Raw genomic sequence first — 57,671 nt, forward strand, 5'->3', positions numbered from 1 at the left:
CGCACATGGCCGGTCGCACCTGGCTGCCCGCCGCGCCGCCGCCGGACCCAGTGGCCTTCCCCGTGCCGTCCGAAGTCGCAGACCCTTCGGCGAATACATCGACGCCGTGACCATTGTTGAGTCCGCCCGAGACCAGCTCGGGGGGACAAGTATCGTTCTTGATGTCACTTGAGCTGCATGTCGTCTCGCTGGCGTAAGACGCTGAAATCGAGGACGAACCCAATGCCACGAGTGAGATGACACCGAAAGCTAGCAAAAATTTGAACCGGACCATACCGTTGACTCCGCAATAAGAAGTTGATTGGACATTTCATCTGGGGTGTAAAAGACAACGACCAATGGCCAGCGCGTTGGTTGATTTGGATCCGAAACGGCTTGCCCAGTCGTATCCACCTTTTGGCTTTGGCTCACATCTAGACAGACGTAGGTCTTTATCTCCCATGTTGCATTTGATAGAGCCCCAAACGACTGCACTGTCATCGAATCAAATGAGGTGGTGCCGGTGAATCTCCAACCGTTGTCGTCCAATTCCTTCTTTGTCTCGATTTCTCCATCTCGCTCGCGTCCGGTCGTTAAAGCGAGGTAATCATTCCAAGAATCGGACCCAATTTCGCCAGCGGTATCGCCGGCCGATAGATACGCGGTATAGGCCGCCTCGGCGGCAGCGAGGGCTTCGTCGTTCGAGGCGAAGATCGGGGGAGCGTCAGCGGGAGCGGCCGTGGCCTCCGCGACGGGTGATGTCGTGTTGGGCGGGACGGGAGCGGCCAGGCATCCGCTCAGCGTGCCGGCAAGGAAAAGCACGGCAGCGGTGAGCACAGTTCTGTGCACGGGGCGGCGTCGCGGCGGGTTGCGCATGGGGTCACCATAGACCGGATTGCTACAACCCCGTCAAAGTTCTCCACAGGCTGGTGTTCGGGCCAGAATCAGGCTACGCCGCGGGCTTGAGGGTGAGCGTGTCGGCCGCGTCGTCCTTGATGGCGGCGGGGGTGAACAGCCACGGGCGCGTCTCATGGTCGCGCCAGAGCGGTGCTTGATCGGTGTAGTTGGAATGAAAGGCGTGACCGGATGCCCCGGTGAGATTGATCCAGGTGGAGTCGTCGAAGTTCTCCAGGTTGATCACCTGCCGCATCGACGGCACCCAGTCGACCTGGTAGCCCTGGGTGGCATCCCAGCCGACGGCGTTCACGACGGCGGATCCGCCCGCCAACTCGTAGGGTCCGCGGTTGAACAGCCACTCCAGCGGGGCGATCCCCGACTCACCGAAGCTCGCGTTCTTGAGGTCGAGCGTGTGGATGCTGCCCCACTGCCAGTCGGTCGGGTCGGATCCCATCAGATCGGCACTCTCGGCGGCGGCGCTCGTCATGACCCGCCGCAACATGCTCTCCTGGCCGACGGTGCCATAGGTGGGGTTGGACCACCACGGCGAGTCAGGCTGGCCGAGCAGGCTCGTCACGACGGAGAACGCTCGGTCACCACCGGTGAGGTGGGCGCCGTCATCGACCTTTCCGGTGAACATGTCCTTCAGCAACGTGCGCCAGATCACGTTGAAGTAGGCGGCCGCCGCGCTGTCGGCATCCACCTGGTAGTCCCAACCATCGAGCAGCTGCTGCGCCTCAGCTGCTGAACCGGTGAGGCGCACCTCCTGTAGCCGAGGCACCAGCGCAGCCGCGATCGCACTGTAGTTGTCGCCCTGAATGTCGCTCATCAGCTCCGCGGTGAGCGGAGTTCCGACCGCGATGAGTTCTTGCAGGCGAGCGGTGATCTGGTTTGCCCGGTATCCGAGATCCCAGTCGGCGGTCAGCAGGTTCGGGGAGCCCGGGTCGGCGGCGGCGTTATTGGCCGTGACGATGTATCCGCTCGGCGGATTGAACGTGCTCGGCAGCACCTCAAAGGGGATGTAGCCGGTCCAGCCGTATTCACTGGTCCAGCCCGGCACCGGGAGGGTACCGCTACCGCTGGCTCGAATGGGGATGAGCCCGGGAGCCTGATAGCCGATATTGCCCTCGACGTCGGCGTAGGTCAGGTTTTGCGCCGGAACCTCAAACAGTTCAGCGGCAGCCCGAAAGCTGGTCCAGTCGGTCGCCTGGTTGAGTGCGAAAATAGCGGATGCCGTTCGCCCCGGTGTCAGCGCGGTCCACTGCAGGGACAGCTCATACGTCGTTAGGTCAACACCGCTGGCCTCAGCGCCGGACTCTGCCCCGGAGGAAGCGGTCGGCAGTCCAGCCGCTTTCGGATAGTCGCTGGCGATGCGTTGGTACGTGGTGCCGTCGAATCCGCTGAGTAACGGTCCGTGCTCGGTCGAGCGAATCTCGATCTTCACGTCATCGCCGCCGGCCACCGAGATCTTCTCGTCGCGCAGCAGGAGCGGCTTCGCCGCGCCGTCGAATTCATAGCTGTCGCCGGTGATTTTTTCAATGTAGAGGTCGGCGACGTCGGGTCCGAGGTTGGTGAAACCCCAGGCGATGCGCTCGGTGTGACCGATGATCACGCCGGGCAAACCGGAGAAGCTGTATCCGGCGACGTCGAACGGGCAGTCGGCGGTGATCGACTGGCAGCGCAGCCCGACCTGGTACCAGACCGAGGGCAGCGCCGGCCCGAGGTGCGGGTCGTTGGCCAACAGTGGCATGCCGGTGTTGGTGAGGGAGCCGGCGACGACCCAGGAGTTGGAACCGATCTCGCCGCCGGCCGGACCGAGCAGCTCCGGAATTGCCCCGAGTGCGGCGCGCAACTCGGTGAGCGCCCCCGCGTAAGAGTCGACGGACGCGGGCTCGACGGTCAAATCGAGGCCGGTGCTGGCGGATGGCTCAGCCGTTGGTTCACCGGCCGGCTCGGCGGCCTCCGGCGCCCCGGCCGACGGAACGACGACCGTCTGGCTGCCGGTGATGGTCGGGTGTGCTCCCGCGGGGTACTCGGGGTGCAGCTGGTTCACTTCGGTCGGGGTGAGCGTCGTCGACAGCAGTGCCCGGTCGATCTCATCATCCAGGTTGGAACGCAGGTCCCAGGCCATTGCCTTGAGCCAGGCGACCGAATCCGCCGGAGTCCACGGCTCGACCTCATACCCGGGGTTCTGCAGGCCCAAAACGGCATACTCCAGTGACAGATCAGCGCCGTCGTGGGTGTCGAGGTAGGCGTTCACCCCGTCGGCGTAGGACTGGTAATAGCCAAGCGCGACCGGGTCGAGCAGTGCTACCTCCTGTTCGGCGACGGCTCGCCAGCCGAGCGTCCGCACAAACGTGTCGGTGCCCACCTGGCTCTCGCCGAACAGCTCCGACAATCGGCCGCTGGTCACGTGCCGGCGAAAATCCATCTCCCAGAAGCGGTCTTGGGCGTGCACGTAGCCCTCGGCCAGAAACAGGTCGGCCGCGGTCTTCGCCGTGATTTGAGGTATCCCGGCTTCGTCACGAGTCACGGTCACCGGGTTTGACAATCCCTCGATGTCGACGGTGCCCGACAGCGTCGGGAACGACCGTGTCACCGTCCACACCCCGAGCCCGGCCGTGACCAGGACGAGGCTGAGCACCACACCGACCGCGATCAGCAACCGCCGAATGCGGCGATGGCCCTTGCTGCGCGGTGCGTCGGTGCCCACATCACTCCCTCGCGTGTTGCCTCTACCCGGATGCTAGCGGAACCCGCCGACATCCGCTCTGCAGCTGCTACGCGTGCAGCGCGGCGTTCAGCGTGATGCCGCTGCCGCTGCGGGCGAGGACCTCGACGGCGCCGGAGATGGAATTGCGGCGAAAGAGCAGGTTCGGCACGCCGGAAAGCTCCACGGCCTTCACCGTCGGCCGCGCGCCGTCGTCCCCGACCGGCTCGCCGATCAGAATCACCTTGGTGCCGGCCGTGACGTAGAGCCCGGCCTCGACGACGCTGTCGTCGCCGATGGCGATGCCGACCCCGGAGTTGGCGCCGAGCAGGGCGCGGGCACCGATCGAAATGCGCTGGGTACCGCCGCCGGAGAGCGTGCCCATAATGGATGCCCCGCCACCGATATCGGCGCCGTCACCGACCACGACACCCTGCGAAATACGGCCCTCGACCATCGAGGAGCCGAGGGTTCCGGCGTTGAAGTTGACGAAGCCCTCGTGCATCACGGTGGTGCCGGGCGCGAGGTGCGCGCCGAGCCGCACGCGGGAGGCATCCGCTATTCTCACGCCGGCCGGGACGACGTAGTCGAGCAGCGGCGGAAACTTGTCGACGCCGCTGGCCTGTATGCCGGCGCGCTGCAGGGCCGGGCGAAGCCGGGCGAAGTCGACCGGCAGCATGGGGCCGGCGTTGGTCCAGACCACGGTGGGCAGGTGCGCGAAGATACCGTCGAGGTTGATGCTGTTCGGCAGAACGAGCAGGTGGGAGAGCAGGTGCAGCCGCAGGTAGGCATCCGAGGTGCTGGCTGGGGCCGCGTCAAGGGTGATCTCCACGGTGACGGCTTCGAGGCGCACCGCTCGACGCGCGTCGTCACCGGCTGCCTCGCTGAGTTCGGCCGGAATGATCCAGCGATCGCGGCCGGTCGGCAGGGCGCCGAGGGCCGGGGTCGGAAACCAGGTGTCGAGCACGGTGCCGTCGGTGGCGACAGAAGCGAGACCATACCCCCACGCCTGGGTCGGAGTGGCGTCAGAAGGGGCGTTTTTGGTCAGAACGGAGGGCATACCTCTAGATTAGTAGGGTGACTTCTAGACTTCCGGCCCCAGCAAAATTCACCGTGCTTGACCTGACGGCAACGTCGATCGAACTGACCAGACAAATTTGCGACATGGAGTCGGTCTCCGGCAATGAGACCGCTTTGGCCGATGCGATCGTCGCCGCGCTGGAGGGCTTCGACCACCTCGAAATCATTCGCGACGGCGACACCGTCGTCGCTCGCACCAACCTGAATCGTGCCCAGCGCGTCGTCATCGCCGGCCACATCGACACCGTGCCGCTCAACGACAACCTGCCGACCTGCTACGAGACCATCGACGGCATCGACTACCTGTGGGGCCGCGGCACCGTCGACATGAAGGCGGGGGTGGCCGTGCAGCTCAAGCTCGCCGCCGAACTGAGCGACCCCGGAGTCGACGTGACCTGGATGTGGTACGACCACGAAGAAGTCTCCGACGAACTCAACGGCCTCGGCCGTCTGGCTCGCAATCGTCCCGACCTGTTCACGGGTGATTTCGCCATTCTCGGCGAACCGACCAAAAGCCAGATCGAGGGCGGTTGCAACGGCAACCTGCGGGTCGAGATCCGCACGTTCGGACTGCGCTCGCACTCCGCGCGCAGCTGGGTCGGCGAGAACGCCATCCACAAGGCCGCACCCATCCTGAACATTTTAGCCGGGTATCAGGCCCGCGAGGTTGAGGTTGAGGGCCTGATCTACCGCGAAGGACTCAACGCGGTCGGCATCACCGGCGGTGTCGCCGGCAATATCATCCCGGACGAGTGCATGGTGCACGTCAACTACCGTTTCGCGCCGAGCCGCAGCGGCGATGAGGCCGTCGCCCACCTGCGCGAGCTGTTCGCCGGCTACGATCTGACGGTCGTGGACCGGGCCGAGGGAGCGCGCCCCGGCCTCGACGCCCCGCTCGCCCGCGAATTCCTCGCTGCCGTCGGCGGCGTGGCCACGCCCAAATACGGCTGGACCGACGTCGCACGCTTCTCCGCCCTCGGCGTTCCGGCCGTCAACTACGGCCCCGGCGACCCGCTGAAGGCGCACGCCGACGACGAGCGCGTGGCCGTAGAAGAGATCACGGCCTGCGAGATCGGACTGCGCGCCTGGCTGAGCGCATCCGTTCGCTAACGCAGCGACAGAACGATGACTGAGCGGACGCTGCGCTCCCGCAACCAAGCCACCCGCCGCCCAGACCCCCGCCCGCCCGCCCGCCGGCTGCCCGCTGCGTGGCAGGCCCGCTATCGGCTGACGCCGTGGTGGGGCAAGGTGATCGTGGTCTGGGCGCTGTCGCGCGTGGTCACGACGAGCCTGGTCCTCATGCTGGCGAGCGTGCAGGGCCCCAACGCCTGGACCGGCGCGAGCCCGAAATACACCGACTTCGCCAATATGTGGGACGGCAACTGGTACAACATCGTCGCCGTTGTCGGCTACCCGAGTGTGCTGCCGGAAACCTCGACCGGCCAGATCGGCGAGAACGCCTGGGCGTTCATGCCGGGGTACCCGGTACTGGCGCGCCTGCTTATGGAACTGACCGGGTTATCCTGGGCGCCGGTGGCGGTGTTCGTCTCGGTCGCCTTCAGCCTCGGCACCGCGCTGCTGTTCTACCGGCTGATGGCCCGGGTTCAGTCGCCGGCCACGGCCCTGTTCGCGGTCGTTCTGTTCTGTGCCGCCCCGCTGTCGCCCATGCTGCAGTTCGCCTACGCCGAGTCGATGTACCTCTTCTTTCTGACCCTCGCGCTCTACCTGCTGCTCGAACGCCGCTACTGGCTGCTGTTTCCGGTGATCGCGGTGATGGCCCTGACCCGGCCGAGCGGGCTGGCCTTCGCGCTCGCGCTCGGGCTGCACGTGATCTATCGGTTCGTCACGCGCGCGCGTGATCCTTTTGCGCCTCGAGAGCGGATGCTGGCGGCATCCGTTACCCTGTTCAGCGCTCTGATGGGACTGGCCTGGCCGCTCGCAGCGTGGGCGGCGACCGGCGACCTGATGGCCTATACCGACACGGAACTGGCTTGGCGAGCACCGTACATCGGCTATCAGGAGCTCGTGCCGTTCACGGCCTGGTTCCAGAGCGGCGTCTGGTGGCTCGGCAGCCCGTTGGGTATCGTCGTGGTGACCGCCCTGATTCTGGCCTTCACGCTACTGCTGTTCACCCCCGCCGTGCGACGTCTCGGCGTTGACCTGCGGCTGTGGCTGGCGAGTTACGCCCTGTACCTGCTTGCGGTGTTTTTTCCGCAGTCCAGCACGTTTCGGCTGCTCATGCCGATGTTTCCGCTGCTCGGCGCGGCCGCGATGCCGCGTAACCGGGCCTATCGCGTGGCGATCGTTCTGGTCTGCGTGGCCGGGCAGTGGGGCTGGCTGCTGATCTGCTGGGGTGTCGACGGCTACGACTGGACACCGCCTTAAACAACCGCGATCAGGCCCTAATTTACGTCTCGGGCCGAGATAGTCGATAATGGATATACAAAGACGAATGGAAGGGGAGTTCATGGCGGCCATGAAGCCACGAACCGGAGACGGTCCAATGGAGGCGGTAAAAGAGGGGCGCCTGATCATCGTGCGTGTACCGCTCGAAGGTGGGGGTCGGCTCGTTGTATCAGTCAACGACGCCGAGGCCAAGGAACTTCACGATGCACTCGCAGGGGTTGTCGCTGCGGCGAAGTAGCGTTCCTCTAGTTTGAAACAGAAAAGAACGGCTGCTCGCGCAGCCGTTCTTTTCTATGTGCGGTCGGTTAAGCGCTCAGCTTGGTGATCTGCAGCAGCCCATCGCCGACGGGGGAGAGCGCGCTGATCACGGCACTCGACCCGGCGATCTCGGTCAGCAGCGTGCGAAAACCGGTGGCCACGTCGTCGCGCTGCGCCGGGTCGGCGACGCGGCCGCGCCACAGGGCGTGAGCCACGAGTACGGTTCCGCCCGGGCGGGCCAGGCGCAGGCCGTGTTCAACGTATTCGATGACCGACTGCGGGTCGGCGTCAACGAACACAATGTCGTAAGAATTCTCGTTCATGCGGGGCAGCACCTCACCGGCCTTGCCTGTGATCAGGCGAACCCGGTTGGCCGGAATCTTCGCCTCGGCGAAATTGGCTTTGGCGTGCTGTAGATGATCGACCTCGGTATCGATCGAGGTCAGGGTAGCGCCGGGCGCGCCGGTGAGCAGCCAGATCCCCGACACTCCGGCCCCGGTACCGACCTCGAGGATGCTGCGGGCCCCGGTGGCGGCGGCGATCACGGCGGACTGTGCGCCCACCGAGGGTGCAATCGCGTCGATCCCGAGTTCGAGGGATTGTTGACGCGCGCGCGCGATGGCTTCGGATTCGACGACACAGTCGTCGGAGAACTTCCAGTTCAATTCAATGTCAGACACAAATAACTCCAGTAGATGATTAGCTCAAGACTAGGGCCGAGGTGGACTGGTCCATGGATGCCCCGCCGGGCAGATATTCTAGGGACATGTTTGGGCTGACGTTCGAAAAGATTCTGCTGATCGGGATCATCGCTGTCTTCTTGCTTGGCCCAGACAAGTTGCCGCACTACGCCGCCCAGCTTGCTCGCCTGGTACGCCAGCTGCGCGACATGGCCAATGGTGCCAAAGATCGCATGCGCGACGAGATGGGTCCGGAGTTCGACGATCTGGACTGGAAAAAACTCGACCCACGCCAGTACGATCCCCGCCGCATAATTCGAGAAGCCCTCGCCGATGAAGACCCGGTCAAGGAGCAATCCGCGTCAATTTCCCGGGCCGAGCCGAACCCCGACGGCGCCTATTTGAAACGCAAACGTGCCAGGGAAGCCGCCCTGGCCGCGCTCGAGCCGGCCCCGTTCGACTCTGAGGCGACGTAACGCTCCAAGGAGAACGGATGAGCGAGTTGAAGCAGCCCAAGCGAGTAAAAAAGTCCATCTACGAGACCGAACTCGCCCGGCTGCAGGCCGAACTGGTCACGATGCAGCAGTGGGTGAAGGCATCCGGTGCCCGCGTCGTGGTGATCTTCGAGGGCCGCGATGCTGCCGGCAAGGGTTCGGCGATCAAGCGCATCACCGAATATCTCAATCCCCGGGTGGCGCGCATCGTCGCGCTGCCGATGCCGACCGAGCGCCAGCGCGGCCAGTGGTATTTTCAGCGTTACATCGAGCACCTGCCCTCGACCGGCGAGATCGTGCTGATGGACCGATCCTGGTACAACCGGGCTGGCGTCGAGCGGGTGATGGGCTACTGCACTTCCGATGAATACCGTCGGTTTCTGCACCAGGCACCCCTGTTCGAACGGATGCTGGTCGAAGACGGAATTCTGCTGGTCAAGTACTGGTTCTCGGTGTCTGACCTGGAGCAGGAACGACGGTTTCGCTCCCGGCTGAAAGACCCGATGCGGCGTTGGAAGCTCTCCGAAACGGATGTGCTGTCGATCACCCAGTGGGTCGAGTATTCCAAGGCGAAGGATGAGATGTTCGTGCACACCGACATCGCCGAAGCGCCCTGGTGGGTGGTCGAGAGCGAGGACAAGCGGGCCAGCCGGTTGAACGTGATCAGCCATCTGCTCTCGCTCGTGCCGTACGAGAAAACGGACCCGCCGAAGGTGCACATTCCGCCCAGGCCGCCGGCTTCGGACTATGAACGGCCGCCGCGGGAGGAGAACCACCAGGTTCCCGACCATGCCGCGACGCTGGTGAAGCCGAAGGAATAAGGATTCCCGGGCGGTTTCACCGGGCCGGCTAGCGCGGTGTGAGGCCCAGGCTGAGGCCGGCCAGTCCGCGGGCCCGCGTCTTCATACGGTGCGCGAGCTCCAGAATGGCGCGAGCGGCCGGGTCGTCGGGCGCGCCGAGCACGACCGGGAGCCCGGCATCACCGCCGCTGCGCAGGGCCAGGCTTAGCGGAACCTGCGCTAGCACCGGCACCGGCGCGGGCTGCCCGACGGAGAGGCGCCTGGCGACCTCGTCGCCGCCGCCCGAACCGAACAGCTCGAGCAAGCTGCCGTCGGGCTGCACCATCGCCGACATGTTCTCGATCACGCCGTAGACGCTCTGCCCGGTCTGGCGGGCCACGACGCCGCTGCGTTCGGCCACATCGGCCGCTGCGGACTGCGGCGTGGTCACGACGATGACCTCGGCGTGGGGGAGCAGCTGGCCGACCGTGATGGCGACGTCGCCGGTGCCCGGTGGCAGGTCGAGCAGCAGCACGTCGAGGTCGCCGAAGTACACATCGGTGAGAAACTGCTTGATCGTGCGGTGCAGCATCGGTCCGCGCCAGGCGACCGCGGCCGACGCGTCGTCGATGAACATGCCGATCGAGATGACCTTCACGTCGTGCGCGATCGGCGGCAAAATCATGTCGCCGACCTGGGTTGGTTTGACCGCGAGGCCGTCGTGCACCAGGCCGAGCAGGCCGGGAATGCTGAAGCCGTGCACGTCTGCGTCGACGATTCCCACTCGCAGGCCTTCACCGGCCAGCGCCACGGCCAGGTTCGCGGTGACGGTGGACTTGCCGACGCCGCCCTTGCCGCTCGTGATCGCGTAAACGCGGGTGAGCGACTCCGGGCCGAACTGCACACTGCGTGCCACCTGGCCGCCGCGCAGCTTCTCAGTCAGCGCGGTGCGTTGCTCGCGGGTCATGATCGCCACCTCGACGCTCGCGCGCCCCGGCCCGGACACCGACTCGGCGGCGGCGAGAACGTCGCTCTCGATGCGCTGGGCGGCCGGACAACCGGCAATGGTCAAGCGGATGCCGACGCTCACCTGACCGTCATCGCTCACGCTCACCCCGGACACCATGTCGAGGTCGGTGATGGGCTTGCGAATCTCGGGGTCGGTCACCCGTGATAGGGCGGTGAAGACGCGGGAGCGGATGCTGTCGGGCTCTGGAGTCAGAGGGGCCGGAGGAAAAGGTGTAGAAGTCATGCGGTGGGGCGGCTTTCGTCGGTGCTGTCTGGGGCTGCTCGTTCGTCGCTGCGCTCATCACTGCGCTCATCCAGATGCTCGAGCAACGCACGCAGTTCCGCGCGGATGAAGTCTTTCGAGGCCATGTCCTTGATCGCAATGCGCAGCGCTACAACCTCACGGGCGAGATATTCGGTGTCAGCGAGGGTGCGTTCTGACCGCTGGCGGTCCTGCTCGAACTGCACACGATCACGGTCGTCCTGACGGTTCTGCGCGAGCAGAATCATCGGCGCGGCATACGAGGCCTGCATCGAGAGCACGAGGGTCAGGGCGATGAAGCCGAGCGCGACGGAGTCGAATCGCCAGGCAACCGGGGCGAGCGTGTTCCAGGAAATCCAGGCGACGGCGAACAGGGTGAGTCCGAGCAAAAACCAGGGGGTTCCCATGCCGCGGGCGATGGCCTCGGTGAAGCGGCCGAACCGGTCCCGGCTGTGGCCGCCGTTGCGCCCGAGACCCACGAGGTTGCCGGTTCGCAGCCCCTTGGGCGCATCGAGGCGCAGGTCGGCGCGATTATTGCGGGCCACGAGTCGTCCTTTGCGCTCCGGGGAGCGGGATGCTGCCGGTTCTCAGCTCGCTGCGGGCGGCGGCGCGGCGACGCACATCATCATTGCCGTCGTGGCTGCGCCAGTCGTCGGGCAGCAGGTAATCGAGCACGTCATCAATCGTCACCACCCCGACCAGTCGGTAATTCTCATCGACCACGGGCACCGACACAAGGTCGTAGCTCGCCAGAATACGGCTGACTTCGGCGGCCGACGTGTCGGCGGTCACCGGATCCAGACCTGCGTCGAGCAGCGTGCCGAGCCGCTCGTGGGGCGGGTAGCGCAGCATCCGCTGAAAATGCACCATGCCCAGAAAACGACCGGTGGGAGCTTCGTAGGGGGGCAGGGTCACGCAGATCGCCGCACCGAGTGCCGGGGCAAGATCATGACGACGGATGCGCGCGAGCCCCTCGGCGACGGTGGCATCGGCCGAGACGATGATCGGCTCGGTCGTCATGAGGCCGCCGGCCGTGTCGGGAGCGTAGGAGAGCAGAAACCGCACGTCTTCGGCTTCTTCGGGCTCCATCAGGTCGAGCAGCTGCTCGCCGCGCTCCTCGGGCAGCTGGGCGATGAGGTCGGCCGCATCGTCGGGCTGCATCTGATCGAGCACATCGGCGGCGCGGGCATCGCCGAGGCTGGTCAGAATGCCGACCTGATCGGTCTCTGGCATCTCCTCGAGCACGTCGGCGAGGCGATCGTCGGGCAGCTCGCCGGCCACCTCAAACATGCGCTCGCGCGGCAGGTCGAGCAGGGTATTGGCGAGGTCGGCCGGTTTCAAGTCGGAATAGGTCGCGATGAGGTGTTCGGCGGACTGCGCCTGGCCTTCGGTCGCTTTCTCGCGCACCTCTGCCCAGGTTGCAAAGGTCGTGACGCCCTTGACGAAGGGGGAGGCGCTGGTCTTGGGGCGACGCACGAACAGCTGGCTGATCGCCCAGTCGGCCTCCGTGCCCTCCTTGATCGCGACGTCTTCAATGGTGGCGTCGCCCGAGCCGTCGGTGAAGAGCACCTTGCGGCCGAGGAGTTCGGCGATGACGCGCACCTCGCCGCCGCGCTGCTCATAGCGGCGAACATTGATGAGGCCGGTCGTGATGACCTGGCCGCTGCCGATGCTGGTGACCCGGTTGATCGACACGAAGACGCGTCGTTTACCGGGGATCTCCACGATCAGGCCGACGACGCTGGGCGGGTCGTTTTTTCGATACACCACGAGAACATCGCGCACCTTGCCCACGCGGTCGCCCGCGGGGTCGAAAACGGTGCACCCGGCCAGTCGGGCGACAAAAACTCTGGTGGCACTCACAATATAAATGTAGGCCACTGGCCCGACATTGGTGGCCCGGCACGACTTCCCGTGTCGGCCACCAGCCCGACGATGGTGACCAGGCACGAATTGCCGGCACGGAATAGGGTTGCGCTCATGACCGTTTGCGAACTTGCCCATGATTCCCGACAAAAGTTCACTGCGCGGTGCTCGGCCGGGCCCGCTTTCCGGGCGCAGGGCGAACGTTGAGCTTTCCGGCGAAGGACGGCATTCCGCCGGCGAGGCGAGCCGTGCAATTGATCTGGAGTGGAGTGGCACCCGACTACGGGAAAGTCAAAGACAGCGCCGCCGCCGGCTGGGCGCTCACCGGTCTCCTGAACGCAGCGCACGACATCCTCGCCTATCGGCAATTATCGGTCAAGGCCGAATCAATCCACCTGGTCTCCGGCGACCGGATGAGCTACCTGAAATTTGCGGTCGCAACCGATCGCACCGCGGGCAATGCCGTTTCGCTGTCCCACCTCCTGGCGGTCAACGCTGAGGAGGCACGGGGTCTCGGCGACCTGATCGGCGGGAACCCGCCGTTTCGCTCGCTCCGAATCGTCATCCTCTCTTTGGAGGGCGACTTCGCCATCAACCGGCTCGACCTGGACCCCGAAAGCCCGGGCGGTGTCTCGTGGTACGGCCCGTTCGACCGCGAACTCTTCAAGGACATTGCTCTGGGCTTTGCGCTCTTCGTCACCCACATGGTGGCCAATGTCTTTGACGACGACGACGGTGAGGAGACGTTCGCCGAGTCCATTGAATGGATTACCTGAGGTGGCACGATCGGGCATGTCAACAGGTCTGCGTGAAAGAATACCGGAATGAGCAACCAGAGTCTGTTTCCCCGGCGTCGCCCAGTTTTGCCTCCCGTGTTGCCGCGCGGAGAGGTGCTCGCGACGTACAGCACCTACGCCGATGCGCAGAGCGCGGTCGACACGCTCGCCAAGGCGGACTTTCCGGTGAAGCAGCTGGCGATTGTCGGCAACGACCTCAAGAGTGTCGAGCGAGTGACCGGCAAACTCACCTACGGCCGGGTCGCGCTCGCTGGCGCGGCATCCGGTGCCTGGTTGGGAATTTTCTTCGGGATTCTGTTCTTTTTGTTCTCGCCGACCGGATCGAGCCTACCGTTCGTCTTCGCCGCCCTGATCATGGGTGCCGGATTCGGCATGCTGCTCGGCATTGCGAGCTACGCGATCAACCGCCGCCGCCGCGACTTCACCTCGACCATGCAGGTCATCGCGACCAACTACCAGATCATCGTCGACGTCGAACTGGTCAACCGGGCCCGCAACCTGCTCTCGGGATTTCGCGAGGCCGAGCCAACAGCGCCTGCTGCGCCCCCGGTAGATCCTCCGATCCCCTCCGAATAGTCACGCGAGAGCGCAAAAAGTGCCCGATTGGGAGTCCCAATCGGGCACTTTTTGCGCTCTCGCGAACCTGTTTAGCTGTGCTTCGCGGCGATCCAGGCTTCAACTTCATTCGCGGTGCGGGGAATAGCTGCGGAGAGGTTTTCGGCTCCGGTGGCGGTCACCAGGATGTCGTCTTCGATGCGCACGCCGATGCCGCGGAATTCGGCCGGCACCGTGAGGTCGTCGGGCTGAAAGTACAGGCCGGGTTCGATCGTGAAGACCATGCCCGGTTCGAGCACGCCGTCCATATACATGTCGCGGCGTGCCTGCGCGCAGTCGTGCACGTCGATGCCGAGGTGGTGGCTGGTACCGTGCACCATGTAACGGCGGTGTTGGCCGTTGTCCGGAAGAAGGGCCTCCTCCGCGGTGACCGGGAGCATTCCCCACTCCGCGGTGCGCCTCGCGATGACCTGCATCGCGGCGGCGTGCACGTCGCGAAAGATGGCACCGGGGCGAACGACGGCGAGGGCGGCATCCGCTGCCTCACGCACGGTTTCGTAGACCTGGCGCTGGACGTCGCTGTAGACGCCATTCACCGGGAGGGTGCGAGTAATGTCGGCGGTGTAGTAGCTGTCGAGTTCGACGCCGGCGTCGATGAGAATGAGGTCACCGGCGGCGACAACGCCGTCGTTGCGGGTCCAGTGCAGAATGCAGGCGTGCGGGCCCGAAGCGGCGATGGTGTCGTAGCCGACCGTGTTGCCGTCGCTGCGGGCGCGGGTGTTGAACACACCCTCGACGAGGCGTTCGCCGCGGGCATGCTGGCTGGAGCGGGGGAGGTCGGCGATGACGTCGTCGAATCCGCGGGCGGTGGCGGCGACAGCGAGGCGCATTTGCGCGATCTCCCAGGCGTCCTTCACGAGGCGCAGTTCGGACAGATCCCGGGCCAGGCCGGCGTCCGGCTCATGCTCGGCATTGATCTCGATGCTGAACGGAGAGTCGGTGGCGTTGCTGCTGAGCACCCGCTCGGCGGCGAAACGCAGGCGGGCCTCGTCGACCTGCTCGGTAAAGGTCGGATCGGCTTCACGCAACACGAGGGTTTCGCTGTCGACCGCCTTCAGCACTGCGGCGAGGTCGGCGATGCCGCGCACCGCGACGGCGAGGTCGCTGGCGACCTGGGCGACGGATGGACGCGGTCCGATCCAGAATTCGCCGATGTCGGGGTTGGCGTAGAACTCGTCGGAGTCGCGGCCGGCCCGCTCGCGAAAGTACAGGGTCGCGTCGTGGCCGACAGCGGCCGCTGGTTCCAGCACGAGCACGGCACCGGGTTCGCTGTCGCTGCCCCAGCCGGTGAGGTGGGCGAAGGCCGAGTGGGCGCGGAAGGCGTAGTCAGTGTCGTTGGAGCGCTGCTTGAGGCGGCCGGCCGGAATGATCAGTCGCTGGCCAGGGTACTGCGCGGATAGCCGGGCGCGGCGTGCGGCGGCGAACGGTGCCTGCTCGCGAGCTGGCGGCAGAACGTCGGTGCGTTCGGCCCATCCGCTCGCGATGAAAGCTTTGAAGCCGGTAGACCTGGGAGTGGTCGAACGGTTCTCGTTCGAACGCGCGGCAGGAATAAGTGCGGGAGCAGTAGTATCAGCCATTCCCCCATTCTCACACCGCACTCTGGGCGGCGCCCGATCGGGTGCTGCAGATGCTGCGACGAGCGGATGCTGCGCGGCTGTCCGAAACTAACTGGCCGGCGTCAGCGTCGCCACGATCGGTCGGTGATCGCTTCCGGCCTCGTCCAGTGACTCGATCACCTGCAGGCCCAAGACCCGCCAGTTCGGGGTGGCCATCACGTGATCGATCGGGCTGCCGAGCAGCGCGGGCATCGCGGTCGGCCACGTGCCGACGGATGCCGCACCGATTGACAGGGCAGCATCCGAGCAGTTGCCGAGCACCGAGTCGCCGCCGCTCGCTCGGCCCGCCATGTGGTCGAGCGTGGAATTGAAGTCGCCCGCCATGATCACGTCGTCGCCCTGGCACTGGGTGGCGAGCCAGTCGAGATCGCTGCGCCAGTTCGACATCTCATACTGAATCGGTGCAACGGCATGCACCGCCACAATGGTGGGGCCGGTCCCGTCGACCGGTTCGGCCACGACGGTCGGCAGCACGTTGGTGTTGCCGGGCGGCCCGGACCCGGCCGCGTTGGTGACCGTGTAGTCGCCCAGGTCCGGGCTGATCAGCACGGTGGTGGAGCGGGCCTTGGAGACCAGATCGAAGGCCAGGGTGTGCACCCACATTGGGCGGCCGGCGTCGCGCATCGCTTCGGCGATCAGAATGCCGGTCTCTTCCGTCGTTTCGGGCAGGGTCACGACGTCGGCGTTTTGGGCCAGCGCTTGCGCGGCGATGACCGCGGCGCCGGGAGCGTCTCCGAGCGTGTTCCAACTGAGTACGGTGACGGAGTCGGCATCCGCTTCGGCGCTGAGCTGACCCTGGGTGGGCGAAACCGTGGTCGTGAAACCGCGGGAGGCCAGAATGCCGACGTTGGCGATACCGAACAGGGCGAGCAGCACCATGGCCATTCCCAATGTTCGACGCAGCGGGCGAATAAACCGCAGTACCCCGAGCAGGACGAGCCCGACGACCGCGCCGATGACGGCCACGGCGCGAAAGGACACCAGATGGGCGACGACCCAGCTGTTGTGCAGGCCGAACGCCTGCGGCCAGGTCACCACCAGCAGGATGACGGCGGCACCGATCAGAATCAGTGCCCGAAGGAGTCTGGAGAACATTGTTCTGAACCCTAGATCAGTATTCTGGGGAATCCCCAGTGCCGTGGTCAGCAATGAACGGGCGCAGGTGTCCAACTAGCATGGGAGCATGGCAGTCGCGCGGCAATTTCGGGGTCCGATCGACCTTCACGCACACTCGAGCGTGTCGGACGGCACCGAGACTCCGGCGGAGCTCGTGCACGCCGCAGCCGTGGCGGGGCTCGGCACGATCGCCCTCACCGACCACGATTCGACGGCCGGCTGGGCCGAGGCTTCCGCGGCCGCACGCACCGAGCACCTGACACTTATTCCGGGAATGGAATTCAGCACCCGCGTGCGGTACGCCAGTGTGCACCTTTTGGCATATCTTTTTGACCCTGACGATTCGGCGCTGCTGGCGGAGATGACCCGCGTGCGCGCAGCCCGGCTCAGCCGGGCCGAGCAGATGGTCGCCCGCATCGGCGTGGACTACGACCTGAGCTGGGACGATGTGCTCGCCCAGACCACCCCTGAGGCCACGGTCGGCCGGCCACATATCGCCGATGCCCTCGTGGCCCGCGGGCACGCCCTCAATCGCAGCGCGGCCTTCGCCGACATTCTGCACTGGAAGGCCGGCTACTTTCAGCCGCACTACGCTCCCGATCCGGTGCGAGCGATCGAGCTCGTGCGCGCCGCCGGGGGGGTGCCGGTCATCGCCCACCCCGCCACCCGTGGCATCGGCGACGTCGTCGCCGAATCCAGCTTGAAGACGATGGTTGAGGCCGGACTGTTCGGACTCGAACTGGAGCATCGCGAGAATAATCCGGAACCCACCAAACGGCTGTACGAGCTCGCCGCCAAATTCGGGCTGTCCGTCACCGGTTCGAGCGACTATCACGGCACCGGCAAGCCCAACCTGCTCGGCGAGAACACCACAGCCCCCGACGTTCTCGACCGCATCATCGCCGAGGGCCGCGGCGCGGCTCCGGTTTACGGTTGATCCCCTGAAGCGGATGCCGCAGCATTGAACGCAAACGCGCCCGACCTCCGAGGCTGCCGAAGCCGAAGCGAGGGCAGCCCGGGTGCCGGGCGCGAGCGGTGCTGAGCAGCTATTAGATCGCGCTGCCGGTCTGCGGTGAGCGACGACGGGTGCGGCTGCGACGCAGCGGGGCGTTGTTTCCGTCGTGGTGCTCGGCTCCGCCGCCATCGTGCGTGCCGGCGGCCGGAGTTGCCGCCGGGGCGTCCGGGTTCGTGCTGGAGCCGACGCGGGTGCGCGACCGGGCGGGGCGACTGGCGTCGTCGGCAACCGGGCTCGTCGCTGGCCGGTCAGAACCGGTGCGCGCAGAGTCGCCACGGCCGGAGCCACGACCGCCCTCGGAGCGCCCGCTCTCCGAGCGACCAGAGCGTGCCGCGCCGGATCGGCTGCCCGCTCCGGCGGAACGCGACCCGCTGGTACGTCCGGCCCCGCCGGTGCGAGCGTCCCCCGCGGTGACCTCCTTCACCGGGGTGGCGCGCAGGCGGCCCTTGGAGCCGGCTGGAATGTTCAGGTCGGTGTAGAGGTGCGGTGACGAGGAGTACGTCTCCATCGGTTCCGGCTGGCCGAAGTCCAGGGCCTTGTTGATGAGCGACCACTTGTGCAGGTCGTCCCAGTCGACGAAGGTGACGGCGATTCCGTTCTTGCCGGCGCGACCCGTGCGGCCGACGCGGTGCAGGTACGCCTTCTCGTCTTCGGGGATGGTGTGGTTGATCACGTGGGTGACGTCTTCCACGTCGATGCCGCGAGCGGCGACATCCGTTGCAATCAGAATCTCTTTCTTGCCGCTCTTGAAGCTGGCCATGGCGCGTTCGCGCTGTTCCTGGTTCAGGTCGCCGTGCACGGCGGTGGCGTTGAAGCCACGGTCGCCAAGTTCTTCGACGAGCTTCGCGGCGGCACGCTTGGTGCGGGTGAAGATGATGGTCTTGCCACGGCCCTCAGCCATGAGGATGCGGCCGATGACCTCATCCTTGTCCATGTTGTGCGCGCGGTAGACCAGGTGTTCGATGTTGGCCTGCATGAGGCCTTCGTCGGGGTCGGTCGCGCGAATGTGAATCGGGCGGTTCATGAAGCGGCGGGCCAGGGCAACGATCGGTCCGGGCATCGTCGCCGAGAACAGCATTGTGTGGCGGGTCGCCGGGGTCTGCGCGAACAGCTTCTCAATGTCGGAGAGGAAGCCGAGGTCGAGCATCTTGTCGGCCTCATCGAGCACCATCTCGCGCACGTTGGCGAGGGTGAGCAAACGCTGGCCGGCGAGGTCGAGCAGACGGCCGGGGGTGCCGACGACGATCTGAGCGCCAGCCTTGAGCTGTTCGATCTGACCCTCATAGGCCTTGCCGCCGTAGATGGAGACGATCTTTGTATTACGGTTCGCCGCGGCGAGTTCGAGGTCTTCGGAGACCTGCACGCACAGTTCGCGCGTCGGAACGACGATGAGCGCCTGCACACCGGGCTCCGGGTCGAGTCCGAGGCGCTGAATCACCGGAAGCCCGAAGCCGAAGGTCTTTCCGGTGCCGGTCTTGGCCTGGCCGATGATGTCCTGGCCGGCGAGAGCGAGCGGGATGGTCTGGGTTTGAATGGGGAACGGTTCGAGGATGCCCTTGTCAGCAAGGGAGTCGACCATGTCCTGGTCAATATTAAGTTCGGAGAAAGTCACGAATGTATGCCTGTCATTAACTGGAAGCGAAGTGCGCCCGTTTTTGCGTCTCGGGCAGCGGCCGCCGATCCTTGTCGGCGACGTAATTCCACCTTACTGCCCCGTCTGGACAGCGGCCACAGGCGCGCTGTTCTAAGCTAAGCCCGTGGTCACGTGGTTCGGTCGGCGCCCGCAGCGCAATGAAGCTCCGAGGCTTTCGGCCCGCGGGGCACCCCAGCCAACCGAAAAAGTGGACATCAGTTCGCTCGCGCCGGGCGTGCAGCATTTTCTTGGTCAGGCCGCGTACAGCGAGCTCGGCGAATTCGAAAGCCTCGCCCGTGCGGTGGCGACCGCACCGAACCTCGCCGTTAAAGAAGGCCTCAGCTCCGCTGCCGGTCGGGCGCTCAGCAAGCACCACGGACTGATCACCGAGATTCGTCGCCGCGGCCACGAGCCGGCCGTTGAGATGGCCCCGTTCGTCGTGAGTCTCGATGCGTTCCGCGCGAAGACCGCCGGTGTCAACTGGCACGAATTACTGCTGAGCTGCTACCTCGTCGGTGGCTTGCTCGATGACTTCTTCATTCGGCTGTCCGACGGCCTGCCGCGGGATATCGGGCCTCGCGTCGCGCAATTGCTCGGCGAGGATTCCGGTACCGACGTGCTCGTTCACGAGCTCCAGACCGCGATCGAAAACGACCAGGCGCTCGGCTCACAGCTGGCGATGTGGGGCCGTCGGCTTGTCGGTGACACCCTGCTCGTGGCCCGGTCGGCCATGCCGGCCACGGATCCCACTAATGGCCGCGCGGGCAGCAATGAGTCACGCATCGAACCGGTCTTCACCGAACTCATCGCGGCGCACACCCGTCGCATGGATGGCCTCGGCCTCACGGCTTAAGAATGTGAGATTAGGCCGTGCCGGTTTTGGCCAGGGCCTGCAGCATCCGCTGATCGGCAAGAATGCGTTGCCGGCTGATCATAAGATTCAGCACAACGGATGCAGCGACGGCGGCACCGAGAGACATCCACCAGATCCACCCCCCGGCCCAATTCCAGCCGAGCCAGGTCAGCCCGACCCAGACCAAGGATGCCGCGGCCGTTCCGATCGCGGGGACCAGCACCGAGCCCTGGGTTGAGCGTCCGGGCAGGAAGTACCGTGCGCCGAGGCCGATGAGCGTGCCGAACAGCGCGACGAACAACAGCTCCATGGCGTTTTAGGCGACGAAGCCGACGCGGCGCGATTCTTCGCTGCCGAGTTCGACGTAGGCGAGCCCCACGGTCGGAACGATGTAGACGCGACCCTTGCTGTCGCTGAGCTTCAGATAGCCGGTCTGACCGGAGAGGGCCGCCGCAACGGTCTCCTCAATCTCGGTCGCTGGCTGCGAAGTCTCAAAACCGATCTCACGGGGAGAGTTGAAAATACCAATGCGAATATCCACCGAACTGCCTTTCGTAGCCTTGCGCCCAGATTACGACAGAACGCGCCCTCGCCCTGACCGATTTCACTGTCGGCGCAACCCGTTACCGTTGAAATGTGACCAACCACGACCTCGACGCCGACCAGCAGGCTGTTCTCGATCTCCCCGACGCGGTGAGCGCCGCCGTCATCGGCGCGCCCGGCTCCGGCAAGACCAGTACGCTCGTCGAACTCGTCGCCGACCGGGTGTTGAACCGGGGGTATTCGCCGAGCGCGGTGCTGGTGTTGGTGCCGACGCGCGCCGGTGCCACCGCGCTGCGCGACCGGATCGCGCTGCGCCTGGCCGTGCCGACCAACGGGCCACTCGCCCGCAGCGCCAACTCCGTGGCCTTTCAGATCGTGCGCTCCGCGGTCGCCCAGGCCGGTGGGCCCACTCCGACCCTGCTCACTGGCGGCGAGCAGGACCAGATTATCGCCGAACTGCTGCAGGGCCACCTGGACGACGAGACGGCCGGAGCGCCGAGCGGCCCGGTCTGGCCAGACACCCTGGGCGCCGACGTACGCCAGTTGCGGGGATTTCGTACCGAACTGCGCGATCTCATGATGCGCGCCGTGGAATATGGCGTCACTCCGGAACAGCTGGAGCGTTTCGGCCTCGGGCGGCCGGAGTGGGTGGCCGCTGCCGAGTTCATTCGCGGTTACGAAGAGGCCAAGGACCAGGCCCGCCCCGGGCAGTATGACTCCACCGAGCTGGCCCGCTATGCTGCGGCGATCGTGGCCGGAGCCGAGGTAGGCCCGGCCGGGGCGGCGACGCTCGGTACCCTGGCCGGACTGCGCCTGATCGTGCTCGACGATACCCAGGAAGTCACCCAGGCCACGCTCACTCTGCTGGCCCAGTTTCAGGCGCGCGGGGTCGCGATCATCGCCGTCGGCGACCCGGATATCAGCACTGGATCATTCCACGGTGCGCATCCGGATGCCCTCGGTCGCCTCGGTCAGTACCTCGGCCTGGGCCCGGTCGGGGCGCCGGTGGGGTCATCGGTCGGACCCGCGGCGGCTTCGCCGTCCGGCGGGATCGCACCGCCGATCGTACTCGGCACCGTCTACCGACACGGCGCGGGCATCCGTCAGGTGATTCAGCAGATCACGAGTCGCATCGGCGCGGCTGCGGCCGGCACCCAGCGTGCGGCGGGCAGCGTGCAGGCCGAACCCGACGCGGTGAGCGAGATTGCTGTCGACGGCTCCGATGATCCTGCGCTCTCGGCTCCGAGTGCCGTGACTGCGCCCGAGACGCTGACCACGCCGGACGCCGTCCCCGAACCGTCCGTGCACACCGTCATCGCGACCAGCCCGGCCGACCAGCTCGCGGTGATCGCCCGGCTGCTGCGCGAACGCCACGTGATCGACGAAACTCCGTGGTCTCGCATGGCCGTGATCGTGCGCACCGGATCACTCGTTCCCTCGATCTCCAAGGGGCTCGCTGCGCTCGAAGTGCCGACCCAGGTGTCGACCGCGAGCACGGCCCTGCGCGACGAGTACGCGGTGAAAGCGTTCATCGTAGCCCTCGAGGTCACCCTCGGACGCAAAGCGCTCGACTCCCAAGCGGCGATTGAGCTGCTGCGCGGTCCGCTCGGCGGCCTCGACCCGATCACCCTGCGTCGGCTGCGCGCGGCACTGCGTCAACAGGAATTGGCCACCGACACGCCCGCCCCGCGCAGCGCCGATGACCTGCTCGTCGCAGCTTTGTATGACCCTGAGCTGCTCGCCACCATCGACAACCGCACCGCCCGCCGCGCGGCCGGTTGCGGAGCGAGCCTGCGCCAAGCCGCCATCGAGTACGCGGCCGGCGCCACCATCGAAGAACTGCTCTGGGGCCTCTGGCAGCGCAGCGGTCTCGACCGCGAATGGAAGGAGCAATCCACCGGCACCGGAATCGTCGCCGACGAGGCCAACCACAACCTCGATGCCGTCGTCGCCCTGTTCTCCGCCGCCCAGCGTTACGTCGAACGCACCCCGTCGGCCCCGCCGGTATTGTTCCTTGAACACCTCGTCGACACCGACGTGCCCGAAGACACCCTGGCGCCGCGCGCCCTCGGCGCGGCCGTCACCGTGTCCACGCCGAGCGGCACCATCGGGCGCTCCTGGGATGTCGTCGTGCTCGCCGGTGTGCAGGCCAACGTCTGGCCCGACCTGCGCATTCGCGGGTCCCTGCTCGGTGCCGGCGACCTCGCCCTCATCGCCTCTGGGCAAGACGCATCCGGTACCGACGCCCGCACCGCGGTGCTGCACGACGAACTGCGCATGTTCGCTCAGGCGGCCAGCCGGGCCACGACCGAACTACTCGTCACCGCCGTCAACAACGAAGAGAACGAACCATCGGTGTTCTTTCGCCTGTTGCCGCAGCCTGCTCCCACTCTGGGCGCCGACGACCCCGCCCACTACCCCGTGTCGCTTCGCGGTCTGACCGGAAGGCTGAGGCGCGACCTGACCCGCGCCATCCACTCGCCGGGTCGGGTCGACTCCGCCACCCGGGCAGCGGATGCCGCAGCCACGCTCGCCCGGCTCGCCGACGAAAACGTGCCAGGTGCCTCGCCCGACGAATGGTACGGCCTGGCCGACCCGAGCACCGTGCGCCCACTCAACGACCCGGAGGCCGGCGACCAACCGGTGCGGGTATCGCCGTCGCGCATGGCAGCCTTTGAAACCTGCCCGCTGCACTGGCTGATCGGTCAGGTCGGTGGCGGCGATTCCAACACCGCAGCCAACCTCGGCACGATCATCCACAAGGTCATGGAAGACGCCACCGATCGGCGCCCAGAAGCCCTGTGGCAGGGGGTGGAGGCCCGCTGGAACGAGCTCGACTTCGACGCCGACTGGCAGTCCCGGGTGCAGAAAGTTGCAGCCAGGGAGCTCACCGATCGGCTCGCCTCCTACCTGCTGGATTTCGAGAACGGCGGCGGAGAGCTGTTGAGCGCCGAGGGCACCTTTCAGCTCGAAGTGAGCGGTGCCGTGCTGTCGGGCACCATCGACCGGGTCGAACGCCAGGCCGACGGCCGGGCCGTGATCGTCGACCTCAAAACGGGCAAGGGCGATGCGACGAGCGATACCGGAGTCGCGGAGCATCCGCAGCTCGGCGCGTACCAGCTGGCCTTTCAAGAAGGCGCCATCGACGGTGTGTCCTCGGACATGGCCCTGGCCGGTGCACGATTGGTCATCGTCTCCTCGGGCACCGTCAAGCAGAACTATCGCAATCCCACCCAGCCCGCTTTCACTCCGGAGCAGCTCGAGGCCTTTCGCACCCGCGTCGGTGACGATGCAGCCGGCATGGGCGGCGCCACCTTCATCGCCGAAATCACCTCGCACTGTCTCGACCCCAGATCCCACGGGTCCTGCCGCATCCACGTCATCAAGCAGGTCAGCTCATGAGTCTTCTCAGCACCGCCACCACGGTCTCCGCCCTCGATATCGCGGCGGCGCTCAACATGTTTGCGCCGACTATCGAGCAGCAGGCGGTCATTGAAGCGCCGCTCACGCCGACCCTCGTCGTCGCCGGAGCCGGCAGCGGCAAGACCGAGACCATGGCCAACCGGGTGCTTTGGCTGCTCGCCAACGGCCACGCCCGCCCCGACCAGATTCTCGGACTCACCTTCACCCGCAAAGCCGCCGGCGAGCTCAGTGAGCGCATCAACAAACGCATCAGCGATCTCGAAACGGCCGGCCTCATGCCGATCGCCGCCGACCCCAACTCCGCCCATGGCACGGCCGCCGAGTCGTCCGACCTGTTCAACACCCCGAGCGTGTCCACCTACAACTCCTTCGCCAGCCGCCTGTTCACCGACAACGCCCTGTTGCTCGGCCGCGAACCCGAGTCGGTGCTGCTGAGCGAAACCAGCGCCTGGCTCCTGGCCCGTCACGTCGTCATCGACTTCGGCGACGGGCGGCTCGTACCTTTCGGCAAAAGCCTCGACCTCGTCACCGATGCCGTGCTGCAGCTCAGCCGTGCCCTGGCCGAGAATCCGCCGGCCGTTCACCTTGGTCAGCCCGGAGCTCCCCACGACCTCAGGGCACTGGTCGACAGTTTCGGCTACCTGCCCGATTTGCCCTACGGTAATCCGCGCAAGAAGACACCGTACGGGTCGGTCACTGACTCCCTGGCCGCAGTCGCCCCGCTTCCGGTGCTGGCCGAGTTGGCCGCTCGCTACAGCAGCGAGAAGCGTCGCCTAGGACTCATTGAGTTCTCCGATCAAGTAGCCCTGGCACTGCAGGTCTGCCAAAAGGTCGACGCCGTCGTCGACCGCTACCGTGACCAGTACCGCGTGGTGCTCCTCGACGAATACCAGGACACCTCGGTCCTGCAAACCGAGCTGTTGCACACCCTGTTTCGCAACCACCCGGTGATGGCCGTCGGTGATCCCCACCAATCCATCTACGGATGGCGCGGCGCCAGCAGTGCAAACCTGCTCGGCTTCGGCCGAGACTTCAACACCGGAGACTTCAGCCCAGCAGCAGCCCCGACCATGTCGCTGTCCTTCACTTGGCGCAACCCGGCGCTCGTCCTCGACGCTGCCAACGCCCTCGTCGCCCCGCTGAGCGCCGCCCTTCGCGCAAAACCGGGCGGAATCCAGGTCGAAACGCTCAAGGTTCCCACTGGCACCCGGCCCGGCGCGGTCGACGCGCTTATGGCTGAAACCATCGCTGAGGAGGCCGGAGCCATCGCCGACTGGTTCGCCACCCGTCTGGTCGGCGAACACAGCGGCGCGATGCTGTTTCGGGCCCGCCGCGAGATGGAATACTTTGCGGAGGTACTACGGGCGCACGGCGTGCGTGCCCACGTGCTCGGACTCGGTGGGTTGCTCTCCACCCCCGAGGTCGCCGACGTTGTGAGCGTGCTGCGCGTGGTGCACGACCCAGCCGCCGGCAGCGAACTCGTGCGTCTGCTCAGCGGTGCCCGCTACCGTGTCGGTGTGCGCGACCTGCAAGCGCTCGCCGACGTGGCGCGCTGGCTGGCCGGGCATGACTGGGCCCAGAAAGCGATCTCGGCCGATCTGCGCGGCAAGCTGCGGGCATCCGTCGCCGGCGATGAGGGCAGCTCGCTCGTGGATGCACTCGACTTTCTCGGGTCAGCGCCCGACTCGCACGGCCAGCTCGCCGGGTTCAGCGATATCGGCCGGGCCCGGGTGCAGTCGGCCGGCCGTCAGCTGGCCTGGCTGCGCTCCCGCGCTGGCCTGCCTCTGCTCGACTTTGTACGCCTGATCGAGCAGGAATTTCGGCTCGACGTCGAGCTGATCGCGAACGAGGCCAACGACCTCGGCCTGGCCAACCTGTATTCCTTCCACGACACCGTCTCGGCCTTTCTCGACAGCGACGAGCAGGGCACACTGGCGAGCTTTCTGCGCTGGCTCAAACGGGCCGAACTGCAGGACGATCTCGGCCCGCGCGCTGAACTGTCGGAGCAGGGCACCGTGCAGCTGCTGACCGTTCACGGCGCCAAGGGCCTCGAATGGGATTTCGTCGCCATTCCCAACCTGACCGAGAAGAGCCTGCCCGCCGCCTCTCGCGATACGAGCGGATGGCTGCGGTTCGGCGAACTGCCTTATGCGTTCCGCGGCGACCGGTCCGAGCTGCCCGATCTCGATATCGTCGGCCACGACACCCAGTTCGACTTTGACCTGGCGTTCCAGGCCTACAAGGCCGAGCTGGCCGACCGGCACGACGACGAGGAGCGCCGCCTCATCTACGTCGCGACCACCCGCGCCAAGCACGAGCTGCTGCTGACCGGCTCATTCTGGGGCCCCGGAGTCACCGCTCGCAAGCCCAGCCGTTACCTCACGGAACTCGCCCTGGCCGGGCTGATCGCGAAGATCCCCGACGCGCCCGCCGAGTCTGAGAAACCCGTCTCGGCGTCCAGTGGCACCGAACTGTGGCCGTTCGACCCACTCGGCGGCCGACGGGCGCTGGTCGAGGCTGCCGCAGAGAGGGTGAGCGCGAGCGAAACGGATGTCCCCACTCGCTGGTCGCACGCCGTCACCCTGCTGCTTACGGAGCGAGCCCTGCGCCTCACCGGCGGCGAGGGTGCCCCGGTGCCCACCCGCATCCCGGCCTCCCGGTTCAAGGACTACGTCGACGATCCAGCCGGTGTCGCGGCGGAGCTGCGCCGCCCAATGCCGCAGCGTCCGTACCGGGCCACTCGGCTCGGCACGCTGTTCCATTCCTGGGTCGAGCGTCGGGCGGGAGGAGCCACCGGCACCGATCGCGTCGATGCCAGCCTGTTTGACCTCGATCTGACAGACGAAGACCAGGGCACCGGCACACTCGAGCAACTTGACGTGCCGGAGCAAGAGCAGTTCGCGGTTCTCCAGGCCACCTTCGAACGCTCCGAATGGGCCGAGCGCAAACCCGTCGACGTGGAGATTGAAATTCACCATGTGCTCGCCGGGCAGGTTTTCGTCTGCAAGCTCGACGCCGTCTACCGCACCGAAACCGGCTACCAGGTCGTCGACTGGAAAACCGGGCGGGCACCCAAAAGCGCTGCAGACCTGGAACTCAAGCAGACTCAGCTTGCGCTGTACCGGCTCGCCTACGCCCGCTGGAAGGGGATCGATCCGAGCATCGTCGACGCCGTCTTCTACTTCGTCGCCGACGACACCGTCGTCGCCCCCGAGCGGCTCTACTCGGAGGCTGACCTTTTGGCGGCCTGGTCAGGGGCGATGGCCCCGGTGCTGGAATCGTCAGAATCAGAATCAGAATCTGAATCTGAATCGACGGTTAGTCCCGAAAAGTTGTAGCTGTCGGTGTGCATCGCCGCGTGCTGGTCGTAATCGCGGGCGGCGCGCGGCATGTGGTCGAGCATATTCTCCACGTCGCCGACACTCATGATCGGGCCGGTTTCGGGGGAGAGCGGCTGCTGGGTGTGGCTGTGCACCGTGTCGACCAGGCCGTCGAGCATGGCGACGGCGTCATCGACGATGGACTGGTCGTGGCTGCTGGAGCCGTGCAGCAGCCAGCGGGCCAGTTCCAGCTCGGCATAGAGCATGGCGCGCTGGGTGATGTGCGTGTCGCTGCCCTGGCGGGCGCTGGAATAGGCGTCGATGGCCAGTTCGGCGGCGTCACCGCGCGCGGCGAGTAGCCAGTGCAGGTCGCGCGCCGGGTCGCCGACGGCCAGCGCGGACCAGCCGAGAATCCCCGACACGGCGTCGTCGGTGATCAGAATGGAATCGGCCGACATCGACCCGTGCACCACGGCCGGCGCAAACTGCCACAGGGCTTCGTCGTCGGTGGCCTGCTCCCAGCGGCGCAGCAACGCGGCGGGCAGGTAGCCGGTGCCCGCGGCTCGATCGATCAGGTCGATGGCGTCCTTGCGGCACTGTTCGGCGCTATGCTGCGGCAGCCCGGCGGTGCCGATGAAGGCGCTCGGCAACGAGTGGATGGCGGCGATCGCGCGGCCGATCGACCCGGCGACGCCCTCATGCCCGGTGAGGGCATCCGCATCAAAACTGTCACCAGCCAGCAGCTCATAGACCACAGCACGGGTGCCCTGAATCGGCGTCTGGCCGACATACTCGGGCACGTCGAACGGCAGCCGGCTGCGATTGCCAGTGGTGAGCGCGCGCAGCGCCACGAGGTCCGCGGACTGCTCGGTTTCGGCCGACTGGCTGGTGGGAACGCGAATAATGAGCGCCCGACCGGCCTTGTCGATGACGAGCGCCGAGTCGAAGAGTCCGTGCGCGCCGGCACTGTGCTTGCGGGCGTAGGCCACGTCGAGCCCCGGAACAGCGGAGGTGGCTAACGCGGCTAGAGTGAGTTGAGTTCTGGCCATGCCTACTAGGTTAGATCGACTTGCGGTCTGGCGGTTATTCGCCACGCCTCCACCCACGTTCTTGCAGAGCTCGGAGATATACCATGTCGTTCACTTTCACGACGCGGTTGCCGCTGTCTCGCCAGGCGGTCGACCGTGACCACCTCACCCGCGGCCTGCCGGACTTGTTCGACCAGCTCTGGGCGGATGCCGCCACCCGCGTTCTGCCCGTCTGGCACGGCAAAATTCTGCTCGCGCCGCACGATGCTGCCAGCACCGACCCGGCCAGCACCGACCCGGCCAACACCGGTGTGCACCTCGCCCTGCTGCCGCCCACGAGTCTGCACAATGCCGGCCTGCGGGTCTACCTCGGCCGGTCCCTGCCCGCCGACCTGCCCGAGACTGCCGGTACCCGCATCGTTGCCGTGCAGCTCGATGATGACGCTGCAGCCCGGCTGGAGCCCGAGGAGAGTCGCTGGGTGGGCCTGCGCACCGTTGCGACCGTGCTCGATGACCGTGACGCCGGCCTGTTCGCCGAGGCCCTCGGCGTGCTCAACTGGCACGCTTCGCACGGCCACTGCCCGCGCTGCGGCGCCGCCACCCTGGTCGAGGAAGGTGGCTGGGTACGCCGCTGCCCGGTCGACAACAGCCAGGTCTTTCCGCGCACCGACCCGGCCGTCATCGTGCTCATCACCGACGCCGACGACCGCATTCTGCTCGGCTCCAACGCTATGTGGGAGAACAACCGGTACTCGCTCCTCGCCGGATTCGTCGAGCCCGGCGAGGCCCTCGAAACGGCCGTGATCCGCGAAATGTTCGAAGAATCCGGTCTGCGCGTGACCGATCCGGCTTATGTCGGCTCCCAGCCGTGGCCCTTCCCGGCCTCGGTCATGTGTGGCTTCACCGCGCGCCTCGCCGACGACCAGGCGGCCCATGAGCTGCTGCCCGACGGCGCCGAGATTCTCGCGCTGCGCTGGTTCAGTCGAAAAGACCTGCTCGATGCCGGTGAGTGGATGTTACTGCCCGGCCCGTCCTCCATCGCGCACGCCATGATCGAGCGTTGGCTCGGCGCGCCGTTGCCCGCCGCGACGGAGTTGATTCGTCCGTGACGGCCACCGCCGACTCGCTGCTCCAAGGCCTCGATGAACAGCAGCGCATTGCCGCCGAAGCGCTGATCGGCCCGGTCTGCATGCTCGCCGGCGCCGGAACCGGCAAGACGCGCGCCATTACCCACCGCATCGCGCTCGGCGTGCTGACCGGCGCCTACGCCCCCAACCGGGTCATGGCGCTCACCTTCACGAGCCGTTCGGCCGCCGAACTGCGCGGGCGCCTGCGTCAGCTCGGCGCCGGGGGAGTGGCTGCGCGCACCTTTCACGCCGCAGCGTTGTCCCAGCTGAACTACTTCTGGCCGCACGTCGTCGGCGGGCAGGCGCCGCGCATCCTCGACGGCAAGGGCCGCATTCTCGGGCACGCCGCTGAGGCTCTGCACCTCAAACTCGACACCGCCACGCTGCGCGACCTCGCCGCCGAGGTGGAATGGCGCAAAACCAGCGGCCTGAGCATCGAGCAGTACGCGGCCGGCATAGCCCGCCGCAGCCTGCCGGGCCGACTCGACGTCGACCAGGTCGTCGCCCTGCAGCAGACCTACGAGAAGCTCAAAGACGATCGCAAGCAAATCGACTTCGAAGACGTACTGCTCGCCATGGCCGGCATGATCGAGGCCGAACCCTCCGTGGCCCTGCAGGTGCGCGAGCAGTACCGGTTCTTTGTCGTCGACGAATACCAGGACGTCTCGCCGCTGCAACACGACCTGCTCGCCCTCTGGCTTGGCGACCGCCGCGATCTCTGCGTCGTCGGCGACGCGAGCCAGACCATTTACTCCTTCGCTGGTGCTCGCAGCGACTACCTGCTGGACTTTCCGAAGCACTACGAAGACGCCACCGTGGTGCGGCTCGAACAGAACTATCGCTCGACCGCGCCGATCGTCGCCACCGCGAACCAGCTGATGCGTGGCCGGTCCGGCGCCCTGACCCTGCAGGCTGCCCAGACCGACAGCGGCCCCGACCCAACGGTGCGCGGCTACGCCTCCGACATGGCCGAGGCCCGCGGCGTGGCCGAGCAGATTCTGCAGCTCATCTGGGCTGGCACCAAACCCGAAGACGTGGCCATCTTGTTCCGGGTCAACGTGCAGGCCGCGCTGCTCGAAACGGCTCTGACCGAGGTGGGGGTGAGCTACCAGATTCGCGGTGCCAAACGGTTCTTCGACCTCCCCGAGGTGAAGCAGGCGGTGATGAGCCTGCGGGCGGCATCCGTTTCAATCATTGGGGAACCACTGTTCAAATCGGTCAGTGACGTGCTGCGGTCGCTGGGCTGGAGCCAGACCGCCCCGGAGACCCGCGGCGCCGTGCAGGCGCGGTGGGAATCGCTCAACGCACTGATGGGCCTGGTCGACCAGGCCGCTGCCGGAACCACGTTCCGACAGTTCACCGACGAGCTGATGGAACGTCAGGCCGGCCAGCACGAACCGACGGTGTCGGCCGTGACGCTCGCCACGATGCACTCCGCCAAGGGCCTTGAGTGGGACGCGGTGTTCGTGGTCGGCCTGAGCGAGGGCCTGGTGCCGATCAGCTATGCGAGCACGTTCGAGCAGATCGACGAGGAACGCCGGCTGCTCTACGTCGGCATCACCCGCGCCCGGAAGCGACTCGCGCTGAGCTGGTCATCCTCTGGGGCACAGGCGCGGGCAGCTCGCGAACGCTCGCGTTTTCTGGAAGAGCTTGGCAGCCGCACCGCTCGTGCAGCCGGTGTACGGAGCCCGTGACCGCACCGCCCCACGCGTCCAGTCGCAGTGACCGGGTGAACAACACGGATCGGCCTGTTTCCAGGCGATCCTGAACGAGTCCGGCCACCCGGGCGGCGAGCTCGAAGCTCAGCCGCGGAGTTTCGCTCGGGGCCTCGCGCAGCACGAGCTGACATGCCATGGCCGGCCAGGACGGATCCGTGTCGACGTGGGCGAGCTCCAGACAGGTCAGGCAGGGTCCGCGGCCAGGTTCGACGAGTGGACCCACCCGCGCGGCGCTGTCGCTGAAGACCACCGGCAGGTGCGGAATATCGCGGCGCAGCCAATGCCCGTGCCGTTCAGGCGCGAAGACGTACTGCCCGATCAACACGGCCAGCTCGGGGTCGTCTCCTGGAGCCGGCTCCTCGATTCCGAGGTTGGCCAGCAGCGCGTGCAGCCGGGTCGCGGTCGGTCCGTGGCCGTCAACCAGCACGGTGCGGGGCAGCGGGGTTACCGGTGCCGGCGCATCGTCTGGCACGTACAACAGTGCCGGTTCGAGCAGGTCGAGCAGGTGCGTCACTTCGACAGCGGATGCCCCGGCGGCCGTTCCGAGCAGCATCGCGCCCGATCGATGCACCCCCGCAGAAAGCGCGGACAGCACAGCCTCGTGAGCGGGCGTCAGCCCGCCGATCGTGACAATGGCTTGGTCGATGCCGAGCTGCACGCAATTCGGTGTGCGCCACACCAGCGGATACCGCGGATTCAGTCTGAGGGCCATGCCGACATGATGACGCGTCTGGCGGTCGCGCGTAAAAGTTATCCACAGACGGGTGCGGGCCCGCTTCCACCGAATATTGGGATTTGGTGGTCACGCGGCCCCCACCGTCAGATTTCTTCAGTAGCGGATGACGACGCGACCGTCGATCTTGCCGTGCTTCATCTCGTTGAGCACCTCGTTGACCTCGTCGATGCGGCGCTCAGAGACCGTGGGGTGGATCTGGCCGCGCGCGTAGAACTGCAGGGCTTCCTCCATGTCCTGGCGGGTGCCCACGATGGAGCCGCGAATGGTGAGGCCCTTGAGCACGATGTCGAAGATCGGGGCGGGGAAGTCTCCCGGCGGCAGACCGTTGAAGACGATGGTGCCGCCACGGCGGGTCATGCCGATGGCCTGGCCGAATGCGGCCGGGTGTACAGCGGTCACGAGCACGCCGTGCACACCACCGGTGGCTTTTTGAATGGCGGCGACCGGGTCTTCGTCCAGCGCATTGATTACGAGCTCGGCGCCGTGTTTGCGGGCCAGGGCGAGCTTGTCGTCGGCGATATCGACGGCCGCGACGCGCAGCCCCATCGCCTTGGCGTACTGCACGGCGATGTGGCCGAGGCCGCCGATGCCGGAGATAACGACCCACTGGCCCGGGCGGGCCTCGGTCATTTTGAGGCCCTTGTAGACGGTGACTCCGGCGCACAGCACCGGGGCGATCTCGATCGGGTCGGCGCCGTGGGGAATGCGCACGGCGAAGCGGGCGTCGACGAGCATGTACTGCCCGAACGAACCGTCCACGCTGTAGCCGCCGTTCTGCTGCGCTTCGCACAGGGTTTCCCAGCCGGTGCAGCAATACTGGCAACTGCCGCAGGCGCTCCAGAGCCAGGCGTTACCGACCAGGTCGCCGATGTCGAGGTCCTTGACGCCGTCACCGAGGGCGACGACTTCGCCGACCCCTTCGTGGCCCGGAATGAACGGCGGGCTCGGCTTAACCGGCCAGTCGCCTTCCACAGCGTGCAGATCGGTGTGGCAAACTCCGCTGCTGATCAGTTTGACCAGGGCCTGGCCGGGGCCGGGGGTCGGAACGGGCACTTCGTCAATGGTGAGGCCTTGGCCGAACTCGTGCACGACGGCCGCGTGCATGGTCGTTGGCACCCGGGTGGATTCGTAGCGCGCCTTGAACTCGTCCGTCGCGCCGGTGGTGGTCTCGGTTATCGTCATTGCCAAACTCCTTCGTTTGGGACATTTCGTCCGTTGAACGACGGTAGATCGGCACAGGTTGCGGCAACGTTGCGCGCCGTTACTCCTCGTGCGGGCGCTCGGCTCCGTCGTCGCGCAGCAGGTCTTCGAGAGCCTGGTCGACGTCGTCGAGCACCTCGGGCCCCCCGCGGGCTGCACTGGTCAGCCGAATGATCAGCGGCTGGGGATCGTCGATGTCTTCCGAAGTGGGCAACAGGTCGGGGTGCGACCAGAGCGCGTCGCGCGCCTCATTGCCAACGGCATCCGTCACGGCCTGCCACATCGCTGCGGCCTCCCGCAACCGGCGGGGACGCAGTTCGAGACCGACCAGCGTCGCGAAAGCGGACTCCGCCGGACCGCCTGAGGCCCGGCGGCGTTTGACCGTCTCGGCGATGGCATCCGCTTTGGGAAGTCGAATCGTGGCACGAGCGGTGACGACGTCGACCCAGCCCTCGACCAGGGCGAGCATCGTTTCTAGGCGGGACAGAGCCGCAAGCTGCGACTCGGACTTCTGCTGAATGAGGGAACCGTCGACCATTGCCTGGCGCAGGTCTTCGGGGTTGGACGGGTCGAAACTTCCGGCCAGGTCTTCGAGCCGGCTGGAGTCGATGCTGATGCCGCGTGCATAGGCGGTGACCGCGCTGGTCAGGTGCAGGCGCAGCCAGCGGGCGTGGCGGAACAGTCGCGCGTGGGCGATCTCGCGCACGGCGAGGTAGATCTGCACCTGGTCGGCCGGAACGTCGATGCCGGCTCCGAAGTCGGCAACGTTCTGGGGGAGCAGGGCGGCCTGCTGCTCACCGAGCAGTGGAATGCCGATATCGCCGCCGCTGACGACCTCGCTCGCCAGCTGGCCGACGACCTGGCCGAGTTGCATGGCGAACAGGGTGCCACCGATGCTGCGCACGAGCTGGCTCGCGTTGGCGACCATGCCCTGCATCTCTTCGGGAACCTGTTCGGCGAAGACCCGGGTGAGGGAGTCGGAGATGCTCGTGGCGACGGGTTCGGCGAGCTGGGTCCAGAGCGGCATGGTCACGGTGACCCATTCGCGGCGGGTCATCAGGCGCGGTTCGACGGTGAGTTCGGCCACGGTAATGACGTCATCGAGCCAGAGAGCCGCAATGTGAAAGGCCTGGCGCAGCTGGGTCTGCTGTTCATCGGTCGCGCTGAGCTGACCGGTGGCCGCTCGCTGTTCACCCTGGGTGAGGGCGATCTTCCAGTCGACGACGGTGCCCTGGGAGTTCATGGCGCCCTGCAGCTGCTGCATGAGCGCGGCGACGCTGGCCGGGTCGTTGGGCAGACCGGCAGCGCCGGCGAGCTGGCTCGGGTCGATGCCGCTCTTGCCGCTCAGGATGTCGCGCAGCATGTCACGAAACTCGTCGCTGGGTTCGCCGGGATTCTGATTGTTCGGGTTCTGATCGTTCGGGGGTAGGGAGTCGTCGGCCACTTCAGGCCCCTCTCAGTCGCATACTTCTACGCTAGTGCGAGTAGCCCGCTCGGGGCTGGGAAATATCCTAGGCTGAATGGCTTGCTGTGCGCCCGTCGCGAACACGACCCGCAACCTGGCACGAATCAACACTCAAAGGACCACGATGGCGCTCTTCACCAATGCACCGGCACCTCGACGTGCCGGACGCTCTGGCCCGTCCCTCGGTTGGACGGCACTGCTGATCGCCCTCGTCGCCGGAGTGATTCTCGGCATCATGCCGGCGCCCTATGTCATCGAGAAGCCGGGTCCGGTGTTCAACACCCTCGGCACCGCCACCTACGACGACGTCGAAACCGCTCTCATCACCATCCCCGACGAGACCGTCTACCCGACCGGCGGCACCCTCGATCTGCTCACCGTGTCGCTCTTCGGCAACCGGGAAGACCGGCCGAGCTGGCTCGCCGTGGCCGGTGCCTGGCTCGACCCGAGCGAGGCCGTCCTCCCCATTGACCAGGTTTTTCCCGATAATGTCAGCACCGAGCAGCGCGACGCTCGCAGCAGCGCCGACATGATTAATTCCCAACAGGATGCCATCGCCGCCGCACTCACTCATCTCGGCTACGACTACCCCACGACGGTGTCGGTGGTGAGCCTGCCCGACGGTTCTCCGGCCGCGGGCGTGATCGAGCCCGACGATGAAGTGACCGCCGTGAACGGTACCGCGGTGGCCAATGTCGCCGAACTGCGCGCGGCTTTGCAGGACAACGGTGCCGAGACCGCGGCGAGCGTCGACATTGTGCGGGGCGGCCTCGCCCGGACCGTCGAGGTCACCCCGATCGACAACGACGGCACGATCGTGGCCGGTGTCAACGTGTCGGTCGCCTACGAATTTCCGTTCGAGGTGCAGATCCAGCTCGACAAGGTCGGCGGCCCGAGCGCCGGCATGATGTTCGCCCTCGGAATCATCGACAAGCTCACTCCCGGCGAGCTGCAGGGCGGCGAGAACGTGGCCGGCACCGGAACCATCGACCAATCCGGCGCAATCGGCCCGATCGGCGGCATCCAGCAGAAGCTCTATGGCGCGCTCGAGAGCGGCGCGACCTGGTTTCTCGCCCCCGCCGAGAATTGCGGCGAGGTAACCGGAAATATCCCCGACGGCCTGACAGTGTTCTCGGTCGCCACCCTCGACGAAGCGCTCGACGCGCTCGACGCGATCAAGACCGGTGCCGACACGAGCGACCTGCCGAGCTGCCCGGCCAGTTGACCCGTGGCGAACGAGCAGTAGTGATGACTCTCTCAGGGCCGCCAAAGTATGATGGTGGCAGACCCTGATCCTGCAGCAAATGATCACCCTGTATCTAATAACTGAGCGCAAGAGGCCAATTCGTGACTTCATCATCAGCCGACAACGTCCCACGGCGCAGCCGAGCCCCGCTAGCAATTACCGCAGCCATTATCGCAGGGTTGGTGATCCTGTTCTTTATATTCGCCGGACTGTATACCGATGTGCTGTGGTTCGACCAGCTGGGGTTCGTCAACGTTCTGACCACCCAGTGGATCGCCGGCACCGTGCTGTTTTTGATCGGCTTCGTGACGATGGCCGTTCCGGTCTGGGTGAGTATTCAGCTGGCCTACCGTCTGCGCCCGGTCTACGCGAAGCTCAACTCGCAGCTTGATCGCTATCAGCAGGTCATCGAGCCGCTGCGTCGCCTCGCGATGTATGGCATCCCGGCCCTCCTCGGGCTGTTTGCCGGTGTGGCCGCTGCCACCCGCTGGCAGACCGTGCTCATGTGGCTCAACCGCACCGAAACCGGGCGGGTTGACCCGCAGTTCAACTTCGACATCTCCTTCTATCTGATGGACCTGCCGTTCTACCAGGCCGTGCTCGCCTTCGCATCCGCTGTTGTGCTGATTTCGGCGCTCGTCTCGGTCGCGACCAGCTACCTGTACGGATCCATTCGGGTGTCCGGGCGTGAAGTGCTCATCTCCAAGGCCGCGCGCGTGCAGATCGCCATCACCGCAGCCCTCTATCTGCTGCTGCAGGCCGTGAGTATCTGGTTCGACCAGTACTCCACCCTGACCAACAACAACGCCCTGATCACCGGTGCCGGCTATACCGACGTCAACGCCACCATCCCCGGCCGCGCGATCCTTGCCGGCATTGCCGCCGTCGTCGCCCTGCTCTTCATCCTGACGGCCATCATCGGTCGCTGGCGTCTGCCGGTCATCGGCACCGCGCTGCTAATCGTGTCGAGCCTGCTCATCGGTTCGCTGTACCCGTGGGTCGTGGAGCGCTTCCAGGTGGAGCCGAGCGCGAAGGCACTCGAGGCCGAATATATCGAACGCAATATCGACCTCACCCGGGATGCCTACGGCGTCGCGGACATCGAGGAAATTGCGTACGACGCGAAGACCACCGCCGAGCCGGGCGCGCTGCGCGCCGACGCCGCGACCACGGCCAACATTCGTATTCTCGACCCGGCCCTGGTCAGTGACTCCTTCGGCCAGCTCGAGCAGTTCCGCCAGTACTACCAGTTCCCGGACAACCTCGACGTTGACCGCTACGTGATCGACGGTACTTCGCAGGACACCGTCGTCGCCGTGCGTGACCTGAATATCGACGGCTTGAACACCGGTAACACCTGGGTCAACTCGAAGACCGTTTATACCCACGGCTATGGCATGGTCGCCGCGTACGGCAACCAGCGCTCTGTCGACGGCCAGCCGGTGTTCCTGGAATCCGGCATTCCCACCAGCGGTGCGCTCGGCAAGTTCGAACCGCGCATTTACTTTGGTGAGACCTCGCCCGAATACTCCATCGTCGGTGACGAAGAGGGCGCCAACCCGATCGAGCTCGACTATCCGTCGGGTGAAGAGGGTGCTGGCCAGACCTACACGACGTTCTCCGGAGACGGCGGACCGAAACTGGACAATGCGTTCAAAAAGCTGATCTACGCGCTGAAGTTCCAGTCGGAGCAGATCTTCCTCGCCGCCTCGGTCAACGACAAGTCGGAGATTCTCTACGACCGTGACCCGGTCACCCGCGTGCAGAAGGTCGCGCCGTACCTGACGCTCGACTCCGACGCCTACCCCTCGGTCGTTGACGGTCGGGTTATGTGGATTGTTGACGGCTACACCACCTCGGCGGATTACCCCTATTCCACCCCGGTGAGCCTCAGTGAGGCCATCGCCGACACGCAGACACCGGCCCAGCCGTATGCGTTGGACAGCATCAACTACATGCGCAACTCGGTCAAGGCCACCGTCGACGCCTACAGCGGCGAGGTCACCCTCTACGCCTGGGACGACGAGGAGCCGCTGCTGCAGACCTGGCAGAAGATCTTCCCGTCGTCGCTCAAGCCGATGAGCGAGATGAGTGGCGACCTGATGAGCCACGTGCGCTACCCGGCCGATCTGTTCAAGGTGCAGCGTTCCATTCTTGGTCAGTACCACGTGACCGACCCCGGTTCGTTCTACTCGAAGGACGACGCCTGGATCTCGCCCAACGACCCTGACTCGCCGGCGACCAACCCGACGCTGCAGCCGCCGTACTACCTCACCATGCAGGTACCCGGCTCGGACCAGCCGTCGTTCTCGCTGTACTCCACTTTCCAGCCGGAAGCGACGGGTGAATCCAGCCGTAACGTGCTCTACGGTTACCTCGCTGTAGACGCAGACGCCGGATCGGTAGACGGCGTCAGAGCGGATGGCTATGGCCAGCTGAGGCTGCTCAACCTGCCCAAGGACGGCACGGTACCTGGCCCCGGTCAGGTGCAGAACGTGTTCAACGCCGACCCGACAGTGTCGACCGAGCTCAACCTGCTGCGTCAGGGCTCGTCGACCGTGCTGAACGGTAACCTGCTGACCCTTCCGGTTGGTGGCGGACTGCTCTACGTGCAGCCGGTTTACGTGCAGTCCACGGGCGAGACCAGCTATCCGCTGCTGCAGAAGNTTTCGGTGACCAGATCGCGTTCGAGGACACCCTCGACGGCGCCCTCGATGTGCTGTTCGGCGGTGACTCTGGTGCCACCGCTGGTGATACCGACGTGCCCGAAGATGCCACCACGAATAACGGTGCCTCCACCGACCCGAGCACCGACGGTTCGACCGGCGGCAGCACCGACGTACCGACCGGGTCGACCGGCGATGCCACAACGGATGCCGAGCTGAAGTCGCTGCTCGCCGTCGCCAAGACGGCGCTGGCAGAAAAGGCGGCCGCACTCGCCGCCGGTAACTTCGCCGACTATGGCACCGCCGACGCGAAGCTCGAAGACACGATCGCGAGCATGCTCGCCCTGCTCGGCGAGTAGCCAGACCGCACCACACAGGCCGCAAGCCTTCACTCTCTCGGGTGGGGGCTTGCGGCCTGTGGTATTGGAGGGCAGAGTGCGCCCGCCAGACGTGGGCGGGCGATGTGAGAAGTCGAAGATTCGGCCGGTCTTGACAACGGCGCCCTTCCACTCTCCGAGGCTGCCGAAACCGCCACAGTCACGAAACTTACCAATCTCGACAACGCCACCATTCCGTCGGTCGTCTCTCGACAGGCTCGACAACCGGGTCGAGGCCGCCATAGCCCTGCGCTGGCTGTCTGCTCAGCCCGGCCATCCCGTTGGCCGCGCACGCGACCGCGCGGGCCTACTTTTCCCAGTTGGGTTTCTCGGCCGGGGTGGCGGCACGGTTTTGTCCGGCGGGGCGCCAGGTTTGAGTGGGGTCGAAGATGAGGGGTCCGCGAACCCAGAGGCGGCCGTCTCTCATGTCAATGTCCCAGCCGGAGGTCTCGATGCTCGCATGCCCGGCGTTACAGATCAGTACGGCGTTGTCGATGTTGGTGAGGCCGCCCTTGCGCCAGGGCACGACGTGATGCGCTTGGGTTAGCTGCGGTGGCACGGTGCAGCCGGGGATGACGCAGCCGCCGTCGCGGGCGGCCAATGCGCGGCGCTGACTAGCGGTAAAGAACCGGTTGCTGTCGCCGAGGTGCAAAACCTGACCCTGGTGGCCGAACAACACGGGCTGATACCCGCCGGCGCAGAGCAGCTCATCGACTTGTTTCACGGTGAGGGGTCCGTCGATGCCGTCGATCCAGCCGGCGCCGCGGCCGGCGAGGAGGTCGTTGATAGTGATGTGCACGAGTACCGTCGGTGCCGCGCCGCCCATCGTTGGGGTGCCCGGCTGCCGGGCGGCCGCTTCGAACACCGCGCGGAGGATCCCGGCCTGCTTCTCACTGATCGAGCGGGTATCGGCGGGTTCCTGCGGGCAGGGGCTGAGGGCCTGGCCCGCGTTTGCTCCGGTCCGCTCGTCGTAGCCCTGGTCGTAGCCCTGGGCACGGCCGATCGGGCCGTTCTCGTCGTCGGCCTGCCCGTGCTGGCCGCCGGTCTGCTCGCCGCTTTCGCAGTGCTCGACCGGGACATCGTTCGAGGCCTGCGCGCTACGGCCATCGTTGGCGCCAATCGTGAGGACGTCACTGGCGCTGCTATCAGTGCTGGTGCTTGCTTTGCTGTCATTACCGTCGCTGTCCGTGATGCCGTCGGTTTCATCGTTGTGCGTGCTGTCCGCATCGGATAGTTCGCACGGTTCGGTCTCGTGGAAGGCGACCGTGGCTCGGGGAACCGCGCCGGGAACGGGGTTTACGGCAGCGGAGGAGAGGTAGGCGTCGAAGACGGTGCCGATGATGGCCCGGTCGAGGGTGGTCAGCCAGCCGTTCAGGCTGTAGCCGCCGTTATTCAGTCCACCGAAGGCGAACCAGCTGCGCCGTTCCGCCGTGGCCTCACCCGGAGCGCACCCGTCGGGCGCGAGGCGCGCCTGCCACGCGATGCCCTGCTGCCGGAGTAACTCCGGCGCAAATGCGATACCGGCACCGGGCAGCCCCTCGGTCTCCGGGGTAATGGCGCCGGACGCGCTCGCTACCAGGGAGCGCTCGACGCGGTCGAGGTCGTCCACCAGCACCGAGGCGCGCAGGCCGTCGAGCACGGACACGATGACGCGGGCTTGCTCCACTCCGAGCTCCCCGCCCTGCAACGCCTCACCCACCACGGGGTAGGTCGGTGCGAGGGGCCGGCCGAGCAGCATCCGCTCGCCGGCATTCTTGCCGAGCGACGCGCGCTGCCGCACCTCACTGCGCGACAACCGCGCCAGGGTGGACACCAGCATGAGGCCGCTGCGGCAGCCGAGCCGGCGGGCCAGAGACACCGCGCCAGCCGCTTCTATCTCGGTCTGATCGGCCGTCTTTGCCGCAGCAGTCTTAGCAACGGACGCATCAAGGTATTCGGAGCGGCGCAGCACATCCGTCGTGGACAGCACCCGGGCACCATCAACAACCCGGCCGACGCTCTCGAGGGCGAGCAATATGCTCAAGGATTCTTCATCTCCCAGCGACCCAAACGACACCGAACCCAACGCTTTCAGGAGAATCTCCCGAGCCTGCCCGACCGCCACAATGACAGCATTCGAACTGGCCTCACCGGTGTTTTCCATGAACATGGGCGCCATTGCCTCCTTCGCAACGATTCTACTCCGAATCGAACACAAAAGCGAGCGCAACTCATTTTTGATTTGTGCGGAGAAATTTCAAACTCCAGAGGTCTGATCCGCAGTTCTACGTGATTCACCTTTGAATGAGCGGGAGTTCACTGGCGGCCATCATCTGAGGCGGATGGTCAAGTTGATGGTAAATCGAATATATAAATGAAACTTTTACACTGTTTGTTTATTTGGCCAACACCGTGGAGTAATGCATTCCACGCCACACTTCGGGAGCGCTGAGACGCCCGGAAGCGGTGCACTGGGAACGCTGCGGATCCGTGGCGTGCAGCGGCAAGGTGGAAGGCCGTGGATCTTCCCGTGAATCGATTCCGACTTCACCGGGTTAGAGCAGCTGTCCATACCTGAATACCTGTTGGTACGGAGAATGGCGATCCCTTGCGGCTGTCCTGCTTGATGGTGTTTGATGCCAGTAGAGGAAACCATTTTCGGTGCCCAATTGGCAATATCGCCACAAGTGGTCGACCGAGCTTTCAGGGTGTGCTAAATTTGTACTTGTAGCGCGGGGTGGAGCAGTTCGGTAGCTCGCTGGGCTCATAACCCAGAGGTCGTAGGTTCAAATCCTGCCCCCGCAACAGATGCCCCCGGAACCCTTGGTTCCGGGGGCTTTTTTGTACCTTCCGCCCGCTGGGCGCCTGACTTTTGCTGATCGAAGTCTCGACAGGCTCGATCCAGGTCTTGGCGAGATCACTTTTGGGCAAGATGAGAAGGTCGGGAGCGAATCGGGCGCGTGACTGCGATTTGGATCGCGTACGTCGATTTCACGCTGGACAGGCGACAATTGATGCAACGAAGGTTGCAGACATGAAGAAGAACAGAAACTGGCTCGCCGCGCTCATCGTCATTCCCCTGGCGCTGGCAGGATGCACGGCCAATTCGGCAGACACGACGACCGCCGCATCCGCGGAGATTGTCATCGCCGTCGTCACGCACGGAACACCGGGCGACACCTTCTGGGACGTCGTCAAGAGCGGCGCGGAGCAGGCCGGCACCGACCTGGGGGTTACCGTCACGTACCAGGGCGATGGCGACCCGGTGAAGCAGAGCCAGCTGATCGCTGCAGCCATCGCCACGAATCCGGATGGCCTCATCGTCTCGATGGCCAACCCCGACGGCGTTCGGAATGCGGTTGAAAAGGCGGTCGCCGCCGGTATTCCGGTGATAACCATCAACTCCGGCCTTGAGCAGTCCAAGGAATTCGGTGCCCAGACCCACATCGGTCAGAGTGAGTTCATCGCCGGCCAGGGCGCGGGCGAGCAGCTCGCCGAAGCTGGTGTCGGCAACGTCATCTGCGTCATTCACGAGGCCGGCAACACAGGGCTGGAAGAACGCTGCGATGGAGCAGCTGACACCCTCGGCGGCACGGTCACCAACGTTCAGGTTGACGTCGCGAACATCGCGGACGCTCAGAACACCATCAAGAGCAGCCTTCTGGCCGACTCGTCCATCGATGGCGTGCTCACCCTGAACCCGGGCATCGCCGTCGCGGCCAGCCAGGCGATCGACGAAGCCACCAGCTCGGCGCAACTGGCGACCTTCGATGTGTCCTCCGACGTGACGCAGCTGATCCTCGACGGCAAGATCCTGTTCGCGGTCGACCAGCAGCCCTACTCCCAGGGATACCTGCCCGTGACCTTCCTCACCCTCCAGGCTCGCAACGGCGACGTCGTCGGTGGCGGCATGCCGGTCTACTCCGGCCCTGGTTTCGTCACCAAGGACAACGCGGCCGAGGTCGCGAAGTTCGCGAAGAATGGAACGCGATGACCCGTACCGCACCCGCGGTGACTGATGAACGGATGATCGATGAAAGGCTCAAGCCAGCCGGTCTCATCATCACGCTGCTGCGCCGACCCGAGGTCGGCGCAGCGGTGGCCGCCCTCGCCATCTTCATCTTCTTCTCGGTCTCGACGACGGCGTTTCTGACGCCGGCCGGCGTGGCCACCTGGCTCTACTCGGCATCGCTGTTCGGCATCATGGCCGTTGCGGTTGCCCTGCTCATGATCGGCGGGGAGTTCGACCTCTCCGCCGGTGCCATGGTCGGTACGACCGGACTGATCGTTGGAATCGTCACGACCGAGTGGGGCGTCACTATCTGGCTCGCCCTCGTGATTGCCCTGGCGATTGCCCTGGCCATCGGTGCGGCGAACGCCTTCGTGGTGATGAAGACCGGGCTGCCGAGTTTCATAGTCACCCTCGCCACCTTCTTCATTCTGCAGGGAGTGAACCTGGCGGTCACCAAGATCATCACCGGCACGGTGTCGATTCAGGGCATGAGCGCCGTTCCCGGCTTCGATGCTGTCAAGGTGTTCTTCGGCTCCTCGTTCGCATTGTTCGGCATGGACGTGAAGATCTCCATCGTCTGGTGGATCGCGATAACCGCTCTCGCCACCTGGATTCTGCTGCGTACTCGCTCCGGAAACTGGATCTTCGCGGTCGGTGGCCAGATCGAAAGCTCACGCCAGGTCGGCGTGCCGGTCATGAAGGTCAAATTGGGCCTGTTCATGACCACCGCCGGCGCGGGTTGGCTCGTCGGAATGCTCCAGCTGTTCGATGTCTCGACGGTGCAGGCCACGACCGGAATCGGCCAGGAATTCATCTACATCATCTGCGCTGTGGTCGGCGGATGCCTGCTGACCGGCGGCTACGGATCGGCCATCGGTGCGGCCCTCGGCGCTCTCATCTACGGCATGACCCTGCAGGGCATCGTCTTCGCCCAGTGGGATAACAACTGGCTCAAGGCGTTCCTCGGTGGGATGCTGCTGCTGGCCGTGCTCGTCAACCTTTATGTACGCCGCCAGGCAGGAGTTCGCTCATGACGCCGGGAGACACATCCGCTGCCCCGCCCATTCTTGAGGTTCGGGATATCGGCAAGACATATGGTTCGATTCTGGCGCTGCGGGGAGTATCGGCCTCGGTCGGGGCAGGTGAGGTGCTCTGTGTGCTGGGGGACAACGGTGCCGGCAAGTCGACCTTCATCAAGATCCTCTCCGGGGCGCACGCGCACACCCACGGCAAGCTTCTCGCCTACGGTGTCGAGCGCACCTTCGGCAGCCCGCGCGAGGCGCTGGACCTGGGCATCGCCACGGTGTATCAGGACCTCGCCGTGGTTCCGCTGATGCCGGTGTGGCGCAACTTCTTTCTCGGCTCCGAATTGACGCGCGGGTTCGGCCCGTTCAGCCAGCTGGACGTCAAGGGGATGCGCCGGATCACCAAGGAAGAACTCGCCAAGATGGGCATCGACTTGCGCGATGTCGACCAGCCGATCGGCACCCTGTCGGGCGGTGAACGCCAGTCGGTGGCCATCGCCCGAGCCGTGTATTTCGGCGCGAAGGTTGTCATCCTCGACGAGCCGACCTCTGCTCTGGGAGTCAAGCAGGCCGGTGTCGTGCTGAAATACATCGCTCAGGCCCGCGATCGCGGCCTCGGCGTCGTCTTCATTACGCACAACCCGCACCACGCCTACCCGCTCGGCGACCGGTTTCTGCTGCTGAAGCGTGGAACCAGCCTCGGCGGTTTCAAGAAGAGCGAGATCACGATCGAAGAGATGACCAAGCTCATGGCCGGGGGAGCGGAACTTGACGCTCTCGCCCACGAACTCGCTCGCGCCTAACCCGCTGGATCCACAAAAAAGTCTGGCCGTCTGACCCTTTGGGGTTAGGTGACCAGACATTTTTTTGGTGCTTTTGGCAGGACTGCTACTTCTCGACCAGCGTTACTTCGAAGGAGTACAGGTCGGGGCGATAGCAGTGCTGGCCGAACTCGACCGCGCGTCCGGAGTTGTCGAAGGCCGTGCGGTCCATCGTGAGCAGCGCCGCATTCTTCTCGATCTCCAGCAGCACGGACTCCTCGTTGGTGGATTTGCGTGCTCCGATGTGCTGGCGGGCGACCCGCATCGTCACACCGCGCGAACGCAGCACCTGGTAGAGCCCGTGCGCGACGAGATCGTTGGGTTCGATTCCGATGAATTCCTCGGGGAGCCAGTTTTCCATCACGGCGACCGGCACGTCATCGGCCAGGCGCACGCGCCGAATGTACAGGGTGGGACTGCCCTCGGCCACGCCGAGTCGCTCAGCCGTTTTCGCATCCGCTACCCGGGTTTCGAGAGCGAGAAGGTGCGTCGAGGGAACCTTATGCGTGTTGGTGAGGTCGTCGTAGAGACTGGTCAGTTCGACCTTGCGCGTCACCTGGCCGTGCACGACCTGGGTTCCGATGCCGCGACGGCGCACCAGCAGGCCCTTGTCGACGATTTCTTGGATGGCGCGGCGCACTGTTGGGCGGCTAAGGCCCAGGCGCTGGCCGAGGGCGACCTCGTTCTCCAAGCGTGATCCGGCCGGCAGCTCACCACTGAGAATGGCCTTCTCGATGCGCTGCGAGACTTGAAAATACAGCGGAATCGGGCCGGACCGTTCCAGATCCATGAACATTCCCATGGGGAGCGTGTTTTCTTCCTTCGCGCTCATGTGACCCCTTCACTGACATGCCAAGAGCTTTGGCTGATTGTCATGACAATATCAGGTCATAGCGACGTTGTCAGGAGGCGCGGCAGGTCACATTCATGACGCCCTCCGCGGCGCCGGTGGCGGTGTTATTGCATTCGACAATATTGCTGAGCTCCGGCGTCATCGAATAGCCAAAGCCCGGACCGTTCACGGCGGCGGTGTTATTGCGAAAGATATTGTCTGTGCCCCACCCGTCGAGGATCTCGTGGGTCTGAAAACCGTCACGGAGCGAATTCGTGCCGGTGTTCGAGTCGATGACCCAGCCGTTTCCCTTGATATCCACCCAGGAGTCGGCCTCGCTCAGCGCCGACCCGTCGAAGGTATTGTGGCTGACAATTCCGTTGCTCGTGCCCTCCTTCACATCGACGGCTTCCGAGGTCGTCTGCGAGAACGAGTTGCCCGTCACCGTGTTGCGATCGCTCCGGTCTGGCTGGCATCCGCTGATATCGCACCAGTTGCTGTCGGCTGTGCCGATATAGACACCCTCGCCGAACTTCGGTTTGCGCAACCCGGTGTCGAAAACGGTGTTGTCGGCGACGGTGTTGTCGGTGCTGAACCGGCGAAGGTGGATGGCTTCGTCGCCGATCGTAGAGACGGTCAGTGCGCGAATGGTGGACCCGACAGTACCGTCAGCCATGACACCTTTTTGCCCGTTTGTGACAGAAAACCCCAACAGATTCCAATATTGGGCGCCGTCGAGATGCATCACGTAGCCGTTCATCGGGTCGCCGCCGTCGAGCACACTGTCGGTTCCGCCGCACAGAGTGATCGGCTCGTCGACGGTGCCTGACGTCGTCGCGACGAAGTTGCCCTGATAGTTTCCGTCCGCCAGCCCGATGACGTCCCCGGGTGCGACGTCGATGAGTGCCGAGGACAGCTCGTCAGCGGATGCCACGTTGATCGTCGCGCGCGGGCAACCTGCAACGTCGCGTGCCGTGGGCGCCTCGGCGAGTTGGGGGGTAGGTATCACTCGCGGTGTCGTCGACGACGATGGCGACCGGGGCAGGTTCAGGGGCGCACACGCAGTCACGCTCAGCATGAGCGTGAGGCCCAGGCTCACGAGTACCAGCGCACGCCCGACCTGAGATCTGCTCATAACGATGACTCTAGCGTTGGCCGCACCGTGCCGACTTGGTTCGCGTCAGGTACCGAGACTGGCGACCGCAGCTACCGCCGCACGAACAGATGCCGCCGCCTCGGCCGCCTCCGCCGCCGACGTGCCAGCACCCAGCGTGAACCGAACAGCGGTCAACGCCACGTCGGCCGATAGGCCCATGGCAGTGAGCACATGCGAAGGCTCGCTGCTGCCGGCCGCGCAGGCGGACCCGCTCGAACAGACGATGCCGCGCGCTTCGAGCTCGAGCAACACAGCCTCGCCGCTGGTGCCCGGAAATACGAACGATGCGGTGCCCGGCAGGCGGTCGGTCGGGTGCCCGGTGAGCCGGGCCGACGGCGTCTCGCGCAGCACCGTGCCGATGAACTCGTCGCGGAGGGCGCTGGTGCGCTGGGCAGTGAGAGCCCGTTCCTCGCCGGCCAGGCGCAGCGCCACGGCCAGGGCCACCGCGCCGGCGACGTTCTCGGTGCCGCTGCGCTTGCCGCGCTCCTGGCCACCGCCGTGCAGTAGCGGCTCGATCACGAGGCGGCCGCGCAGAAAGACGGCGCCGATGCCGGGGGGAGCACCGAGCTTGTGGCCGGAGAGGCTCAGTGCGTCCACGCCGAGGGCTTTTACGTTGAGGTCGAGCCAGCCACCGGCCTGCACCCCGTCGGTGTGAAAGGGCACACCCTGCGCGACAGCGGCCAGTTCAGCCAGGGGCTGCACGGTGCCGACCTCGTTGTTGGCGTAGTGCACCGACACGAGGGTGGTGTCGGGGCGGAGCGCGCGGGCCAGGCCGGCGGGGTCGACGCGGCCCGCAGCATCCACTGGCAGCAGGGTGATCTCAAAACCGTGCAGCCGGCGCAGGTAATCGCAGGAGTCGAGCACGGCCTCGTGTTCGATCGGAGTCGTGACGATGTGGCGGCCGCGCGGGGCGCCGAGTGCGATCCCCTTGACGGCGAGGTTGTCGCTTTCGGTGCCGCCGCTCGTGAACGTCACCTCGCCGGGGCGGCAGTCGAGCGACCGGGCGACGCTGCGCCGCGCCTCCCGCAGCGCGGCGGCGGCCGCCTCACCGACCTGGTGGTGGCTCGACGGGTTACCGAAGCCGCTCGTGAGGTGCGGCCACATGGCCTCGAGGGCCTCGCGGCGTACCGGGGTCGTTGCGGCGTTGTCCAGGTAGATCATGGGGTCAGAGTGCGAATCCGGCCGGCGCGCTCACCCGAATGGCCACGTCGAGCCCGAGGTCGAGCGAGTGCACGCTGTGGGTGAGCGCACCGACCGAGATGACGTCGACACCGGATGCCGCGATGGCACGTACCGTGTCGAGCGAGACTCCGCCGCTGGCCTCGACGATGGCCCGACCGGCGATCTGCTGAACGCCTTTCAGCAGGTCCTCCGAAGAGAAATTGTCGAGCATAATCGTGTCGATGCCGGCCGCGAGCACGTCGTCGATCTGGTCGAGCCGGTCGACCTCCACCTCGAAGTGGGTGGTGTGCGAAAGCTTCGCCCGCACTTCAAGCAGGGCCTCGGTCAGGCCGAGCGGGCCGGCCGCGAGGATGGCGAGGTGGTTGTCCTTGGCCATCACCGTGTCGGAGAGGCTGAACCGGTGGTTGTGGCCGCCGCCATCGCGCACGGCCTGGCGCTCCAGGGCGCGCAGCCCGGGCGTGGTCTTGCGGGTGTCGACGATGCGGGCCGTGGTGCCGGCCGTCTCGGCGACGTACCGGGCGGTCAGGGTGGCGATTCCGCTCATCCGCTGCACGAAGTTCAGCCCGATGCGCTCCGCCTGCAGGATGCCGCGGGCGGGGCCGGTCACCTCGGCCAGCGTGGCGCCGGTGTCGAACGAATCGCCGTCTTGGACGAACGGACGCACCTCAATGCGCGGGTCGGTCAGGCGAAAGGCCGCCGCGAAGACGGCGGTGCCGCTGAATACGCCCGGTTCGCGCGCCTCGAGCCGGGCGGTCGCGACGGCGTCTTCAGGAATGAGCACGGCCGAAGTGAGATCGCCCCAGGGCGCGTCCTCGTCGAGGGCGGCCTGCACGACAATGTCGATGGAGTGATTGCTCAGCATGCGATAGCCTCCTTGGCCGGAATGAGTGAGCGGGATTGCGAGTAAGACCTGGCGAGTTCGGGCCGGGTGTCGGTGAAGTCGGAGCGGTAGTGCGCGCCGCGCGACTCCTCGCGGGCCCGGGCTGCGCTCACGAGTAGGCGGGCCAGGTCGAGCAGGTTGCGGTCCTCGAGGGCGGCGACGTCGGGGCTGGTCGCTGGCGGCGAGACCCACTGGGTGAGGCTGTGAGCGGCGTGCCTGAGGCCGACGCCGGAGCGGTGTACCCCGGCAGAGTCCCAGAGGAGCTGCTGCAACGTTTGGCGGTTGACCAGCGTGCCGAGACCGGCCGGCGGTGTTCTCGTGGCGGTCTCGGCAGGCTCGACCAGCGAGGGGGAACTATCCGCAGGTTGGCTCGCGTTGGCCGGGTCGAACAGCGGGTGGGGGAGGTATTCAGAGCGGGTCGCGTTGGCGAAGCTGCGGGAGAGCACTGTGAATGGGGACAGCGTCGTGCTCGCCCGCCAGGGCTCGCCGAGCGCGCGTACGGCTCGGTCCGCGAACACGGCCGCCTCGAGCAGGGAGTTGGAAGCGAGCCGGTTGGCGCCGTGCGCCCCGGTGCGGGCGACCTCGCCGACGGCGAAGAGGCCGGGCAGGCTGGTGCGACCCCAGGCATCCGTTTCCACGCCGCCCATCCAGTAGTGCGCGGCCGGGGCCACCGGAATCGGATCGACCGCCCAGTCCAAACCGGCAGCCCGGCAGGCCGCTGTGATCGTGGGAAACCGGGTTTCGAGCAGCTCGCGGCCCAGTGCGGTTGCGTCGAGCAGCACCGGCGTGCCGCCCTGCTGCTCCATCTGGCTGGCGATCGCCCGGGCGACAACGTCGCGCGGCGCGAGCTCGGCGTCGGCGTGCTCGGCGAGCATAAAGCGATCGCCGAGTTGATCGCGCAGCACGGCGCCTTCACCGCGCACCGCCTCCGACACGAGCGGTGTGCCGGGCACGGCGAGTGCGGTCGGGTGAAACTGGTAAAACTCCAGATCGGTAACGGATGCTCCCGCTCGCCACGCCGCCGCCACCCCGTCCCCGGTCGCGACCGAGGGATTGGTGGTATGCGTGAACAGCGCGCCGGCCCCGCCGGTGGCCAGGATCACGGCGTCAGCGGCCAGCGAAAGCTGCACGCCGTCCGGGCCGAGCACGCGGGCGCCCGTCACCCGGTCATCGTCCACGATCAGGTCGACCAGCATGGTGTGCTCCCGCACCTCGATCGTGGCGCGGCGTTGCACGGTCGCCACGAGCGCTGCCTCGACCGCGGCGCCGGTGGCGTCACCGCCGGCGTGCACGACGCGGGAGCGGGAGTGGGCGGCTTCGAGGCCGCGGGCCACGCCGGATTCATCCCGGTCGAAGTCCACGCCGAATCGAATCAGGTCGCGCACCCGCGCCGGACCCTCCTCACAGAGCACGCGCACGGCCGCCGGGTCGCACAGACCGGCGCCGGCGCGCAGCGTGTCGACCACGTGGGTGTCCACCGAGTCGTCGCGAAACAGGGCGGCGGCGATTCCGCCCTGGGCATAGCGGGTATTACTTTCGGGCAGTACCGACTTGGTGACCAGCACCACCTGGTGGCCGGCATCCGCTGCCCGCACTGCGGCCAGCAGGCCGCCGAGGCCGCTGCCGATCACGAGGATCGCGGCCATGTCAGGCGCCGACCAGGTGCGAGTCCGGCAAAGCAGTGGGCGCAATGGATGCCGGCGGTCGGGCCGCCAGCATCCGCTCAAGGGCGACGCGCGCGTGTACGGCGACATCGGCCGACACCGTGATCTGGTTGAGGACCTGGCTCGGCGCCTCACCGCCCCCGACGAGCGCCTCGAGCACCCAGGCCAGGTAGCCGGCGTGGATGCGGTACATGGTCGAGCAGGGGCAGATCACCGGGTCGAGGCAGAATATCTTGTGCTCGGGGTGCTGGGCGGCGAGCCGGTTCACGAGGTTGATCTCGGTGCCGATGGCGAAGGTTGTACCGGCCGGAGCTGCGGCGATGGCCTTGGCTATAAAATCGGTGGATCCGGCCGAGTCGGCGGCGTCGACGACCGCCATCGGGCATTCCGGGTGCACCAAAACCCGCACGCCGGGGTGCTCGGCGCGAGCGGCGTCGATCTGCGGCACGGTGAAGCGGCGGTGCACGCTGCAGAAACCGTGCCAGAGCACGACGCGGGCGGTGTCGAGTTGCTCGGCCGTGTTGCCGCCGAGCGGCTTGGTCGGGTTCCACATCGGCATTTGGTCGAGCGGCACCCCCATCGCCTTGGCGGTGTTGCGGCCGAGGTGCTGGTCGGGGAAGAACAATACGCGCTGGCCGCGTTCGAAGGCCCACTCGAGCACGGCCTTGGCGTTTGAGGAGGTGCAGACGATGCCGCCGTGCTCGCCGCAGAAGCCCTTGAGCGCGGCGGAGGAATTCATGTAGGTGACCGGAATTACCGGAACCCGGCCGGAGGCATCCGCTTCGGTGCCGTAGAGGTCTTCGAGCTGTTCCCAACACTCGGTGACCGAGTCGATGTCGGCCATGTCGGCCATCGAGCAGCCGGCGGCGAGGTTCGGCAGAATGACGGCCTGATCGGGCCCGGAGAGCAGGTCGGCGGTTTCGGCCATGAAGTGCACGCCGAGAAACACGATCGCGGCGGCGTCGGGGCGGCTCTGGGTGGCCTGGGCGAGCTGAAAGCTGTCGCCGACGAAATCGGCGTGCCGCAGCACCTCATCGCGCTGGTAGAAGTGTCCGAGAATGACGACCGAGTCGCCGAGCACGTTCTTGGCCTCGACGATGCGGGCGCTGAGTTCCTCCGGCGAGGCAGTGCGGTAACGCTCGGGCAGTGCGCCCTGGCGGGGAGAGCCGGCCGGAATAACGTCACCCATCGACGATCCGGGGCCGTAGCCCGGGGCTCGGGTGTCGAATTCCCACGGATCTGTTGCCAGGTCGGGGCTGCACGTGCTGCCGGCGGTTTTGCCGGTGCCGATGAGACGAATGGTGGTCTCGACCGAGGGAATAGTCATGGTCGTGCTCCTAGGAAAGTGATGGGAAGTGAGAAGGAGGTTAGAGCGTCGGCCCCGGCGGGTCGTGCTCGCTGGCGCGACCGTCATAGCGGTAGAGCCGCGCCGGTCGATGGCGGGCACCGGCCACGTGCTGATCGGTGCCGATCAGGGTGCCGCTCGACTCCATCGATCGCCGAAAATTGGCCGGGTCGAGTGCTTTCTGCAGCACGGCCTCGTGTACCTCGCGCAACTGGGCGAGGGTGAACGTGTCACCGAGAAAGGCGTGGGCGATGCGGGCGTATTCGACCTTGGTGCGCAGCCGCCAGAGCGCGTATTCCACGATGCGGTTGTGGTCAAACGCCAGCGGCGGCAGTTGGTCGGCCGCAAACCAGCGCACGTTTTCACCAACGGATGCCCGTTCCGCGACCTCAGAGCGCACCAGCGCCCAGTACACGACGGAGACCACGCGCAGCCCGGGGGAGCGGTCGATATCGCCGAAGGTATAAAGCTGCTCGAGGTAGCGCGGCGACAGCTCAGTGGTCTCGCGCAGGGTGCGGGCTGCGGCTGCGGCAAGTTCTTCGTCGGCCGGCAGCCATCCGCCCGGCAGCGCCCAGAGGTCTCGGTGAGGGTCGCGGGTGCGCCGAACGAGGGGCAGCCACAGGGTCTTGAGCCCGGACTCGTCGTCGGGGCGCAGGGCGAAGATCACGGTCGACACGGCCAGGCTTGAACCCGCAGCGACTGACCCCGCAGCGCTCGCCCGGGCGTCTCTGACGGCGAGCGGGCTCTGCTGCGCGATCGGGGGTGTCTGTACGGAATGTTCCAGCACGGGGATCCAGTCGTAAAGGTCTAGTTGACTCTAACTGCTGGATCCATCATATAGTCAAACTGACTCAAACACCCGAATGTGACGAAAACCCGTCGTTGTCCGGCTGGCACAACTCATCCACGGCGGTCGTCCGTTGTTGTTGCGCACACAGGTCCGCAACGAAATTCGTTGGGAGTCAGGCTCCGCGGGCTGCGGCAGCTGCGCGCGCGCCGGCCCGGCTGATGCCCATGCCTGTCACACCCCAGAGCGTCACCCGAGCCATCGCCTCGATCGCGATGCGCGGGTTCATCTTCGACGACCCGCGCACCCGCTCGACGAAGGTGATTGGCACCTCGACGACGCGCAGGTCGGCGCGCACGGCGTGCAGCAGCATCTCGATCTGAAAGCAGTAGCCGAGGCTGTCGACGCTGGAGAGGTCCATGCGTGACAGGGCGCGGGCCGAATACACCCGGTAACCGCCGGTGGCGTCGTGTTGGGGCAGTCGCAGCAGTATCCGGGAGTAGAAGGACCCGCCGCGGGAGAGAGCGCGTCGATGCCAGGGCCAATTCTCGATGGCCCCACCCGGTACCCAGCGCGATCCCAGCACCACGTCGGCCGTTTCGGCCGCGGTCAGCAGACTGGCGAGTTGCTCCGGCCGGTGGGATCCATCGGCGTCGAGTTGCACAAGCTGGGTATAGCCGTGGCTGAGAGCCCAGCCGAAACCCTCGAGGTAGGCGGCGCCGAGGCCGGTCTTGTCGGTGCGATGCAGAACGTGTACGGCCGAATCCGAGACGGCAAGCTGATCGGCGAGGCTGCCGGTGCCGTCGGGGGAGGCGTCATCGACGACCAAAATGTGCGCCGCGGGGACGCTCGAGCGAACGCGTTCAACAATGCTGGCCACGTTCTCGGCCTCGTTGTAGGTGGGAATGATGACCAGCGTGGTGGTTGCTGAGTTCAGGGGCACTGGCTTACCTCGTCATTTCAATAATGATGGTGCGGTTGACCAGCGTCGTCTCGGCGACGCGGAATCCTTGCAGTTGCAGCGTGCGGACATCCGTTTCATGTCGCCAGTCCGCACTCCCCGAGTATTGCAGCAGCCAGACCGTGTTGAGGTTCGCTACGGCCGGAAGCGCGTCGGGCAGTGGGGCTACTTCGTCCCAGAGCCAGGCCGTGTCGCTGTAGGCACGGGTCAATGTCACGTCGTGCAGGCCGGCGAACGCCTCGGGGTAGAGGTGCATGGCCAGCCGCGGAATGCGCGACGGGCGCACGCTCTGGTCGAAGACGACGCCGTCGCCGGGCAGCGCCTCGGCGGCCAGCACGGCCGCCGCCTGACGCCAGTCGCTGCCCTCGTTCTTGCCGAATTCACCGCGTTGCACGGTGTAGGCGGGCACGATGGTGGCCACGAGCAGGGCAACGCTTGCGGCGCGCAGCCAATTATTGGCCAGAGCGGCCAGCCCCACGGCGATCACGATGGCCACCGCCGGGGCGCAGATCGACAGGTAGCGCGTCGAGTACATGGGGGTGACTAACTCGTTGCCGATCAAGAGGATGCCGCTCGGCAGCAGCATCCAGGCCAGGAAAATGCTCAGCGCACCGCGGCTGGGCAGACCAGCCTGATATTGCGTGCCGCGGAGCCGAAAAAATACGGCCATTACGGCCACGATAATGAGCGCCCAGGCCATGATCGCGACCGGAACGGTGTCGAACCACTGCATGACCGCGGCTTCAGAGACGGTGACCCTTGGGCGGCGGCCGATGAACGCGATCTGCTCCCGCTGGGCTGAGCCCGCGAGCAGAATGGGCAGGGCCAGCAGCAGCCCGAGCAGGCTTGCCCCCAGCCAGAGTGCCAGGCTCCACCAGAGTCGGGCAGTGGGTCGGCGAAGCGGATGCCGGCGGGCCAGCGCCACGACCGCCACGGCATGTACCGAAAGCAGCAGGGCCAGGTAAAGGAAGACGTATATTCCCAATGCGAGCAGCAGGGAGTAGCCACCCCACAGGGCGATCTGCCGTCGGCGACTCGCGGTGCGGCTGCGCACCGCGAGCACCAGCAGCACGGTCAGCCACACGGCGATCGCCGTCGCGATCGCCGTCGATCGCGCCTCAGACCCCATGTAGGTCACTCGGGGCAGCACAGCGAAGATCAGGCCGGCGCCGATCGCGGCCGGGCGGGAGATGAATTTTTCGGCCAGAACGACGGTGCCGGCGGCGGCAGCGCCGATCGCGATCGCGCTCGGCAGCCGGGTGGAGAACTCGGAGGCGCCGAACAGGTCAATCCAGCCGTGCAGAAACAGGTAGTAGGCGCCGTGCACCGCATCGATGTTGCCGAGCATTAGGAACAGTGAGGGCAGTGAGCGCTCGGCGGACATCACACTGGCCGCTTCATCGCCCCAGTACGACGGCTGCCAGGACCAGGCGACCGACACGATGAAGGCGACGAGACCCACGAGAAAGGCTGACCATCCGGTTGACCGGAGGGTGAAATCGGGTCGGGCCAGCGCGCGAGAAGCCAAGGGATGAGGCGCGATAGCGGAGGTCACCCGGTCAACCTACCCAGCAATTGTTAACGGTAGCCATCGAAACGCCCCGAATTTGCTGCAAAGACCAATCCGTTTGCCCCACGGTGTCGGCATCGGCTGCCAGCTAGGCTTTCGCCATGAGCCCAACAGCGCAGCCAGACCAGCCAGCCGCGGTGGGCGTTGCCGTCGCCCAGTTCGCGCCGGGGACCGATAAAGCGCAGAACCGGGCCGTGATTCGCCAGCTGGCCACGACCGCAGCCCGGCGTGGTGCCCACCTGGTCGTGTTCCCGGAGTACTCGGCCTTCTTCGAGCCCAAACTCGGGCCGGCCTTCGTGGCCGCCGCGGAGCCGCTCGATGGCCCGTTCAAGACGGCGCTCGCCGCGCTCGCAGCCGAGCTGGGCATCCACATTGTGGCCGGCATGCTCGAGACAACGCAGGACCCGGCCCGGTTTTCGAACACCCTCGTCGCCGTCGATCCGACCGGATGCCTCGTCGCGAGCTATCGCAAACTGCACCTCTACGACGCCTTCGGCGATCGCGAATCCGACTGGGTGTTGCCGGGGGACATCGACGATCCCGAGATCTTCGAGGTCGGTGGACTGCGGGTGGGCCTGCAGACCTGTTACGACGTTCGCTTTCCCGAAGTAACCCGTCGCCTCGTCGATGCCGGAGCGACCCTGGTGCTGGTGCCGGCCGAGTGGGTGCGCGGTCCCCTCAAGGAGCACCATTGGCGCACGCTGCTGACGGCCCGGGCGCTCGAGAACACCGTGTTCGTGGCCGCCGCCGATCACACGCCGCCGATCGGCGTGGGTACGAGCATGATCATCGACCCGATGGGCGTCGCGTTGGTGAGTCTTGGTGAGGCAGCGGATGTCGCGATCGCCTTTCTGGAACCGGCCCGCGTTGCAACGGTGCGCGCGATCAACCCGGCCCTGGCGCTGCGCCGGTTCGCCGTCGTGCCGCGCTGATTCTGACGGCGCTGACCCGGCTAGCGTTCGCTGACGCTCGCCTTGGTCGCGCGGGTCTGGGCGGCCGCCCGAATGCCGATGGCCGGTTCAATCTTGGGTGTGTGGGTGGCGTCGACGGCCGCACTCTCTTCGGCGGTCACGACGAGCCCCTGGAAACTGTTCGCCGAACGGCTGAGTTGAGCGACCCAGTTCGGATTGATGGTCGGGGCGTGGTCACCGGCGAACTTGAAATAGAGCGGAATTGCCGGGTTCAGCCAGGCCGAACTCCGCCCGTCGCCGATCACGGTGGTATCGCGCCAGGAGAGCAGAAAACTCTCACCGTGGCGCAGTTTCTGAACGATCACGAGTTGCAGATGTGCCAACATTCGGTCTTCGAATTCTACGACGACTCGATCATATGTAAGCGAGCCCATGAGTGCTACTTTCGGTCGGTCGGTCGTGCTGCCCTCAGCGAGAAGCGAAGGGTGTTGAAACACTGGAGCCGGAACGATTGAAAGCGAAGCCTGCACTTTTACGTGGAACCGGGTAATGCTCCTCACTGTCCTCCGTTGGGGGGACAAATACAAGCAGTTCAGCAAGTGCCCAGCGCATTGTCACGTTGTGGCGGGGTCGACCGGCAGCGGAGCGGCGAATTCGAGCCGGAGCAGCACTTGGAGCGGGCGTTCGATCTGACCGAAATGCCCGGCTCCCGCAATCGTGCTGATCACACATTGGGGCACAACCTCGCGCAGCTTCGCGTCGTCGGCCGCCGTGACAAATACGTCGTCGTCACCGTGCACGGCGCGCACCGGGCACACGATCTGAGCCCACCGCCGGGTTGCGTCGTAGGCGCCGGCGCGGACAGCGGCCAGCACGAACCCGGCTGGACGCAGTTCGGTTCCGATCGCGGCGACCACGGCCCCGTCGATGATTCCGGGGCGGCGAAACAGCGGCGCAACGAGGCCGCGCAGTAGATTCAGTCGGGCGAGGGCCGTGATCAGGCTACGGCTGGCGCTGCCGCCCAGCCGCAGGATCCGCATCGTCAGCAGCAGCGTGGTGAACGCCGGCAACACGAAGAAGTGGCGAATCGGGTGGCGCACGCTGTCCTGGATTGAAAACGACGTGGCCGAGACCAGACCGACGGATGCTGTCGCCCGCGTCTCGCTCGCCGCCAGCTGCAACGCGATGAACCCTCCCATGGAATGACCCACGACGTTCCACCGCTCATAGCCGAGGGCACGCGCCACCTCGGCGACTGTCTCGGCCATCGACTCGACGGTCAGGCTTGCTTCATCCGCGGGAAGCGGCGAGTCGCCCCATCCTGGCAGGTCGGGAATGATCAGATCGGGTAGATCACGTTCGGTGGCGTGGGCCGCCTGCAGCAGGGGCGTCCAGGTCGTCCAGGATCCGGCAGCACCGTGCAGCAGAATGGTCGCGGTCTGGCTGGTCGTGCGGCGCCCATGCCGCACGACGACGGTGCCGCCGCGCAGCCGCATCGAACTGGTCGTCAGCCCAAAATGACGCGCATCCGGGTCGAGCGCGAACGGGCTGTAGCCCAGCACGGTCGCCGGGGGTGCCGGTCGGGGCTGGGCGGCCGGCTCGGGGATCGGTGCCGGCACGGGTTGCGCCGGGC

Annotated in this window: 45 protein-coding genes, 1 tRNA gene and 1 pseudogene; 20 read left to right on the forward strand and 27 right to left on the reverse strand. The window is 66.1% G+C overall.

Going from position 1 to position 57,671, the window contains the following annotated elements; translation table 11 throughout:
- Nucleotides 1-249: 249 nt before the first annotated feature.
- The 3 genes from E3T41_RS11240 to dapD all read right to left on the reverse strand — a co-directional run bounded on the left by E3T41_RS11240 (nucleotide 250) and on the right by dapD (nucleotide 4,646).
- Nucleotides 250-855, reverse strand: coding sequence for a hypothetical protein (locus tag E3T41_RS11240; RefSeq protein ID WP_134478652.1), 606 nt, complete (start codon nucleotides 853-855; stop codon nucleotides 250-252).
- A 73-nt stretch (nucleotides 856-928) separates the two neighbouring features.
- Nucleotides 929-3,589 carry a penicillin acylase family protein gene (locus E3T41_RS11245; protein ID WP_134478654.1) on the reverse strand — a complete coding sequence of 887 codons (2,661 nt, stop codon included), beginning with the start codon at nucleotides 3,587-3,589 and terminating at the stop codon, nucleotides 929-931.
- Nucleotides 3,590-3,656: 67 nt separating this feature from the next.
- On the reverse strand, nucleotides 3,657-4,646 hold the full coding sequence (gene dapD / locus E3T41_RS11250; protein ID WP_134478656.1) for a 2,3,4,5-tetrahydropyridine-2,6-dicarboxylate N-succinyltransferase: 990 nt from the start codon (nucleotides 4,644-4,646) through the stop codon (nucleotides 3,657-3,659).
- Between the two features lie 17 nt (nucleotides 4,647-4,663).
- Between dapD and dapE the strand changes: the two genes are divergently transcribed.
- The 3 genes from dapE (at nucleotide 4,664) to E3T41_RS11265 (ending at nucleotide 7,310) form a co-directional block, all read left to right on the forward strand.
- On the forward strand, nucleotides 4,664-5,776 hold the full coding sequence (gene dapE / locus E3T41_RS11255; protein ID WP_255455279.1) for a succinyl-diaminopimelate desuccinylase: 1,113 nt from the start codon (nucleotides 4,664-4,666) through the stop codon (nucleotides 5,774-5,776).
- A 15-nt stretch (nucleotides 5,777-5,791) separates the two neighbouring features.
- On the forward strand, nucleotides 5,792-7,051 hold the full coding sequence (locus E3T41_RS11260; protein WP_241991142.1) for a hypothetical protein: 1,260 nt from the start codon (nucleotides 5,792-5,794) through the stop codon (nucleotides 7,049-7,051).
- Nucleotides 7,052-7,133: 82 nt separating this feature from the next.
- Entirely contained in the window at nucleotides 7,134-7,310 is a 177-nt protein-coding gene (locus E3T41_RS11265; protein WP_092108645.1) for a DUF3117 domain-containing protein, read from the forward strand.
- A 67-nt stretch (nucleotides 7,311-7,377) separates the two neighbouring features.
- Here the strand turns inward: E3T41_RS11265 and E3T41_RS11270 are convergent, their stop codons facing one another.
- Nucleotides 7,378-8,010: an O-methyltransferase gene (locus E3T41_RS11270; protein ID WP_092450256.1), complete on the reverse strand. Its 633-nt coding sequence runs from the start codon at nucleotides 8,008-8,010 to the stop codon at nucleotides 7,378-7,380.
- An 86-nt stretch (nucleotides 8,011-8,096) separates the two neighbouring features.
- Here E3T41_RS11270 and E3T41_RS11275 point away from each other — a divergent pair, with 86 nt between their 5' ends.
- Both E3T41_RS11275 and ppk2 read left to right on the forward strand, forming a co-directional pair.
- Complete coding sequence (locus E3T41_RS11275; RefSeq protein ID WP_092450254.1) at nucleotides 8,097-8,486, forward strand: sec-independent translocase; 390 nt, start codon at nucleotides 8,097-8,099, stop codon at nucleotides 8,484-8,486.
- A 17-nt stretch (nucleotides 8,487-8,503) separates the two neighbouring features.
- Nucleotides 8,504-9,325: a polyphosphate kinase 2 gene (gene ppk2, locus E3T41_RS11280; RefSeq protein WP_092450252.1), complete on the forward strand. Its 822-nt coding sequence runs from the start codon at nucleotides 8,504-8,506 to the stop codon at nucleotides 9,323-9,325.
- A gap of 28 nt (nucleotides 9,326-9,353) precedes the next feature.
- Here ppk2 and E3T41_RS11285 read toward each other — a convergent pair whose 3' ends face one another.
- The 3 genes from E3T41_RS11285 to E3T41_RS11295 are packed head-to-tail and all read right to left on the reverse strand — an operon-like array spanning nucleotide 9,354 to nucleotide 12,416.
- Nucleotides 9,354-10,535, reverse strand: a complete 1,182-nt coding sequence (locus E3T41_RS11285) for an Mrp/NBP35 family ATP-binding protein (protein WP_092450250.1) — start codon at nucleotides 10,533-10,535, stop codon at nucleotides 9,354-9,356.
- Nucleotides 10,532-11,098: a DUF1003 domain-containing protein gene (locus E3T41_RS11290; RefSeq protein WP_092450248.1), complete on the reverse strand. Its 567-nt coding sequence runs from the start codon at nucleotides 11,096-11,098 to the stop codon at nucleotides 10,532-10,534. Before E3T41_RS11290 ends, E3T41_RS11285 begins: the two co-directional genes overlap by 4 nt.
- A complete protein-coding gene (locus E3T41_RS11295; protein ID WP_134478658.1) occupies nucleotides 11,085-12,416 on the reverse strand; it encodes a magnesium transporter MgtE N-terminal domain-containing protein in 1,332 nt (443 codons plus the stop codon). The genes E3T41_RS11290 and E3T41_RS11295 overlap by 14 nt, the downstream gene beginning before the upstream one ends.
- A 251-nt stretch (nucleotides 12,417-12,667) precedes the next feature.
- On the opposite strand from E3T41_RS11295, the gene E3T41_RS11300 reads away from it, so the two are divergent.
- Both E3T41_RS11300 and E3T41_RS11305 read left to right on the forward strand, forming a co-directional pair.
- A complete protein-coding gene (locus E3T41_RS11300) occupies nucleotides 12,668-13,195 on the forward strand; it encodes a hypothetical protein (protein WP_134478660.1) in 528 nt (175 codons plus the stop codon).
- 48 nt (nucleotides 13,196-13,243) lie between these two features.
- Nucleotides 13,244-13,792 carry a general stress protein gene (locus E3T41_RS11305; RefSeq protein WP_092450244.1) on the forward strand — a complete coding sequence of 183 codons (549 nt, stop codon included), beginning with the start codon at nucleotides 13,244-13,246 and terminating at the stop codon, nucleotides 13,790-13,792.
- A gap of 71 nt (nucleotides 13,793-13,863) precedes the next feature.
- Here E3T41_RS11305 and E3T41_RS11310 read toward each other — a convergent pair whose 3' ends face one another.
- Together E3T41_RS11310 and E3T41_RS11315 are read right to left on the reverse strand one after the other, a co-directional pair.
- Nucleotides 13,864-15,408: an aminopeptidase P family protein gene (locus tag E3T41_RS11310; RefSeq protein ID WP_092450242.1), complete on the reverse strand. Its 1,545-nt coding sequence runs from the start codon at nucleotides 15,406-15,408 to the stop codon at nucleotides 13,864-13,866.
- A gap of 87 nt (nucleotides 15,409-15,495) precedes the next feature.
- Entirely contained in the window at nucleotides 15,496-16,542 is a 1,047-nt protein-coding gene (locus E3T41_RS11315; RefSeq protein ID WP_134478662.1) for an endonuclease/exonuclease/phosphatase family protein, read from the reverse strand.
- 88 nt (nucleotides 16,543-16,630) lie between these two features.
- Here E3T41_RS11315 and E3T41_RS11320 point away from each other — a divergent pair, with 88 nt between their 5' ends.
- Nucleotides 16,631-17,500 (forward strand): PHP domain-containing protein, encoded by an 870-nt coding sequence (locus E3T41_RS11320; protein ID WP_092450239.1) that lies wholly within the window; start codon nucleotides 16,631-16,633, stop codon nucleotides 17,498-17,500.
- A 112-nt stretch (nucleotides 17,501-17,612) separates the two neighbouring features.
- On the opposite strand, the gene E3T41_RS11325 is transcribed toward E3T41_RS11320, so the two are convergent.
- Nucleotides 17,613-19,190, reverse strand: a complete 1,578-nt coding sequence (locus E3T41_RS11325; protein ID WP_134478664.1) for a DEAD/DEAH box helicase — start codon at nucleotides 19,188-19,190, stop codon at nucleotides 17,613-17,615.
- Nucleotides 19,191-19,419: 229 nt separating this feature from the next.
- Between E3T41_RS11325 and E3T41_RS11330 the strand changes: the two genes are divergently transcribed.
- The gene (locus E3T41_RS11330) at nucleotides 19,420-20,064 is read left to right on the forward strand and encodes a ferritin-like fold-containing protein (protein WP_241991143.1); all 645 of its coding nucleotides are present in this window, start codon (nucleotides 19,420-19,422) and stop codon (nucleotides 20,062-20,064) included.
- Nucleotides 20,065-20,074: 10 nt separating this feature from the next.
- On the opposite strand, the gene E3T41_RS11335 is transcribed toward E3T41_RS11330, so the two are convergent.
- Nucleotides 20,075-20,374, reverse strand: coding sequence for a hypothetical protein (locus tag E3T41_RS11335; protein ID WP_134478666.1), 300 nt, complete (start codon nucleotides 20,372-20,374; stop codon nucleotides 20,075-20,077).
- A gap of 6 nt (nucleotides 20,375-20,380) precedes the next feature.
- On the reverse strand, nucleotides 20,381-20,605 hold the full coding sequence (locus tag E3T41_RS11340; protein ID WP_092108379.1) for a DUF3107 domain-containing protein: 225 nt from the start codon (nucleotides 20,603-20,605) through the stop codon (nucleotides 20,381-20,383).
- A 95-nt stretch (nucleotides 20,606-20,700) separates the two neighbouring features.
- On the opposite strand from E3T41_RS11340, the gene E3T41_RS11345 reads away from it, so the two are divergent.
- Nucleotides 20,701-24,009 (forward strand): ATP-dependent DNA helicase, encoded by a 3,309-nt coding sequence (locus tag E3T41_RS11345; protein WP_134478668.1) that lies wholly within the window; start codon nucleotides 20,701-20,703, stop codon nucleotides 24,007-24,009.
- Nucleotides 24,006-27,368, forward strand: coding sequence for an ATP-dependent DNA helicase (locus E3T41_RS11350; RefSeq protein ID WP_134478670.1), 3,363 nt, complete (start codon nucleotides 24,006-24,008; stop codon nucleotides 27,366-27,368). Before E3T41_RS11345 ends, E3T41_RS11350 begins: the two co-directional genes overlap by 4 nt.
- Here the strand turns inward: E3T41_RS11350 and E3T41_RS11355 are convergent.
- Nucleotides 27,251-28,399 (reverse strand): phosphotransferase, encoded by a 1,149-nt coding sequence (locus tag E3T41_RS11355; protein WP_134478672.1) that lies wholly within the window; start codon nucleotides 28,397-28,399, stop codon nucleotides 27,251-27,253. The two genes, E3T41_RS11350 and E3T41_RS11355, sit on opposite strands and share 118 nt — an antisense overlap.
- 83 nt (nucleotides 28,400-28,482) lie before the next feature.
- Between E3T41_RS11355 and nudC the strand changes: the two genes are divergently transcribed.
- Together nudC and E3T41_RS11365 are read left to right on the forward strand one after the other, a co-directional pair.
- Complete coding sequence (gene nudC / locus E3T41_RS11360; RefSeq protein WP_104131933.1) at nucleotides 28,483-29,487, forward strand: NAD(+) diphosphatase; 1,005 nt, start codon at nucleotides 28,483-28,485, stop codon at nucleotides 29,485-29,487.
- Nucleotides 29,484-31,199, forward strand: coding sequence for an ATP-dependent helicase (locus E3T41_RS11365; protein WP_092450225.1), 1,716 nt, complete (start codon nucleotides 29,484-29,486; stop codon nucleotides 31,197-31,199). The genes nudC and E3T41_RS11365 overlap by 4 nt, the downstream gene beginning before the upstream one ends.
- An 853-nt stretch (nucleotides 31,200-32,052) precedes the next feature.
- Here E3T41_RS11365 and adhP read toward each other — a convergent pair.
- Together adhP and E3T41_RS11375 are read right to left on the reverse strand one after the other, a co-directional pair.
- Nucleotides 32,053-33,063 carry an alcohol dehydrogenase AdhP gene (gene adhP, locus E3T41_RS11370; RefSeq protein WP_092450440.1) on the reverse strand — a complete coding sequence of 337 codons (1,011 nt, stop codon included), beginning with the start codon at nucleotides 33,061-33,063 and terminating at the stop codon, nucleotides 32,053-32,055.
- A gap of 157 nt (nucleotides 33,064-33,220) precedes the next feature.
- A complete protein-coding gene (locus tag E3T41_RS11375; protein WP_134478717.1) occupies nucleotides 33,221-34,522 on the reverse strand; it encodes a zinc-dependent metalloprotease in 1,302 nt (433 codons plus the stop codon).
- Between the two features lie 226 nt (nucleotides 34,523-34,748).
- Here E3T41_RS11375 and E3T41_RS11380 point away from each other — a divergent pair, with 226 nt between their 5' ends.
- Nucleotides 34,749-35,849, forward strand: a complete 1,101-nt coding sequence (locus tag E3T41_RS11380) for a PDZ domain-containing protein (protein ID WP_092450223.1) — start codon at nucleotides 34,749-34,751, stop codon at nucleotides 35,847-35,849.
- Between the two features lie 122 nt (nucleotides 35,850-35,971).
- Nucleotides 35,972-38,895: pseudogene (locus E3T41_RS11385) on the forward strand (UPF0182 family protein).
- Between the two features lie 325 nt (nucleotides 38,896-39,220).
- On the opposite strand, the gene E3T41_RS11390 reads toward E3T41_RS11385, so the two are convergent.
- Nucleotides 39,221-41,071 carry an HNH endonuclease signature motif containing protein gene (locus tag E3T41_RS11390; RefSeq protein ID WP_134478674.1) on the reverse strand — a complete coding sequence of 617 codons (1,851 nt, stop codon included), beginning with the start codon at nucleotides 41,069-41,071 and terminating at the stop codon, nucleotides 39,221-39,223.
- Between the two features lie 552 nt (nucleotides 41,072-41,623).
- Here E3T41_RS11390 and E3T41_RS11395 point away from each other — a divergent pair.
- The 4 genes from E3T41_RS11395 to E3T41_RS11410 all read left to right on the forward strand — a co-directional run bounded on the left by E3T41_RS11395 (nucleotide 41,624) and on the right by E3T41_RS11410 (nucleotide 44,732).
- Nucleotides 41,624-41,697: transfer RNA gene (locus E3T41_RS11395), tRNA-Met, on the forward strand.
- 229 nt (nucleotides 41,698-41,926) lie between these two features.
- Nucleotides 41,927-42,886, forward strand: a complete 960-nt coding sequence (locus E3T41_RS11400; RefSeq protein WP_134478676.1) for a sugar ABC transporter substrate-binding protein — start codon at nucleotides 41,927-41,929, stop codon at nucleotides 42,884-42,886.
- A gap of 32 nt (nucleotides 42,887-42,918) precedes the next feature.
- Nucleotides 42,919-43,938, forward strand: coding sequence for an ABC transporter permease (locus E3T41_RS11405; protein WP_134478719.1), 1,020 nt, complete (start codon nucleotides 42,919-42,921; stop codon nucleotides 43,936-43,938).
- On the forward strand, nucleotides 43,935-44,732 hold the full coding sequence (locus E3T41_RS11410) for an ATP-binding cassette domain-containing protein (RefSeq protein ID WP_092450217.1): 798 nt from the start codon (nucleotides 43,935-43,937) through the stop codon (nucleotides 44,730-44,732). The genes E3T41_RS11405 and E3T41_RS11410 overlap by 4 nt, the downstream gene beginning before the upstream one ends.
- Before the next feature lie 85 nt (nucleotides 44,733-44,817).
- Here the strand turns inward: E3T41_RS11410 and E3T41_RS11415 are convergent, their stop codons facing one another.
- From E3T41_RS11415 to E3T41_RS11455, 9 genes are all read right to left on the reverse strand, one after another.
- On the reverse strand, nucleotides 44,818-45,582 hold the full coding sequence (locus tag E3T41_RS11415; protein ID WP_092450215.1) for a GntR family transcriptional regulator: 765 nt from the start codon (nucleotides 45,580-45,582) through the stop codon (nucleotides 44,818-44,820).
- A 70-nt stretch (nucleotides 45,583-45,652) separates the two neighbouring features.
- A complete protein-coding gene (locus E3T41_RS11420) occupies nucleotides 45,653-46,717 on the reverse strand; it encodes a right-handed parallel beta-helix repeat-containing protein (protein ID WP_134478678.1) in 1,065 nt (354 codons plus the stop codon).
- Between the two features lie 45 nt (nucleotides 46,718-46,762).
- A complete protein-coding gene (locus E3T41_RS11425) occupies nucleotides 46,763-47,899 on the reverse strand; it encodes a cysteine desulfurase family protein (protein ID WP_134478680.1) in 1,137 nt (378 codons plus the stop codon).
- Nucleotides 47,900-47,903: 4 nt separating this feature from the next.
- Complete coding sequence (nadC, locus tag E3T41_RS11430) at nucleotides 47,904-48,782, reverse strand: carboxylating nicotinate-nucleotide diphosphorylase (RefSeq protein ID WP_134478682.1); 879 nt, start codon at nucleotides 48,780-48,782, stop codon at nucleotides 47,904-47,906.
- Nucleotides 48,776-50,446, reverse strand: coding sequence for an L-aspartate oxidase (gene nadB, locus E3T41_RS11435; protein ID WP_134478684.1), 1,671 nt, complete (start codon nucleotides 50,444-50,446; stop codon nucleotides 48,776-48,778). Before nadB ends, nadC begins: the two co-directional genes overlap by 7 nt.
- Before the next feature lies 1 nt (nucleotide 50,447).
- Complete coding sequence (gene nadA, locus E3T41_RS11440; RefSeq protein WP_134478686.1) at nucleotides 50,448-51,791, reverse strand: quinolinate synthase NadA; 1,344 nt, start codon at nucleotides 51,789-51,791, stop codon at nucleotides 50,448-50,450.
- Nucleotides 51,792-51,831: 40 nt separating this feature from the next.
- Nucleotides 51,832-52,491: an NUDIX domain-containing protein gene (locus tag E3T41_RS11445; protein ID WP_166791545.1), complete on the reverse strand. Its 660-nt coding sequence runs from the start codon at nucleotides 52,489-52,491 to the stop codon at nucleotides 51,832-51,834.
- Between the two features lie 280 nt (nucleotides 52,492-52,771).
- Nucleotides 52,772-53,539 (reverse strand): polyprenol monophosphomannose synthase, encoded by a 768-nt coding sequence (locus E3T41_RS11450; RefSeq protein ID WP_104131903.1) that lies wholly within the window; start codon nucleotides 53,537-53,539, stop codon nucleotides 52,772-52,774.
- Nucleotides 53,540-53,543: 4 nt separating this feature from the next.
- The gene (locus E3T41_RS11455; protein WP_134478688.1) at nucleotides 53,544-55,085 is read right to left on the reverse strand and encodes a glycosyltransferase family 39 protein; all 1,542 of its coding nucleotides are present in this window, start codon (nucleotides 55,083-55,085) and stop codon (nucleotides 53,544-53,546) included.
- Nucleotides 55,086-55,228: 143 nt separating this feature from the next.
- On the opposite strand from E3T41_RS11455, the gene E3T41_RS11460 reads away from it, so the two are divergent.
- Nucleotides 55,229-56,059: a carbon-nitrogen hydrolase family protein gene (locus tag E3T41_RS11460; protein ID WP_092450195.1), complete on the forward strand. Its 831-nt coding sequence runs from the start codon at nucleotides 55,229-55,231 to the stop codon at nucleotides 56,057-56,059.
- Nucleotides 56,060-56,079: 20 nt separating this feature from the next.
- Here the strand turns inward: E3T41_RS11460 and E3T41_RS11465 are convergent, their stop codons facing one another.
- Both E3T41_RS11465 and E3T41_RS11470 read right to left on the reverse strand, forming a co-directional pair.
- Nucleotides 56,080-56,424, reverse strand: a complete 345-nt coding sequence (locus tag E3T41_RS11465; protein WP_241991144.1) for an ATP-dependent DNA ligase — start codon at nucleotides 56,422-56,424, stop codon at nucleotides 56,080-56,082.
- Between the two features lie 228 nt (nucleotides 56,425-56,652).
- Nucleotides 56,653-57,657, reverse strand: a complete 1,005-nt coding sequence (locus E3T41_RS11470) for an alpha/beta fold hydrolase (RefSeq protein WP_134478690.1) — start codon at nucleotides 57,655-57,657, stop codon at nucleotides 56,653-56,655.
- Nucleotides 57,658-57,671 lie beyond the last annotated feature (14 nt).

The sequence above is a fragment of the Cryobacterium sp. Hh38 genome (genome assembly GCF_004403235.1).
Lineage (GTDB): Bacteria > Actinomycetota > Actinomycetes > Actinomycetales > Microbacteriaceae > Cryobacterium > Cryobacterium levicorallinum.

Excerpts from the sequence above, each read along its gene's own strand:
- nadA (WP_134478686.1), bottom strand. The coding sequence starts at position 51,791 with ATGACTATTCCCTCGGTCGAGACCACCATTCGTCTCATCGGCACCGGC.
- E3T41_RS11390 (WP_134478674.1), bottom strand. The coding sequence starts at position 41,071 with ATGGCGCCCATGTTCATGGAAAACACCGGTGAGGCCAGTTCGAATGCT.
- E3T41_RS11260 (WP_241991142.1), top strand. The coding sequence starts at position 5,792 with ATGACTGAGCGGACGCTGCGCTCCCGCAACCAAGCCACCCGCCGCCCA.
- dapD (WP_134478656.1), bottom strand. The coding sequence starts at position 4,646 with ATGCCCTCCGTTCTGACCAAAAACGCCCCTTCTGACGCCACTCCGACC.
- adhP (WP_092450440.1), bottom strand. The coding sequence starts at position 33,063 with ATGCACGCGGCCGTCGTGCACGAGTTCGGCCAAGGCCTCACCATTGAC.
- E3T41_RS11460 (WP_092450195.1), top strand. The coding sequence starts at position 55,229 with ATGAGCCCAACAGCGCAGCCAGACCAGCCAGCCGCGGTGGGCGTTGCC.
- E3T41_RS11320 (WP_092450239.1), top strand. The coding sequence starts at position 16,631 with ATGGCAGTCGCGCGGCAATTTCGGGGTCCGATCGACCTTCACGCACAC.
- E3T41_RS11335 (WP_134478666.1), bottom strand. The coding sequence starts at position 20,374 with ATGGAGCTGTTGTTCGTCGCGCTGTTCGGCACGCTCATCGGCCTCGGC.
- E3T41_RS11355 (WP_134478672.1), bottom strand. The coding sequence starts at position 28,399 with ATGGCCAGAACTCAACTCACTCTAGCCGCGTTAGCCACCTCCGCTGTT.
- E3T41_RS11305 (WP_092450244.1), top strand. The coding sequence starts at position 13,244 with ATGAGCAACCAGAGTCTGTTTCCCCGGCGTCGCCCAGTTTTGCCTCCC.
- E3T41_RS11380 (WP_092450223.1), top strand. The coding sequence starts at position 34,749 with ATGGCGCTCTTCACCAATGCACCGGCACCTCGACGTGCCGGACGCTCT.
- E3T41_RS11285 (WP_092450250.1), bottom strand. The coding sequence starts at position 10,535 with ATGACTTCTACACCTTTTCCTCCGGCCCCTCTGACTCCAGAGCCCGAC.
- ppk2 (WP_092450252.1), top strand. The coding sequence starts at position 8,504 with ATGAGCGAGTTGAAGCAGCCCAAGCGAGTAAAAAAGTCCATCTACGAG.
- E3T41_RS11415 (WP_092450215.1), bottom strand. The coding sequence starts at position 45,582 with ATGAGCGCGAAGGAAGAAAACACGCTCCCCATGGGAATGTTCATGGAT.
- E3T41_RS11265 (WP_092108645.1), top strand. The coding sequence starts at position 7,134 with ATGGCGGCCATGAAGCCACGAACCGGAGACGGTCCAATGGAGGCGGTA.
- E3T41_RS11420 (WP_134478678.1), bottom strand. The coding sequence starts at position 46,717 with ATGAGCAGATCTCAGGTCGGGCGTGCGCTGGTACTCGTGAGCCTGGGC.
- E3T41_RS11425 (WP_134478680.1), bottom strand. The coding sequence starts at position 47,899 with ATGATCTACCTGGACAACGCCGCAACGACCCCGGTACGCCGCGAGGCC.
- nudC (WP_104131933.1), top strand. The coding sequence starts at position 28,483 with ATGTCGTTCACTTTCACGACGCGGTTGCCGCTGTCTCGCCAGGCGGTC.
- nadB (WP_134478684.1), bottom strand. The coding sequence starts at position 50,446 with ATGGCCGCGATCCTCGTGATCGGCAGCGGCCTCGGCGGCCTGCTGGCC.
- E3T41_RS11275 (WP_092450254.1), top strand. The coding sequence starts at position 8,097 with ATGTTTGGGCTGACGTTCGAAAAGATTCTGCTGATCGGGATCATCGCT.
- E3T41_RS11465 (WP_241991144.1), bottom strand. The coding sequence starts at position 56,424 with ATGTTGGCACATCTGCAACTCGTGATCGTTCAGAAACTGCGCCACGGT.
- E3T41_RS11400 (WP_134478676.1), top strand. The coding sequence starts at position 41,927 with ATGAAGAAGAACAGAAACTGGCTCGCCGCGCTCATCGTCATTCCCCTG.
- E3T41_RS11310 (WP_092450242.1), bottom strand. The coding sequence starts at position 15,408 with ATGGCTGATACTACTGCTCCCGCACTTATTCCTGCCGCGCGTTCGAAC.
- E3T41_RS11405 (WP_134478719.1), top strand. The coding sequence starts at position 42,919 with ATGATCGATGAAAGGCTCAAGCCAGCCGGTCTCATCATCACGCTGCTG.
- E3T41_RS11315 (WP_134478662.1), bottom strand. The coding sequence starts at position 16,542 with ATGTTCTCCAGACTCCTTCGGGCACTGATTCTGATCGGTGCCGCCGTC.
- E3T41_RS11375 (WP_134478717.1), bottom strand. The coding sequence starts at position 34,522 with ATGCTGCGCGACATCCTGAGCGGCAAGAGCGGCATCGACCCGAGCCAG.
- E3T41_RS11410 (WP_092450217.1), top strand. The coding sequence starts at position 43,935 with ATGACGCCGGGAGACACATCCGCTGCCCCGCCCATTCTTGAGGTTCGG.
- E3T41_RS11350 (WP_134478670.1), top strand. The coding sequence starts at position 24,006 with ATGAGTCTTCTCAGCACCGCCACCACGGTCTCCGCCCTCGATATCGCG.
- nadC (WP_134478682.1), bottom strand. The coding sequence starts at position 48,782 with ATGCTGAGCAATCACTCCATCGACATTGTCGTGCAGGCCGCCCTCGAC.
- E3T41_RS11240 (WP_134478652.1), bottom strand. The coding sequence starts at position 855 with ATGCGCAACCCGCCGCGACGCCGCCCCGTGCACAGAACTGTGCTCACC.